Annotated in this window: 53 protein-coding genes and 2 tRNA genes (2 of these 55 running past the window's edge); 29 read left to right on the top strand and 26 right to left on the bottom strand. The window is 63.8% G+C overall.

The genetic code is table 11. The annotated features are described in order from the left end of the window. Together thiM and thiE are read left to right on the top strand one after the other, a co-directional pair. Window positions 1-659, top strand: the 3' portion of a protein-coding gene (thiM, locus tag K9F62_14600) for a hydroxyethylthiazole kinase (GenBank protein ID UJX39939.1). 142 nt of this gene lie to the left of the window's left edge; 659 of the gene's 801 nt are visible here — the last part of the coding sequence; the start codon falls outside the window, past its left edge; its stop codon occupies window positions 657-659. Next, window positions 656-1,300 carry a thiamine phosphate synthase gene (thiE, locus tag K9F62_14605; GenBank protein UJX39940.1) on the top strand — a complete coding sequence of 215 codons (645 nt, stop codon included), beginning with the start codon at window positions 656-658 and terminating at the stop codon, window positions 1,298-1,300. The genes thiM and thiE overlap by 4 nt, the downstream gene beginning before the upstream one ends. A gap of 493 nt (window positions 1,301-1,793) precedes the next feature. Here thiE and K9F62_14610 read toward each other — a convergent pair whose 3' ends face one another. Continuing rightward, entirely contained in the window at window positions 1,794-3,563 is a 1,770-nt protein-coding gene (locus K9F62_14610; GenBank protein ID UJX39941.1) for a DUF115 domain-containing protein, read from the bottom strand. A gap of 122 nt (window positions 3,564-3,685) precedes the next feature. Here K9F62_14610 and K9F62_14615 point away from each other — a divergent pair, with 122 nt between their 5' ends. Then, window positions 3,686-5,989 carry a cysteine synthase gene (locus K9F62_14615; GenBank protein ID UJX39942.1) on the top strand — a complete coding sequence of 768 codons (2,304 nt, stop codon included), beginning with the start codon at window positions 3,686-3,688 and terminating at the stop codon, window positions 5,987-5,989. On the opposite strand, the gene K9F62_14620 is transcribed toward K9F62_14615, so the two are convergent. After that, on the bottom strand, window positions 5,990-6,844 hold the full coding sequence (locus K9F62_14620; GenBank protein UJX39943.1) for a hypothetical protein: 855 nt from the start codon (window positions 6,842-6,844) through the stop codon (window positions 5,990-5,992). Between K9F62_14620 and K9F62_14625 the strand changes: the two genes are divergently transcribed. Further along, window positions 6,831-7,388, top strand: a complete 558-nt coding sequence (locus tag K9F62_14625; protein ID UJX39944.1) for a hypothetical protein — start codon at window positions 6,831-6,833, stop codon at window positions 7,386-7,388. The genes K9F62_14620 and K9F62_14625 overlap by 14 nt on opposite strands. A 214-nt stretch (window positions 7,389-7,602) precedes the next feature. Here the strand turns inward: K9F62_14625 and K9F62_14630 are convergent, their stop codons facing one another. Both K9F62_14630 and K9F62_14635 read right to left on the bottom strand, forming a co-directional pair. Continuing rightward, entirely contained in the window at window positions 7,603-7,773 is a 171-nt protein-coding gene (locus K9F62_14630; GenBank protein UJX39945.1) for a hypothetical protein, read from the bottom strand. A gap of 137 nt (window positions 7,774-7,910) precedes the next feature. Beyond that, window positions 7,911-8,342 (bottom strand): PilZ domain-containing protein, encoded by a 432-nt coding sequence (locus K9F62_14635; GenBank protein ID UJX43213.1) that lies wholly within the window; start codon window positions 8,340-8,342, stop codon window positions 7,911-7,913. A gap of 159 nt (window positions 8,343-8,501) precedes the next feature. Between K9F62_14635 and K9F62_14640 the strand changes: the two genes are divergently transcribed. Beyond that, window positions 8,502-8,906, top strand: coding sequence for an ImmA/IrrE family metallo-endopeptidase (locus K9F62_14640; protein UJX39946.1), 405 nt, complete (start codon window positions 8,502-8,504; stop codon window positions 8,904-8,906). Here K9F62_14640 and K9F62_14645 read toward each other — a convergent pair. After that, the gene (locus K9F62_14645; protein ID UJX39947.1) at window positions 8,870-9,541 is read right to left on the bottom strand and encodes an EcsC family protein; all 672 of its coding nucleotides are present in this window, start codon (window positions 9,539-9,541) and stop codon (window positions 8,870-8,872) included. The two genes, K9F62_14640 and K9F62_14645, sit on opposite strands and share 37 nt — an antisense overlap. A gap of 144 nt (window positions 9,542-9,685) precedes the next feature. Between K9F62_14645 and K9F62_14650 the strand changes: the two genes are divergently transcribed. The 7 genes from K9F62_14650 to K9F62_14680 all read left to right on the top strand — a co-directional run bounded on the left by K9F62_14650 (window position 9,686) and on the right by K9F62_14680 (window position 16,123). Next, a complete protein-coding gene (locus K9F62_14650; protein ID UJX39948.1) occupies window positions 9,686-10,354 on the top strand; it encodes an RlmE family RNA methyltransferase in 669 nt (222 codons plus the stop codon). A gap of 60 nt (window positions 10,355-10,414) precedes the next feature. After that, entirely contained in the window at window positions 10,415-11,152 is a 738-nt protein-coding gene (locus tag K9F62_14655; GenBank protein UJX39949.1) for a YebC/PmpR family DNA-binding transcriptional regulator, read from the top strand. Window positions 11,153-11,400: 248 nt separating this feature from the next. After that, window positions 11,401-11,910 carry a crossover junction endodeoxyribonuclease RuvC gene (gene ruvC / locus K9F62_14660; protein UJX39950.1) on the top strand — a complete coding sequence of 170 codons (510 nt, stop codon included), beginning with the start codon at window positions 11,401-11,403 and terminating at the stop codon, window positions 11,908-11,910. Further along, the gene (ruvA, locus tag K9F62_14665) at window positions 11,907-12,515 is read left to right on the top strand and encodes a Holliday junction branch migration protein RuvA (protein ID UJX39951.1); all 609 of its coding nucleotides are present in this window, start codon (window positions 11,907-11,909) and stop codon (window positions 12,513-12,515) included. The genes ruvC and ruvA overlap by 4 nt, the downstream gene beginning before the upstream one ends. Further along, complete coding sequence (gene ruvB, locus K9F62_14670) at window positions 12,512-13,510, top strand: Holliday junction branch migration DNA helicase RuvB (GenBank protein ID UJX39952.1); 999 nt, start codon at window positions 12,512-12,514, stop codon at window positions 13,508-13,510. The genes ruvA and ruvB overlap by 4 nt, the downstream gene beginning before the upstream one ends. 1 nt (window position 13,511) lies before the next feature. Next, on the top strand, window positions 13,512-14,258 hold the full coding sequence (gene thyX, locus K9F62_14675; protein UJX39953.1) for an FAD-dependent thymidylate synthase: 747 nt from the start codon (window positions 13,512-13,514) through the stop codon (window positions 14,256-14,258). A gap of 503 nt (window positions 14,259-14,761) precedes the next feature. Next, window positions 14,762-16,123 (top strand): chromosomal replication initiator protein DnaA, encoded by a 1,362-nt coding sequence (locus K9F62_14680; protein UJX39954.1) that lies wholly within the window; start codon window positions 14,762-14,764, stop codon window positions 16,121-16,123. Between the two features lie 348 nt (window positions 16,124-16,471). On the opposite strand, the gene K9F62_14685 is transcribed toward K9F62_14680, so the two are convergent. Then, a complete protein-coding gene (locus K9F62_14685; protein UJX39955.1) occupies window positions 16,472-17,221 on the bottom strand; it encodes a UPF0280 family protein in 750 nt (249 codons plus the stop codon). Between the two features lie 94 nt (window positions 17,222-17,315). Between K9F62_14685 and K9F62_14690 the strand changes: the two genes are divergently transcribed. Next, a complete protein-coding gene (locus K9F62_14690; protein ID UJX39956.1) occupies window positions 17,316-18,182 on the top strand; it encodes a glycosyltransferase family 2 protein in 867 nt (288 codons plus the stop codon). Window positions 18,183-18,343: 161 nt separating this feature from the next. Here the strand turns inward: K9F62_14690 and K9F62_14695 are convergent, their stop codons facing one another. Beyond that, complete coding sequence (locus tag K9F62_14695; protein ID UJX39957.1) at window positions 18,344-18,703, bottom strand: molybdenum cofactor biosynthesis protein MoaE; 360 nt, start codon at window positions 18,701-18,703, stop codon at window positions 18,344-18,346. 28 nt (window positions 18,704-18,731) lie between these two features. On the opposite strand from K9F62_14695, the gene K9F62_14700 reads away from it, so the two are divergent. Beyond that, complete coding sequence (locus K9F62_14700) at window positions 18,732-21,443, top strand: tetratricopeptide repeat protein (protein ID UJX39958.1); 2,712 nt, start codon at window positions 18,732-18,734, stop codon at window positions 21,441-21,443. Between the two features lie 390 nt (window positions 21,444-21,833). Here K9F62_14700 and K9F62_14705 read toward each other — a convergent pair whose 3' ends face one another. The 9 genes from K9F62_14705 to K9F62_14745 form a co-directional block, all read right to left on the bottom strand. Continuing rightward, the gene (locus tag K9F62_14705) at window positions 21,834-22,151 is read right to left on the bottom strand and encodes a TusE/DsrC/DsvC family sulfur relay protein (GenBank protein UJX39959.1); all 318 of its coding nucleotides are present in this window, start codon (window positions 22,149-22,151) and stop codon (window positions 21,834-21,836) included. A gap of 272 nt (window positions 22,152-22,423) precedes the next feature. Continuing rightward, window positions 22,424-24,193 (bottom strand): YcaO-like family protein, encoded by a 1,770-nt coding sequence (locus tag K9F62_14710; GenBank protein ID UJX39960.1) that lies wholly within the window; start codon window positions 24,191-24,193, stop codon window positions 22,424-22,426. A gap of 30 nt (window positions 24,194-24,223) precedes the next feature. Beyond that, entirely contained in the window at window positions 24,224-24,955 is a 732-nt protein-coding gene (locus K9F62_14715) for a methyltransferase (GenBank protein UJX39961.1), read from the bottom strand. Window positions 24,956-25,055: 100 nt separating this feature from the next. After that, a tRNA-Gly gene (locus tag K9F62_14720) sits at window positions 25,056-25,130 on the bottom strand. A 13-nt stretch (window positions 25,131-25,143) separates the two neighbouring features. Further along, window positions 25,144-25,218 (bottom strand) — tRNA-Cys (locus tag K9F62_14725). A 541-nt stretch (window positions 25,219-25,759) separates the two neighbouring features. Beyond that, entirely contained in the window at window positions 25,760-26,215 is a 456-nt protein-coding gene (locus K9F62_14730) for an Hsp20/alpha crystallin family protein (GenBank protein UJX39962.1), read from the bottom strand. 112 nt (window positions 26,216-26,327) lie between these two features. Next, complete coding sequence (locus K9F62_14735) at window positions 26,328-27,941, bottom strand: glycosyltransferase (protein ID UJX39963.1); 1,614 nt, start codon at window positions 27,939-27,941, stop codon at window positions 26,328-26,330. Window positions 27,942-28,058: 117 nt separating this feature from the next. Beyond that, window positions 28,059-29,168 carry a beta-lactamase family protein gene (locus K9F62_14740; GenBank protein UJX39964.1) on the bottom strand — a complete coding sequence of 370 codons (1,110 nt, stop codon included), beginning with the start codon at window positions 29,166-29,168 and terminating at the stop codon, window positions 28,059-28,061. 15 nt (window positions 29,169-29,183) lie between these two features. Continuing rightward, a complete protein-coding gene (locus K9F62_14745) occupies window positions 29,184-30,143 on the bottom strand; it encodes a DUF523 and DUF1722 domain-containing protein (protein ID UJX39965.1) in 960 nt (319 codons plus the stop codon). 121 nt (window positions 30,144-30,264) lie between these two features. On the opposite strand from K9F62_14745, the gene K9F62_14750 reads away from it, so the two are divergent. From K9F62_14750 to K9F62_14805, 12 genes are all read left to right on the top strand, one after another. Then, entirely contained in the window at window positions 30,265-30,909 is a 645-nt protein-coding gene (locus K9F62_14750; GenBank protein UJX39966.1) for an HAD family phosphatase, read from the top strand. Beyond that, entirely contained in the window at window positions 30,902-31,546 is a 645-nt protein-coding gene (locus tag K9F62_14755; GenBank protein ID UJX39967.1) for a phosphatidylserine decarboxylase family protein, read from the top strand. Before K9F62_14750 ends, K9F62_14755 begins: the two co-directional genes overlap by 8 nt. 21 nt (window positions 31,547-31,567) lie before the next feature. Next, complete coding sequence (gene pssA, locus K9F62_14760; protein ID UJX39968.1) at window positions 31,568-32,338, top strand: CDP-diacylglycerol--serine O-phosphatidyltransferase; 771 nt, start codon at window positions 31,568-31,570, stop codon at window positions 32,336-32,338. 123 nt (window positions 32,339-32,461) lie between these two features. After that, window positions 32,462-33,982 carry a 2-isopropylmalate synthase gene (locus K9F62_14765; protein UJX39969.1) on the top strand — a complete coding sequence of 507 codons (1,521 nt, stop codon included), beginning with the start codon at window positions 32,462-32,464 and terminating at the stop codon, window positions 33,980-33,982. 8 nt (window positions 33,983-33,990) lie between these two features. After that, window positions 33,991-35,250 (top strand): 3-isopropylmalate dehydratase large subunit, encoded by a 1,260-nt coding sequence (gene leuC, locus K9F62_14770; GenBank protein UJX39970.1) that lies wholly within the window; start codon window positions 33,991-33,993, stop codon window positions 35,248-35,250. Window positions 35,251-35,487: 237 nt separating this feature from the next. Then, the gene (locus tag K9F62_14775) at window positions 35,488-35,985 is read left to right on the top strand and encodes a 3-isopropylmalate dehydratase small subunit (protein ID UJX39971.1); all 498 of its coding nucleotides are present in this window, start codon (window positions 35,488-35,490) and stop codon (window positions 35,983-35,985) included. Between the two features lie 273 nt (window positions 35,986-36,258). Beyond that, the gene (leuB, locus tag K9F62_14780; GenBank protein UJX39972.1) at window positions 36,259-37,335 is read left to right on the top strand and encodes a 3-isopropylmalate dehydrogenase; all 1,077 of its coding nucleotides are present in this window, start codon (window positions 36,259-36,261) and stop codon (window positions 37,333-37,335) included. A gap of 194 nt (window positions 37,336-37,529) precedes the next feature. Continuing rightward, the gene (locus tag K9F62_14785) at window positions 37,530-39,527 is read left to right on the top strand and encodes an ABC-F family ATP-binding cassette domain-containing protein (protein ID UJX39973.1); all 1,998 of its coding nucleotides are present in this window, start codon (window positions 37,530-37,532) and stop codon (window positions 39,525-39,527) included. Next, the gene (locus tag K9F62_14790) at window positions 39,524-39,940 is read left to right on the top strand and encodes a (deoxy)nucleoside triphosphate pyrophosphohydrolase (protein ID UJX39974.1); all 417 of its coding nucleotides are present in this window, start codon (window positions 39,524-39,526) and stop codon (window positions 39,938-39,940) included. Before K9F62_14785 ends, K9F62_14790 begins: the two co-directional genes overlap by 4 nt. A 162-nt stretch (window positions 39,941-40,102) precedes the next feature. Then, the gene (gene metF / locus K9F62_14795) at window positions 40,103-40,975 is read left to right on the top strand and encodes a methylenetetrahydrofolate reductase [NAD(P)H] (protein UJX39975.1); all 873 of its coding nucleotides are present in this window, start codon (window positions 40,103-40,105) and stop codon (window positions 40,973-40,975) included. Between the two features lie 148 nt (window positions 40,976-41,123). After that, window positions 41,124-42,155 (top strand): aspartate-semialdehyde dehydrogenase, encoded by a 1,032-nt coding sequence (locus K9F62_14800; GenBank protein UJX39976.1) that lies wholly within the window; start codon window positions 41,124-41,126, stop codon window positions 42,153-42,155. A gap of 84 nt (window positions 42,156-42,239) precedes the next feature. Then, window positions 42,240-43,181, top strand: coding sequence for an aminotransferase class IV (locus K9F62_14805; GenBank protein UJX39977.1), 942 nt, complete (start codon window positions 42,240-42,242; stop codon window positions 43,179-43,181). Between the two features lie 340 nt (window positions 43,182-43,521). On the opposite strand, the gene K9F62_14810 is transcribed toward K9F62_14805, so the two are convergent. Genes K9F62_14810 through K9F62_14820 form a run of 3 tightly spaced genes read right to left on the bottom strand, consistent with a single transcriptional unit; the run spans window position 43,522 to window position 46,473 of the window. Continuing rightward, the gene (locus K9F62_14810) at window positions 43,522-44,439 is read right to left on the bottom strand and encodes an OmpA family protein (GenBank protein ID UJX43214.1); all 918 of its coding nucleotides are present in this window, start codon (window positions 44,437-44,439) and stop codon (window positions 43,522-43,524) included. A gap of 49 nt (window positions 44,440-44,488) precedes the next feature. Next, window positions 44,489-45,268 (bottom strand): MotA/TolQ/ExbB proton channel family protein, encoded by a 780-nt coding sequence (locus K9F62_14815; GenBank protein UJX39978.1) that lies wholly within the window; start codon window positions 45,266-45,268, stop codon window positions 44,489-44,491. Then, window positions 45,265-46,473, bottom strand: coding sequence for a cyclic nucleotide-binding domain-containing protein (locus K9F62_14820; protein ID UJX39979.1), 1,209 nt, complete (start codon window positions 46,471-46,473; stop codon window positions 45,265-45,267). The genes K9F62_14815 and K9F62_14820 overlap by 4 nt, the downstream gene beginning before the upstream one ends. A gap of 194 nt (window positions 46,474-46,667) precedes the next feature. Here K9F62_14820 and K9F62_14825 point away from each other — a divergent pair, with 194 nt between their 5' ends. From K9F62_14825 to K9F62_14835, 3 genes are all read left to right on the top strand, one after another. After that, a complete protein-coding gene (locus K9F62_14825) occupies window positions 46,668-47,462 on the top strand; it encodes a dihydroorotate dehydrogenase electron transfer subunit (protein ID UJX39980.1) in 795 nt (264 codons plus the stop codon). Then, complete coding sequence (locus tag K9F62_14830) at window positions 47,459-48,376, top strand: dihydroorotate dehydrogenase (protein ID UJX39981.1); 918 nt, start codon at window positions 47,459-47,461, stop codon at window positions 48,374-48,376. Before K9F62_14825 ends, K9F62_14830 begins: the two co-directional genes overlap by 4 nt. A gap of 62 nt (window positions 48,377-48,438) precedes the next feature. Next, window positions 48,439-49,152 carry a DUF6338 family protein gene (locus K9F62_14835; GenBank protein UJX39982.1) on the top strand — a complete coding sequence of 238 codons (714 nt, stop codon included), beginning with the start codon at window positions 48,439-48,441 and terminating at the stop codon, window positions 49,150-49,152. 338 nt (window positions 49,153-49,490) lie between these two features. Here the strand turns inward: K9F62_14835 and corA are convergent, their stop codons facing one another. From corA to mutY, 7 genes are all read right to left on the bottom strand, one after another. Beyond that, window positions 49,491-50,558, bottom strand: a complete 1,068-nt coding sequence (gene corA, locus K9F62_14840) for a magnesium/cobalt transporter CorA (GenBank protein UJX39983.1) — start codon at window positions 50,556-50,558, stop codon at window positions 49,491-49,493. A gap of 164 nt (window positions 50,559-50,722) precedes the next feature. After that, on the bottom strand, window positions 50,723-51,889 hold the full coding sequence (locus tag K9F62_14845) for an ABC transporter permease (protein UJX39984.1): 1,167 nt from the start codon (window positions 51,887-51,889) through the stop codon (window positions 50,723-50,725). After that, window positions 51,889-53,046, bottom strand: a complete 1,158-nt coding sequence (locus K9F62_14850; protein ID UJX39985.1) for an ABC transporter permease — start codon at window positions 53,044-53,046, stop codon at window positions 51,889-51,891. Before K9F62_14850 ends, K9F62_14845 begins: the two co-directional genes overlap by 1 nt. Further along, window positions 53,033-53,719, bottom strand: coding sequence for an ABC transporter ATP-binding protein (locus tag K9F62_14855; protein UJX39986.1), 687 nt, complete (start codon window positions 53,717-53,719; stop codon window positions 53,033-53,035). The genes K9F62_14850 and K9F62_14855 overlap by 14 nt, the downstream gene beginning before the upstream one ends. Window positions 53,720-53,731: 12 nt before the next feature. After that, window positions 53,732-54,244 (bottom strand): YbaK/EbsC family protein, encoded by a 513-nt coding sequence (locus K9F62_14860; GenBank protein ID UJX39987.1) that lies wholly within the window; start codon window positions 54,242-54,244, stop codon window positions 53,732-53,734. Window positions 54,245-54,250: 6 nt separating this feature from the next. Further along, window positions 54,251-55,471 carry an efflux RND transporter periplasmic adaptor subunit gene (locus K9F62_14865; protein ID UJX39988.1) on the bottom strand — a complete coding sequence of 407 codons (1,221 nt, stop codon included), beginning with the start codon at window positions 55,469-55,471 and terminating at the stop codon, window positions 54,251-54,253. 93 nt (window positions 55,472-55,564) lie between these two features. After that, window positions 55,565-56,441 carry the 3' portion of an A/G-specific adenine glycosylase gene (gene mutY / locus K9F62_14870; protein UJX39989.1) on the bottom strand. Its footprint extends 221 nt past the window's final position, so 877 of the gene's 1,098 nt are visible here — the last part of the coding sequence; its start codon lies beyond the right edge, outside the window; the stop codon is at window positions 55,565-55,567.

Raw genomic sequence — 56,441 nt, forward strand, 5'->3', positions numbered from 1 at the left:
ACCATCCGGCCGACGCCGCCCAGCTTGCCGCCGTGGCCGGGGCGCTGGTCTGCAACATGGGCACCCCCGGCGAGGAGAACGTGGCCGCCATGCTGGCCGCCTCCGACGCCGCCCGGCAGGCCGGCGTGCCCGTGGCCTTCGATCCCGTGGCCGCCGGCGCCACGCCCTGGCGGCGCGAGGTGGCCCGACGCATGCTCGAGGCCGGGCCGGTGACCGTCATCCGTGGCAATGCCTCGGAAATTCTGGCCCTGGCCGGCGGGTCGGCCGCCTCCCGGGGCGTGGACAGCATGTACGCCAGCCTGGACGCAGCCGAGGCCGCCGCCGTACTGGCCCGAAAATGCGGTTGCGTGGTCTGCGTCAGCGGGGAACTCGACGTGGTGACCGACGGCCAAAGCAGCGTCACCCTGGCCGGCGGCCATGCGCTCATGCCCCGGGTAACGGGGCTTGGCTGCACGGCCACGGCCTTTGTCGGGGCTTTTCTGGCCGTCAACCGGGACGCCCTTGCCGCAACCGTCCACGCCATGGCCGTGATGGCCGCCGCCGGGGGGCTCGCCGCCGCCGGAGCGGCCGGACCGGGCAGCTTTTTCGTCCGCTTTCTCGATATCCTCTATACCCTGACCGAGGCCGACCTCGAGGCCGGAGCGCGGGTACTGCCGTGAGCCGGCCCGCTTTCGACCTCGGGGTCTATCTGGTCACGGACCGGCCGGCGCTTATGGGTCGCCAACTGCTCGACGTGGTGGGGCGGGCCGTGGCCGGCGGCGCGACCATAGTGCAGTTGCGCGAAAAGGAAGCCGCCACGCGGGAGTTCGTGGAGCTGGCCCGGGCCGTGCTTGGCCTTACCCGGCCGCGCGGCGTGCCGCTCATTATTAACGACCGGGTGGATGTGGCGCTGGCCGCCGGGGCCGATGGCGTGCACGTGGGCCAGGACGACATGCACCCGGCCGATGTTCGGGCGCTTTTGGGGGCGCGGGCCATCATCGGACTGTCGGTGACGGGCGAAGACGAGGCCCGGGCCGCCCGGGGGATGCCCGTGGACTACCTTGGGGCCGGGCCGGTTTTCGCCACGGCCACCAAAAAGGATGCCGGTGCGCCGCAAGGACTTCCCGGGCTGGCCGCCATGCTTGCCCTGGCCGAAGTGCCGGTGGTGGCCATCGGCGCGATCAAGGAAGGCAATGCCCGGGAGGTCATGGAGACGGGTGTGGCGGGCGTGGCCGTGGTGTCCGCGATTTGTTCGGCCCCCGATCCGTGTGAGGCCGCCGTACAACTCCGGCACATCGTGGAAGCCGGGAGGACTCGCTGATTTTTTTGTTTTATTTTTTCGCTGTTGGATGCATTGGTCGGCCGGCGAGGGGCGGGGCGGCCGCGCGCGGCGCATATTTGAAGAATACGCCTTCGCGTCCGCCCCACCCCTCGCCGGCCCTGGTCACGCGGCCCATGCACGGGGAAATGCTGTGGCGCAACGAGGAAAGTCGTCCCCTGGATAGGGGGCTCCCCATCGGTCCCCAAATCCCGTCCCACCGGCCATACAGCCCATAGCTGAAAAAAACGTGCGACCCATCCCGTCGCTGGCCGCGCAGCCCATCTTTGGGCGTCATACGAATCCATTCGGAATCGATTCCACTTTCCTAAAGCAATCACTTGGCCGCACGCGTCCGGCCCTGCTTCCTTCTCGATTTCTTTTCAGATTGAAAATGAACCCCGTTGAAAGTTTTTGAAGGGGGTCCAGGGGGAAACTTTTTTCAAAAAGTTTCCCCCTGGCCGCCGGAGGCATCCCCCCTCTTCTTCCTACATCGCTACGCCGCCCAGGAGCCGGACGGGCCGAGGCGGGCGTCGATTTCCCGGATTTTCGTCACCACGCGGCGGCGGATGGCTTTGAAGGCCGTCAATTCCTTGGCGCCGTAGCTTTTGTGGGTCTGGATGAGCCCGGCCATGTCCATGATTTCGTTGTAGAGATACGGCATGTAAAGCGGATCGTGGCGCATGAAGAACTGTAACTGGGAGAGCAGTTCCTTGATTTCCTCCTGGTGTTTGTCCGCTTTGCGCATGAGTTTTTCCAGCCGGCGCGAGGCGTTTTTCAGTGACGTGGCCCAGGACTCGGCCTTGGGCGAAAAGACCGGCTTGGCCCGGGGCCGGGCAGCCCTGGCCAGGGCTCCCAGGAAGACTTCCCGGGCGGCGTTGCCGTTTGGCAGGATGTCGACCCGTTCCAGGTCCTCGGGGCCGATGTTGATCGCGCCCTTGATGACCACGCCGCCGCCGTAGATGTTGTAAAACGACGCGCCAGTGGCCGCGATGTCCTTTTCGATGTCCCGCTTGGCGGCCAGGAACCCGTGGTGGGTGTAGATGTCTTCGCCCTTGATGTCCTTGAGCCGGACGTCGTGCTGCGGGGAAAAGGTGTAGTTGCCGCCCGCGCTGTGGTGGCCCGGGGCATGGGTCGAGCCTTCCTTCCAGGCCAGGTCCTGTCCGACCAGGAAGAAGCGGTCGGCCCCGGCCCAGCTGAGGAAGCGCTCCAGGGTCACGCCCACGTTGCCGCCGGCGTCGAGCACCAGCTCCTGGTCCTTGAGCACGAAGGTGGCGATGCCGCCCTGGGTCCACAGCGGGATTTTCGGGCCGGGATAGCGGTCGAGGACAGCCGGTTGCATCTTGGTGGAATAGATGAGCGGGATGTCGGCGGCGAAATTGTTGTCCTGCAAGTTGTCCAGGCAGCGGTTCATGCTGTCGTTGAAATCGAGGCCCAGGCACAGGTCCGGAGCGAGCCCCAGGCGTTCGAGGACGGGCAGGGTTTGCAGCGCCGCGACGAAAAGGGCCTTGTCGCGGTGGCGCAAGAGCGCCGGCACGAAGCGCGGCAGCGACGGTCCCGCGCCGAGCACCACCGTGGGCACGCCCCGGGCCATGCCGGCCATGCGCGAAAGACTTCCATCCTCCATGGCCCGCGAGTAGTTGCGCAGTTCGTTGCCGACCATGGTTTCCTGCTTGTGGCGCAGGGTGGTCAGTTCCACGGACAGGCTTTCGAGCTTGGCCCGCACCAGCGCCGAGGCCTGGGCGTACTCCGGGCCGAGCTGGGTGCTCGGCAGGTCGCTTCGCAAGTTGATGCGGGCGAAAAGGAAGCTGACGTCGAGGGAGGTGAGCGCCTTTTCCAGCAGCTTCGCGTCCGGCGGCAGAAAGGCCAGCTTGCCGGCGGCCAGAAACGGCCGGTAGTCGGTCTGGCCCAGGCAGGCCACCAGCATTTCCGGCCGGGGTTCGACCACCAGCACCTTGTGGGAGCGGGGCGTGCCGGTCAACACGTGGTTGAGCCCGTAGCCGAGCGCCGTGCCGATGATCACCGTGGCCCCGCCTTCAGCCTTGTCCTTGGGCCGCCAGTCCCGGTACAGCATGGCCGGATGCATGGCCGCAAACAGGCTGCGGTCTTCTCCGATGCGCCAGTCGACGATGCCGTGCTGGTTTGTGAAAATGCGCGGGATGATGGTTTCCGGGGCCGGGGCGTTTTGGGCCAGCCACTCGGCCACCGGGGCCTTGGCCTCGGCCAGGGCGGTGAGATTGTCGGCAAGAAAGATGTTGATGCGCATGACGTCGTCCTTGGATGGGATGCCGTAAGCGAAGCAATAATCCTGCCACTCTTGCCGGTTGGCCGTTTTTTGCCTACCACGTTGCCAGCCGGACAGGTCCGGTCCCAATCCATGAGGCAGCCATGATCCACGACAATGTTCTTTCCTTGGTGGGCAAGACTCCGCTTGTGCGCATGACGCGCCTTTGTTTAAACCCCGCAGTGACGCTTGTGGCCAAGGTGGAGATGCGCAATCCCGGCGGTTCGATCAAGGACCGGGTGGGCCTGGCCATGATCGAGGCGGCCGAACGTTCGGGGGACTTGAAGCCCGGGCGCACGCTTATCGAGGCTACTTCGGGCAACACCGGCATCGGCTTGGCCATGGTCTGTGCTGTAAAAGGTTATAAACTCAAACTCCTCATGCCGGCTTCGGCCTCGGAGGAGCGCAAGCGCATCCTGCGCGCCTACGGCGCGGAAATCGTGCTCACCCCGGGCAACCTGGGGACGGACGGGGCCATCGAGGAAGCGTATCGGCTCGCCCGCGAGGAGCCGGAAACCTACGTCCTCATGGACCAGTTCAACAATCCGGCCAGCATCGAGGCGCATTACAATTCGACGGCGGTGGAGATTTTCGAGGAAACCGGGGGCGCGGTCACCCATGTCGTGGTGGCGCTCGGCACTTCGGGCACGGCCATGGGGCTGGTCAAAAAACTGAAGGAACTGAAGCCCTCCGTCAAAGTCGTGGCGGTCGAGCCCCATCCCGGCCACAAGATCCAGGGGCTCAAGAACATGCAAGAGTCCTACCCGCCGGGGATTTTCGACAAGCACGCCCTGGACGCCATCGAGCCGGTGGAGGACGAGGACGCCTTTGCCATGGCCCGGCGGCTGGCCCGGGACGAAGGCCTGCTTGTGGGCATGAGCGGTGGGGCGGCCATGGCCGTTGCCGTGGACCTGTCCGGCAGGCTCGACTCGGGACTGGTGGTCGCCATCCTGCCGGACGGCGGCGAGCGCTATCTTTCCACCACGCTTTTCGCCTCGCCCGAGAAAAAGGGTGTGGCGCTTTCCGGCGCGGGCGCGGCCGAGCCGGTCTATCTCGATCCGGCCGGGGCCACACCCGGGCTCTTCACGTTCGGTCCGCCCCTGGCCTCGCCCGGCGACCTGGACGCCTGGCGACGGGTGGTGACCCTCGACGTTTTGCGGCGGACCCTGGCCCGGGGCGGCGCTCGGCCTGTCCTGGCCGTGGGCCTGGCCGACCTGGAGGACCGGTGCCTCGACGCGTCGCGCGCGGCCGGCGTCAAATGCCGCGAATTCGCGGTCAAGGCCCGGGAACAGGTGGCGGCCCGCGCCGCCGCCCTCGGCGTGGCCGACGCCCGCTTCCCCCTGGCCGGCGAGGCCCTCGACGAGGCCCTGGCCATGACGCGGAAGCTTTTGAGCAAGGGCCTTGCCTACGAGAAATTGCGCAGTGTCTATTTCGACGTGGCCCGCGACAAGGCGTATGGCGGACTGCTCGGCACGGACATGACCAAGCTGGCCCTTGGCAAGACCGTGGACCTGCTGGCCTATGCCAAGGACAATCCCCAGGATTTCACGCTGCTCAAACGTGTGAGCCTCAAGGACCTCAAGGCCGGCGACGCCTTGTCCACGCCCTGGGGCAATGTGCGGCCGAGCTGGTTTCTCCAGATGGCGGCGGCGGCGGTCAAGGCGCTTCCCGCCGTGACCGTTGTGCTGACCGACGAGGACAAGACCTTTCCGCATCTGGAAAATCTGCGGGCCATCTGGTCGGTTGGGGCGGGTTTTTCCCCGGCGGCCTGGCTGGTCGGCGGGCGGGTGGCCGGCCGGGAGGGCGAGGAAGCCGGTACGGCCGATCTGGCCGATTTGCTGGCCCTTGGCGTCCATCCCCTGGCCGTTCGGGCTTGGCTGCTTTCGGTCGGCTACCGCAAGCCGCTTTGCGCCGTGCCGGAATCGCTTCGGATGTGGGAGAAAAACCGCAACCGGGTGCAGGAGCTGGCCGCCAATCTCGGGTTGGTCGCGGGCAGCCAGGGCAACGCCTCGGACGCGGTCGTGACCGAAGCCGAGAAACTGACCCAGTCCCTGGACACGGCCGTGGCCGACGATCTGGCCGTTTTCCAGTTCTGGCCCCAGCTGTTCGCGTTTTGCCGGTTCGCCAACGGGCTCATTGCCGCCGGGTCCCTGACCCCGGCCGATGCCGCGCGCCTGGGCGGCGCGCTCAGTGCGGCCGACGGCGTGCTGGGGCTGCTCGATCCCGCCTGCCTGCCGGTCGCCCCGCGCCAGTGGCCCGAACCGGTGCCCAAGCTGGTCGCGGCCCGGGAACAGGCGCGTCGGGACAAGGATTTCACCAGGGCCGACGCCATTCGGGCGGATATCGAGGGCCTTGGCTACCGGGTCGAGGATGCGTTAGGCGGGGTGCGGCTTTTCCCGAGGAGCTGATCAGCGGGGCAGGGGCACGGCCACGAGCAGCACCTGCTTGTCGCCGAAGCGCTTTTCGGCGAATTCCTGCTCCAGGGCGGCCATGCCGGCCGGGGAGGACAGTTCGAGGCGGTGGACGCCGTGGCCGGGAGTGGCGTGGTAGAGGAATTTGCGTCCCTGGCTGTCGGTCACGATCAGGCCCACGTGGTAATAGAGCAGCCGGCCTTTCACTGCCTTGCTGTATGCCACAAGGGCCATTTCTCCCGGTCGCAGGGAGGAAAGGGCCGTGTTCCAGGCCGCCTTGTCGTGCAGGGGGAAGCCCCGAAAGCGGGAGGCATCGAGGGCCGCCGGGTCGCTTGTTGGGGCGTTTGGGGCCAGGACGCGGCGCGGGAGCCCGTCGGTGATGTTGACGATCAGGTCGTAGCCGAAGTCCCAGTCCTGGCCGCGTGGGCTGCCCGGGCCGGAATCGCCCTTGCGGTCGCGCCCCGCCGCATCGAGGGGCAGGGGGCGGCCGAGGAGCCCCCGCGAGGCCGTGGTCACGAAGCCGCTGCAGTTGTAGCCGGCCGTGGGCAGCGAGGCGGCCTGATTGGCGAACAGGGTGTGGCGGCCGGCCGGATCGTCCACGCCGTCGTCGCGGTAGGGCGCGCCGAGAAAGGGGGCCAGGGCAACAGTCGGATCGGCGGCCCGGGCGGCTCCCGCCGGCGCGAGCAGGCAAAGGCCCAAAACGAGCGCCGCGACGCGCAAGGCAAATTGACCGGATAGCGGAAGCCGCGTAGGATCAGTACGATAGCCGGGCCGGAAGGACTGGGGCCGTTTCCCGGAAAGGGCCGGAACACCATGGAATGTGCCGAGGAGGCAGAGGATGAAGTTCAACATTGAGATCAAGGGTTTCGGTCAGCGCGTTTTCTATTCCTACATCGAGAAGGAAATGGTCCGTGAGGCCAGGGAGGCCAACCGGGAACGCTATATCGATTATATCTTCCATGGGGCCGACAACAATCTGCATTCCTCCGGCGAGGACTTGCTGGAAAGCAACCGTCCCGTTGTCTATATCATTGTCAATGAAAGAGAAAAACTTCGAGTCAGTCTGAACAAGATCAACTGCGAAGTCAAGAGTCATCCGGCCAAGAAGATCTTTCAGCCGTTCGTGAAAAATAATTTGTTATATTGTTTCGGCTACAACGAGGAATATATCCATACGTATTCCTTCAGCGATGTCGAAGAAATCGATATCGACAAGATCACGGCGCGCATCATTGAGACGGACATTCCAAAGACCATCGAGAACAACGTCTGGATGCAAAAGGTCATTCACATCGAAAGCATGCTCTACGACGGCAAGGAGATCAAGCGCGAGGAATTCCTGTCCCGTCCCATGGGCAACGTTCTCGGCCCGGTCCTTATCGACCTGGAAGTCTGATTTTTTTCGCGCTTCTCGCTTCGACCGCTTCGGGCGAAGTGGCGGGCGCGGCGATCGGAGACAAAGGCCCGGCGCGCAAGCGTCGGGCCTTTTTTTGTGGCCCGGGTCCGGCCAACGCGCGCCGGAGGGCGCGGTGCGCCTTGGTGTGCGCCTTCGAACGGGGTGCCAATGCGATGGCGACACCGACGCATGGTTGTTTTGGGGGGGAACGCAACTACGCCTTGGGGGGGCTCTTTTCGTCGCCTTGGGCCAGGGCGTTTTGCAGCAGCATGTCCGCCAGGTCCTTGACCGTGTTGCGTGCCGGGTCCAGGCCCAGGGACGCCGCCAGCTCCATGATCTTGTCCCCGGTCTTTACCGCATGGCGTATTTTTTCATAGTCCTGCATGGGCGGGGTCGGACCTTCCTTCGCGGCATGGGCTTATGGGAAAAATGCCGCATGGCCAGCATACCCGTATGATGGCCCGTGCGCAACGCCGTTGGCCCTCGGGCGCTGGCCACGTCGCCGGTCTTGCAAAGGAGGGGTCAGTTTTTGACGATGCGCGTGATGTCGCTGGTGGAAAGCGACAGCGGATGCTCGAAGCAGATGCCGAATTCCCTGTCCCGAATCCAGCGCACGAGGCCCGGCTGATAGTGGGCCAGCTCGCCGCACGGCTGGAGTTGCGGATTAAAGAGCACCCGCTGGCCCATGTGCACCGTGATCGGCACATCGTCACTGCGCACCCGGGTGCCGCGCCGGCTGATGTCGATGATCAGCACGTCGGCGCACAGGTGTTCGGTCTGGATGCGGCCATGGTTTAAAAGCGCGCTGTCGCCCACGCAGATACGCTTGGCGTCGCGGCGATCGCCGCAATCCCGGCAGCGCCAGTAGGATAGGGCGGGAGGGGCCTGGGGGATGAATTCCTGCCAGGTGGGTTTGCCGCAATGCGGACAGCGTTTGAATTCGATCAGCGCCATTGTCACGTCCAGGCCTGGAGACTGCTCCGGCGCTTCCAGGCCGTACATATGTTTACCATCCGCCGCCCCGGGCCGCAACCGCCGCGCCGTCTTGACGCTTCCCGCCAAGGCGTTATTGTTGAAAGTGCCGATCCGTCCCGGATGGGCGAAGGAGCACGTATGGCCGGACTTTTGGCCAGGCTTGTGGACTTGGCGGAAAAGCGCGAGGATCTCGTGGTCACCGAAGTCGACGATATCGATAGCTGGGGATTTTTGCTGTATCGTGACGACCGCTACCATATTTACGTCAACCGCTCGGTGCGCAACTTTCGCAAGATCATGGTGCTGGCGGACGAGCTGGGCCATTACGCCCTACGCCGTCGCATCGCCAGGCGCGAGGGCCTGCCGCCGGAGGCGGCGACCATTGTCGAGCGCATTCGCCAGGACAGGGCCTGCGATGCCTGGGCCGCCAAGTTCACCCGGCGATTGCTCTTTTTTATCCGCCGGGGACTGCACGGCAGTCGCTCCCGTCGGCCAAGGCAGGGCTATTACGATCCGTCCTGGCGGCTGCCGCAAAAAGACTGACCGTCCGGCGCCGCAACGGTCGGCAGCAAGGCCATGGCCGCCTTGCCGATGCCGGCCGTGACCGAGGCGTCCCAGGCCGCGCCGACCAGACCGCTGACCAGTGGGACGATGCGGCCGACGCCGGCCGTGCCCGCATCCCCGAGCCGGGCCAGCAGTCGCAGTCCCACCAGCGTGTTGATGCGGCCGGCCGTCTCGCCGCCAAGCTGGGCCAGCATGTCCGCCGTCAGCCTGCCGCCAAGGCGCGCTCCGGCCGCGCCCGCCACTTCGGCCGCCTTGGCTCCGCACAGGCACAGGCCGCAAAGCGCCCGCACTCGCGTGTCGGTCAGATCGTGGCCGCAAACGATGGCCATGGCCTGGACCATGCGCAGTTGCAGAAAAATCGTGCCGGCCAGATTGACGGGCAGCGTCGCCGGCAAAAGGGCCAGCCCGCCGGCATTGGTGACGAAGCCCGAAAGCGCCGCCTTGCGTTTGTGCCCGGCGATGATTTTTTGCAGCCGCGCCCCGAGCGGCACCTCCGGGTCCATGTGGCGCGCGGCCAGGGCGTGGGCCGATTCCTGGCCGGGGAGCCCCCGGGCGGCCCGGTCCCAGGCCCAACTGAGGGCGCGCAAAATCGTCGGATGGTCGATGACCGGCATGTCTCGGGTCCTTTTACCGTAATATATTGGGAAATAAGGCTGTCTCGGTGAGGGGCAAGGGGGGGCGGTCCCTTTCCGCCGCGCCCCGTCCGGACGACTTTCCCTTGAAACCTGTTTCGGATAACGGTATCCGGGGCACCCGCCATGAAAACGTATCGCGACCATTATTTCAAGAAGGCCAAGCAGGATAACTATCCCGCGCGGTCGGTCTACAAGCTTCAGGAGATCGAAAAGCAGTCGCGCCTGTTGTTTCCTGGCGCGTCGGTGCTCGACCTCGGGGCCTGCCCCGGCTCCTGGACGCTTTTCGCCGCTTCCCGCGTGGGGGAAGCGGGCCGGGTGCTCGCCATCGACCTCAATGACGCCGCAACGGCCTTTCCCGGCAACGTCACCTACATGACCGGGGACATGCTCGAACCCGGGCCGGAGATCGTCGCGGCATTTATGCGCCTTGGTCCCTTCGACGTGCTGCTCTCCGACATGGCCCCCAAGACCACCGGGGTCAAGTTCGCGGACCAGGCCCGATCCCTGGAGTTGTGCGAGGCGGCGCTTTCCGTGGCCTTTGAGCGGCTCAAGCCCGGCGGCGCCTTCGTGGTCAAGATTTTTCAGGGGCCGGACGCGCCGGCCTTTCAGAAGGGGCTTCGGGACTATTTCGACAAGGTCCGCGTGGCCAAGCCCAAAAGCTCCCGGGCCGAAAGCAAGGAAATATTCTACGTGGCCACGGGATTTCGCCCGCCGGTTCCGGAGCTTCCCGATCCCGACCCTCCGCCCTTGCCGCCGGATGACACGGTGGCCGAGGGTGGATCGAAAACGTAAAGACAATGACAGAAGGGCGGCCGGGGCGACCCGGTGCGCCAGGGATATCGAGGAGGCATGATGTCCGGACATAGTAAATGGCATAATATCCAGGCTCACAAGTCGGTACAGGATGCCAAGAAAAGTAAGTTTTTCACCAAGGTGACCAAGGAACTCATGCTGGCGGCCAAGGCCGGCGGCGCGGATACGGCGCTCAATAACCGCCTCAAATCGGCCATCGCCGCGGCCAAGGCCGTCAACCTGCCCAAGGACAAGATCGAACAGGCCATCAAGAAGGGTATCGGCGAGCTGGGCGGCGAGAATCTCGAAGAGGTCCTCTACGAAGGCTACGGGCCCGGCGGCGTGGCCCTCCTGGTCGAGGCGGCCACCGACAACCGCAACCGCACTGTGGCCGACGTGCGTCACCTGCTGTCCAAGGGCGGCGGGGCCATGGGCGAGGCCGGCTGCGTGGGCTGGATGTTCGCCAAAAAGGGCGTCTTCTCCTTTCCCAAGGAGTCCTTCACCGAGGAACAGCTCATGGAAGTGGCCCTGGAGCATGGGGCCGAGGACATCGCCGACGAGGACGACGTCTGGGAGGTGCATTGCGCCCCCGAGGACTTCGATGCCCTAAGCGGCGCGTTCGAGGCGGCCGGCATGACCACCGATGACGCCGAAGTGTCCATGCTGCCGTCCAACACCGTGGCCCTGGACGAGGAAAACGGCCTGAAGCTTTTAAAGCTTATCGACATGCTCGAAGACAACGACGACGTGCAGAAAGTCCACACCAACGGCGACCTGCCCGACGAACTGCTGGTGTAAACGAAGCCCCGGGAGGGGCGTTGCCCCTCCCGGACCCTCCCTACCGGGGGGAATAATTCCCCCCGGCCCCCTTTGATGGGGGATGCGAGGGGTGCGATAATCCGAATTGCCGGGGGATTTCCTTCAAGGCGGGAATCCGGTGTGACGGCCCTTTGGCTGCCCGGGCGTTTCCTCGGGCATTTTCCGCTGGTTGTGATCGACGGGGAAGGGTAGGAAAACGGCAGGCGGGGCAGGAGGCGTAATGCGGTATGCAATCCGGGGCTGAGCTTGTCGTCTTGGGACTCGATCCCGGGTCGCGCGTCACGGGCTATGGTTTCGTGCGCGAGCGTTCGGGCGTGCTGGAGCTTGTGGCCGCCGGCGTCGTGCGCACCGGGGCGGATACCGATTTTTGCCGGCGTCTGGGCACCATCTATACCTCTGTTGCCAAGCTGATCGGCCAGCATGCCCCGGTCGAGGCGGCGGTGGAGAACGTGTTCGTGTCCAAGAATCCGGGAACGGCCTTGAAGCTCGGCCAAGCGCGGGGCGCGGCCCTGGCCGCCTGTTCCGTGGCCGGGTTGCCGGTTTTCTCCTACGAACCGACCATCATCAAAAAAAGCCTGGTCGGCACCGGCCGGGCCGAAAAATCCCAGGTGGCCTTCATGGTGGGCAGGGTGCTGGCATGTCGGGAAACTTTCGCCGTGGACGCGACCGACGCCTTGGCCGCGGCCGTGTGTCACCTGAACCAGAGGCGGCTGACGCGCCTGTGCGAGGCGCGATGATCGGGTATATCGAAGGACGGGTGGTGGTGCGCCGGGACCGGTACGCCATCGTGCTGACCCCGGGCGGCGTCGGCTATGAATTGGAGCTGCCGGGCCCCGCAGCGGCTGCGTTGCCGGCCCCGGGCGGCCAGGCGTCCCTTTTCGTGCACACGGTGGTGCGCGAGGACGCCTTCGAACTCTTCGGCTTCGCCACACTCGAAGACCGGGAAACCTTTCGCATCCTCATCGGCATCACCAAGCTCGGCCCCAAGACCGCCCTGGCCATCCTGTCGCGCTATACCGCCGACGATCTGTCCCGCATCGTGGCCACGGGCGACCTGGACGCCCTGACCCAGGTGTCCGGCATCGGCAAGAAAAGCGCCCAGCGCATCCTGATCGAGCTGACCTACAAGTTCGAGGGCCGGGCCGTCACGGCCGCCGCTGCCCTGGCCCCCATCCCCGGCGGCGGGGTCCTGGCCGACGTGGTGGCGGGACTGACCAATCTCGGCTATCCTGAAGCCGACGCCAGACGCGTGGGTACGGCCGTGCTGGACGACGAGCCCGATCTCGACGTGGCCGGCGCCTTGCGCCAGGCCCTCAAACGCCTGGCTTCCGAAAAGACATGACAAACGATTGCGACACGTTGGGCCAGACCGCCGCACCGGCCGGCCCGGACGATTCCATCCGCCCCTCGAAACTGGCCGAGTTTATCGGTCAAAACGATCTGCGGGCCAATCTGCGCGTATTTTTGCACGCCGCCATGGAGCAGGGCCGGGCGCTGGACCACTGCCTGCTCTACGGTCCGCCGGGGCTCGGCAAGACCACCCTGGCCCAGATCATGGCCTCGGAGCTCGGCGTCAATCTGGTGACCACCACCGGACCGGTGCTCGAGCGTTGCGGCGACCTGGCCGCCATCGTCACCAACCTGCGGCGCGGCGACATCCTTTTTATCGACGAAATCCACCGCATGCCTCCGGCGGTGGAGGAAATCCTCTATCCGGCCATGGAGGATTTCAAGCTCGACCTTATTATAGGCCAGGGCCCCGGGGCGCGCACCGTGCGCATCGACCTCGAACCGTTCACCCTGGTCGGGGCCACCACGCGCCTGGGGCTTTTGACTTCGCCTCTGCGCGATCGGTTCGGCGTGATCTTTCGCCTGGAATTTTACAGCCCCGAGGAATTGGCCCGCATCGTGACCCGTTCGGCCGGCATCCTCGGCATCGGCGTGACGCCGGGCGGGGCGCTGGTCGTCGGCCAGCGATCCCGGGGCACGCCGCGCATCGCCAACCGGCTGTTGCGCCGGCTGCGCGATTTCGCGGTGGTGGCCGGCGCGTCCACCCTGGACGAGACGCTCGCCTGCGAGGCCCTGGCCCGCCTGGACGTGGACCCGCACGGCCTTGACCAGATGGACCGCAAGATTCTCACGACCATCATCCGCCACTACGAGGGCGGCCCGGTCGGCGTGAAGACCCTGGCCGTGGCCTTAAGCGAAGAGGTCCGCACCATCGAGGAGATCTACGAGCCCTACCTCATCCAGTGCGGACTCATAAAGCGCACGTCGCGAGGCCGGGTGGCCACCGCCAAGGCCTACGCCCACGTCAAACAAGGAATGCTCGACTGACATGCCCGCAACGAAGCTTGCCGTCACCCTGCTTGCCCATACCCCCGACGCCCTCTCGCTCATCTACGCGGCCTTTCGCCAATGTTACCACGACGGGTACGTGGCGGACATGTGGCCGCGCCTTCTGGCCGGCGAGATCGCCCAGGAAAAGCAGGCCGATTTCGTCGCCCGCATCCTGGCCTCGGGTCATGAATCGCCCATCGAGCACGTCTCCTTCACCTTCGCCGTCGCCGGCGTGTCCCGGGCGCTTTCCCACCAGCTCGTGCGCCATCGCCTCGCGAGCTATTCCCAGCAGTCCCAGCGCTACGTGGACGCGGCCGGTTTCGATTACGTGCTGCCGCCGCAAATTGCCGCCGTGCCCGAGGCCAGGGAACGTTTCGAGGCGGCCATGGCCGCGGCCGGGAAAGCCTACGCCGATTTGCAGGCCGTCCTGCAAGCCCACGGCCGGGGGGCCAAGGCCAACGAGGACGCCCGGTTCGTCTTGCCCAACGCCTGCGAAACCAAGGTCGTCGTGACCATGAATTGCCGGTCGCTGCTGCATTTCTTCGAGCTGCGCTGCTGCATGCGCGCCCAGTGGGAGATCCGGGCCATGGCCGGGCGGATGCTCGATCTGTGCAAGGAAGCGCTGCCGGTGGTCTTCGCCACGGCCGGCGCGCGTTGCGAACGGCTCGGCTATTGTCCGGAAGATGTGCGTTTTTCCTGCGGCCGCTATCCCGTACGGGACGTCAAGCCAAATATTCCAGTCTAACGTCTGATTTTCGACTCTTTTGCCCGTATTTCAAACCCGCCACTTCGGTGACGGGTTTTTTACTTTTTTTATGCGCAACACGTATAAATTGCGGTATATATTTTTTTTACCAATGAATTTGCAATGTTGTTCGTGACATGTTCGTGACTGCATCGGGGCGGCATGGCGCGTATCGGTAGGGGCCAAGCGGCTTTTCCCGTGGTCAACACAAAAATCGTCTGTTTGAGAACGAAAAAAATAAACGTTGATTGAGGAAAATGGAGATATTGTAAAATGGTGTTGTGGAAAACCCGTACACAAATGTGCAAAATGACCGGCGGCCTCCGAAAACCCTTGTCCGGCGGGGCCTCGCGGTCGGTGCCGAAAGTCCCCGTCGCTACTGGCTCTACGGAGACGTCCTATGATTTAAGGAGGTTGCGCTGTAGAGAATCCAGGGGGCCGGCCCCTGAAAGCGGCCCCTAATCAGCCTTTGCCCCCTGGTCAGCCGTCCGTAGGGTGCCCGCATGGATACGATCTGGCCCAAAACCAAAATGCTTCTCGAAAAGACCCTCAGTCCCGGACTCTACAACCTCTGGATCAAGCCGCTGGCGGCCCGGGCCCGCAACGGCGTTTTGGAATTGACCGCGCCCAACGCCTTCGTGGCGTCCTGGGTGCGGGAACGGCTGGCCGATGCCGTGGCCGAGGCCGCAGCCGTGGTGATGGGCTCCCGGCCCCGCGTCGTGGTGACCGAAGGAAAAATCGCCCACAATGGTGCCGTGGCCGCAAGCGCTCCTCAAGGGCCCAGGCCCATGCGGGCCGCCAAGGCCCTGACTTTGCCCATGACGCCCAAGGCGCCGGATCTGGCCGAAGACCGTTTCCGCTTCAGCTACGACGAGTTCGTGGTTGGTCCCTGCAACGAACTGGCCTACGTGGCCAGCCGGGGCATTTGCGATCTGACGCTTTCGGCCGAACAGCTTTTCATCAGTTCCGCCCCGGGCCTGGGCAAAACCCATCTCATCCAGGCCATGGGCCGCCAGTTGAGCTTTGGCGGCGGCCAGGAGAGAAAAAAACTCCGCGTGGCCTACCTTTCGGCCGAGGAGTTCGCCAACCGGCTGGTCATGGCGCTCAAGACCAAACAGGTGGAGCGCTTCAAGGCCGCGTTTCGGGAAAACGTCGACGTGCTGCTTTTGGAGGATATCCATTTCTTCCGCGACAAGCCGCGCATTCAGGACGAGCTGCTCAATACCCTCAAGGCGCTCCAGTCCCGGGGCTGTCGGCTGGTTTTCACCAGCTCGTTTTTGCCCAAGGACCTGACCGGCCTCGATGCCCAGCTGCTTTCGCGCATCGGCTCCGGCTTCCTGGCTGTCATCGACAAGCCGGACCGGGAGATGCGCAAGCGTATCCTCGAGCGCAAGGCCGCCGTGCACCAGGTGCTGTTGCCCGACGACGTGTCCACGCTCCTGGCCGATCGGCTGAGCGCCGACGTGCGCCAGCTCGAAAGCTGCCTGCAAAACCTGGCGCTCAAGGCCAGGCTTCTCAACTGCGGCATTTCCGTGGACCTGGCCTGGGACGTGCTCAGACACTACGATATCGCGGCCCGGCCGCTCAACCTCGACGACATCGTGTCCTATGTCTGTGACGTCTACCGGCTTTCGCCCGAACAGCTCATTTCCAAATCCCGCAAGCGCCAGTACGTTCTGGCCCGCAATACGGCTTTTCTGCTGGCCCGCCAGCACACGGACCTGTCCCTGGCCGACATCGGCAACCGGTTCAATCGCCGCCATTCGACCGTGGTCAAAGGCATCACCAACGTCGAACGCCATCTGTCCCTGCGCACGCCCCTTGGCCGGGAGTTGGAGCGCACCATCGAGAGCATCCATGCCTGATATCACCCCCTCGACATTACGTCGCACCCTCCAGGCTGCCAGGCAGCCGGTCGCCATATCCGCTATAGCCAGCTAGGGGGAGGCCGCCATTGGCCGGGCGAACGCCGGACAGTCTCTGTCCGGCGTTCGTTTTTTGGGGAGGAAAGGAATCGGGGGAACCCCTTTCTGAAGAAAGGGGTTCCCCCGAACCCCCTCCTCAAAGACTTCTAATAGTGATGGTGTATTGTTCGTATCCAACTAGTAACTATTGAAAAGTTTAGGAAGGGGAGAGCGCGAGAGGGGAGAACCCTTTTTAAAGGGTTTCCCCTCTCGCATTCTTCCTCTCCCTTCTCCCTTCTCCCTTCTTCCTTATGCCTCAATGGCGACGAGTTCGATGTTGCCGACGACGCCGACCATCTCCCCGCATTGGGCGAAGGCCCCGCGCACGCCGCGTCGTTTCAGGCTTTCCGCCGCAGCCAGCACCGCATCCAGATCGCCCTGGCCGGACAGGAGGTTGCCGAGCGCCGTTGCCGCCGCGTCGGCCACGGCTCCCCGGTCGGCCACCACCGTCACCATATCCGCCTGTCCCAGGCTGAGGGAATGTCCGACCTTGGCCGAGGAGGCGCATACCGCCGTCGGCAGGTCGTCGGGCGCGAAGCGCAGGGCCAGTCGCGCCCCTTCCACGGGTTTGGCCAAAAGCGCCACCGTGCGTTCCACGTTCGAGCGCAGATAGATATCCCCGCCGTTTTCGATCAGCAGGTTGGGTGAAAGCGCCGCGAAATGGTCGGAGACGGCCTGTCCCAGGGCTCCGGCCACGGCGGCCATGGGGCCCACGCCGAACCGGGCGGCGGCTTCGGCCATGTCCCGGGCGAGCGGCGGGGCGTCGTCGCCCGTCGGCACCGGCGTGAGGCTCTCGCGGAAATCCGGATGGAGGAGGATATAGGCCGTCAGCTCCCGGCGCAGCTCGGAGACGAAGGCGCCGATTTCCCGGGCCAGGGGGCGCTCGGCCACGATGAACAGGTCGGATTGGGCCACCACCACCTGGAAGGCGGTCTCTCCGGGGCGCACGGCGAGTTGTTGGCGGTAGGCTCGGAAGAAATCGGCATGCACGGGTGTCATGGCAGTGCCTCCTTGAGGGGGCAGTATGCCCGTGATGGGGGCAACCGGAAAGGGGCGGCTTGGCAGGGGGGAACGGGAAATGTAGAGTCCCGACATGGACGGTGGACGCTCTTGCGAAGACGCGACATTGGTGTCGGCGGTCATCCCCACCCGGGACCGGGCGGACATGGTGGTGCGGGCCGTGACCTCGGCCCTGGCCCAGACCCACGCCCCCATCGAGGTGATCGTGATCGACGACGGCTCCACCGACGACACGCCGGCGGCGTTGGCGGCCCTCGTCGACCCCAGGCTGCGGGTGCTGCGCCATACTCCGGGGCGGGGGGTGTCGGCCGCGCGAAACCGGGGGCTGGCCGCTGCCCGGGGCGCGTATCTGGCGCTGCTTGACTCCGACGACGAGTGGCTGCCCGAAAAAACCACGCGGCAACTGGCCTGTATGCGGCAGCGCAGCCTGGCCATAAGCCAGACCCAGGAGATATGGATGCGCGGCGGCCGACGGGTCAATCCGGGCAAGGCCCAAGGCAAGCCGGACGGTTTTTTTTTCGAGCAGGCGCTCGGCCGCTGCCTGGTCAGCCCCTCCACGGTCATGTTCACCCGGGAATTCTGGGAAGAGCTCGGCGGCTTCGACGAAAGCCTGCCGGCTTGCGAGGACTACGACCTGTGGCTGCGGACACTGTTGCGCCATCCGGTGGGGCTGTTGGACGAACTCCTCGCCGTGCGTCACGGCGGCCGGCCCGATCAACTCTCGGCGATCTACGTGGGCCAGGATCTTTTTCGCATCCGCTCCATGGCCGGACTTCTCGGCCGGGGCGACCTCACTCCTTGGCATAAAGACTGCATAAAAAAGGAATTGCGGCGCAAGGCCCTGTGCTACGCCAAGGGTTGCCTCAAGCGCGACAAGCCGGAAGAAGCGGCCCGGGTGCTGGCCGTTGCGGAGAAAGCCGCCGGGGGAAAACTTTTCTGAAGAAAAGTTTTCCCCCGGGCCCCCTTTCAAAAGACTTAAAAAGAAGGCTCGTTGTGAGGCCCAACAAGGGAAAAGGTTTAGGAAAGGGAGAGCGCGAGAGGGGAGAACCCTTTGCAAAGGGTTTCCCCTCTCGCATTCTTCTTCCTTGCCTAAGCCTAAGCCTAAGGCGCGATTTCCGTCTTGGTGATGGCCTCGGCCTTGATGTGCGTCAGCGTGTAGGTCAGGCTGGCCAGCACGTGTTCCCGGATATCGCCGGCGGCCACGATGAAAAGCAGGTCGTCGCCCGGGGCGAAGGTGCCGGCCCTGGCTTCGACCAGCACCCGGAACATGCCGGGCATGGCCTCGCCTTCCTGGCGGAATTTTTCCACCAGGTCCTGGTCCACCTTGACCTTGAGGGTGCCCACCGGGGCACCGTTTCGCGACGTGGCCCGGGCCATGCCGTTGTGCACGAGCACCATGCCGACCTTTTCGAGAAAGCCGGGCAGGGTCTTCAGTTCAGCGATGGTTTTTGAGATGTCCATGGCCGCCAAATAAGGGAGAAACGCGCCGTTGTCCACGCTTCATATTTCCGCCCTGCTGGAACATCTGCCCCATGTCGGCTCCACCCGCATGGTGCATACCGGCATCGGCGTCTGGGTGGCCTGGGACGGCCAGCTCGATCCGGGCTTCGACAGCATGCTGCTCGACCACGGCGGCTTCCGCATTGCCGGGGCCCCGGGGCAGGCGTTGTGGTTTTTCCTCGGCGATGAGGGGCTGCGGGCCTTGGGGCGCATCCATGTCTGGGGCCGGGTCAACGCCTTGCCGGTTTTCATCGAGGCGTTTCCGGCCACGCTGCTGATCAGCCCCAAGTTCGAGACCTCGCTGTCGCTGTCCGTGGAGCTTTCCCGGCAGCATGTGACGCCGGCGGAGTCCCTGGAAATTCTGCTGCATCCCAACCTCAAGAATCAGCTTGCCACCAACCCCGGCCTTTCGAGTACGCCGACCAAGCCGGGCTCGGGCCTGGCCCGCATCCATTTCGAGTTGCTCGAGGCCGATACGGCCTTGTCCTACGAATCGGGGCTCGGCTGGCTGGGAGTCCTGAAGCCCCTTGGCGATCCCTTAAGCCGCGACACGGCCGACGGCTGGCGCAACATCGCCGGGGAACTGCTCGACATCGTCGAGCGGCTGGGGCTCAAATTCGTGCGCCACGAGGGATTTCTCATTTTCGAGGTTCCGGGACTGCGCCGTTTCCGCAACTGGAACCGCGATACCCTTTCGCGCATCATGCACCTCAAGGAGGAAGGCGAGCAGGGGCATTACTGGCCGAGCGTCATGGCCCTCGTGCCGTCCAAGGGACGCACCATGGGCAAGGACCTGCCGCGCCGCCTGGGCCTGGACTGGGACCGGCTGACCCCGGATTTTCCCCACATGAGCTACCGCTCGGCGTTTCTCCTGGGGGAGGGGTTCGCCATCCACGAGGCCAGGGCACTGTCGCGCGGCGCGTCCATCGACGATTGGTGCAATGTCAGTCTTCTTGACGCCGACGCGGAGTCCGAGCCCCAGGGAGTCTTGGCCGTGCCCCTGCCGGCCAGCCTGTCCGGCGGCGACGCGGCGATTTGTTTCTACTGCGGCCTCAACAACCACAAGCCGGCGCAGTGCCCGTCCAAGGCCCTGACCGCCCCGCGCCCTGAGCTCTGGGAGCGCTTCGGCGACGTCAACATGGACCGGCTGGAGGCGATTTCCCAGAAGCTGGATACGGCCCTGACCGCCGACCCCGTGGCCGAGATGGCCAAGCGGCTTGGCGGTAAAGAGGACTCGGACCTCATGTTGTCGGTCATCTTCGAGATCGACCTGCCGTTTCAATTGCGCATGCTGGAGATGCTCTGGCGCAGCCGGGGCAAGGACATGCCAGCCGGGTTGTCGCAGCTCGGCCCCAAGGACGGGGACTATTTCTGGGCGGCGTTGACCGCGCTTCGCGACGGGAGCTCCGAGAGCTACGAAACCCAGATGGGCCAGGCCCTGACAAAATATCCCCGGGCCTACCAGCCCAAATCCTTGCAAGGCTTCCAGGCCATGGAGGCCGGGGACTGGACCAAGGCTGTCTATTATTGGCAGGAGTCCGGACGGCTTTGCTACAACGCCATGCAGCGCGGCTACTTCTTATGTCTGCAAGCCCGCAGCTTCGAGGCGCAGGGCGACTGCCACAAGGCCATCGCCCTGTACCGGGACACGCTCAAGGAGTGCCCCAAATGGCTCGAACCCGTCTACCGCCAGGGGGTGTGCCTGGTGAAGATGGGGTTCATCGACCAGGGTATGCAGATTTTCAACAAGCTGCTTGCCGGCGATCCGGCGATGTTCAACCGGGTGATGGTGGACCCGGAGCTGGAGCGCGGCCGGCCGCATATCTTGGCCGCGTTATGGCACATCTGGAAGAAGGCCCAGGACGGCGGCGTCATGCTGCTCGGTGCCCTGGGGGAGTTGTCGCAGTCGGTGCGGGACCGCTTTTTGGAGGACGAACCCTATCTGGCCGAGGCCGCGACCCGCATCGAAGAGCTGACCACGCTCGGCAAGCAGGGAAACTACGTGGCCTTCAAGCGGATGGAAGTCGGCGTGGCCGAGACCCAGGAGGCGGTGCGAAAAAAGATCGAGGCCGAGATCAAGGCCATGCTGCAAAGCCAGGCCCGCCAGTTCGAGGAACTCAAAACCGTGCAGCGCGAGGCCGCCTGGTTTCCGTTTCCGGCCCTTTTGCGCGAGTTCAATCGGGATTTCAATTACTGCGCCATTAAGCTCAACTGGATGCGCACCACGCCCATGGACGAGGCGGAAAATTTCCACAAAAGCCGGGAATACCTGCCCGAGGTGGACGAGCGCATCCGCACCCTGCGCACCCGGCTCATCACGCTTCGCATCGTGCGCGACGCGACTTTTTTCTGTATGCTGCTCGGCCGCAACTTCATGTGGATGGAAGTGGTGAGCCTGGGCCTGTCGCTGGTGCTGGTGCCGGTCTTCGTCTATCTGTTTCAGCGTTCCGGCCAGGGGTGGATGGCCAACATGATGGAACAGCAGAAGTGGCAACTGCAAAAGGGGCTGGTCATCATTTTGACCATCGCCGCCCTGGGCCTTGCCGCCATCAAGACGGCCCTGACCTTCGACTCCAAGAAACGCAAGCTCTTCAAGCTGGCCGAGGAAGGGAAGCTGCCGAAAAAAAAGCCCAAGCCGAAGAAAAAGCCCAAGGCCAAGGTGAAGGCGAAGCCCAAGGCCACGACCAAGGCGAAGAAATAGAAAATGGTGCGAGAGGGAAACCCCCTTTCAGGAAAGGGTTCTCCCCTCTCGCGCTCTCCCCTTCCTCAAGCTTTTAGCGCCTGAAGCGTTGTCTGAGAGATTCCTCCCCCTTTGGGGAAACGTTTAAATGGCGGGGAACCAAGGGGGCGGTGCGGGAAGGGCGCTCAATGACGCGCGCCCTGGGCGGGTTTGTCCTGGCTCGACCGCAAGCGCTTTTAGACGAAGGGGGCCGGCCCTTTTTTCGTGACGATGGCGATGGCGGGCGGGATGTCCTTAGGGCGAAACGTGATGCTTCGAGCCATGCGGACGGGACGGACCGGGGAGGATGCGCGCGGACGAAAAAAGGCGACGGGTCGCCCCGCCGCCTTTCTTCCTCGAGGAACGTGTGGCCTAGACGCAGCCGGTGGGCTTGGGCAGGCCAGCCATTTTGCAGGCTCCTTTACCCGGTCCGGACGGGAACAGCTCATAGATGTGCTTCAGCTTGAACCCGGTCACTTTGGACAGGATGCGGACCATGGGGGCGATGCCATTTTTCTTGTAGTAGTCCTGGAGGAATTCGATGACCTTGTTGTGCTCCGGGGTGAGTTCCTTGATGCCCTCGGAGTCCTTCACGTAGTCAACCCAATCGAGGGTCCAGTCCTCGAACTTCTGCAGGAAGCCGTCTTCGTCGACTTCGAAAGAGTGGCCTTTGTACTCGACAGTTGCCATGCGCATCCTCCTTACAGGTTGATAAAACAAGCGCCCGGGTCGTGAACCGTTGGCCGGGCGGATTCAAATGCCTCCCCGAGTGGCGGGGGGCCTCACCCATGAATCAGAGCACCCTTGATGCCCGATGGGTCGTGATTGTCAGGGCGCCGTGTGACGATCCGGCTCCCGCGTTACTTTTTAAAAGTAAGCAGCAAAAGAGGTTCTTGTCAACGATTTTCCCAAAAACAGGGGCTTATTAATTACAAAATTGTGTAATAAGTCACGATGTTGCATCAATTGTTCGGCAAATCGCGTTCGGAACCGATACGATCGAGCGCTTCCCGGGCGAACGTAATGTCGCCGTCGAGGGCCAACGCCGCGCCCAGATGATGCGCGGCCAGATCCAGCCGGCCCAGCCGTTCCTGGCACAAACCCAGGTTGGCCAGGTCCATGGCCGAGCCCGCGTCCAGGGCCAGGGCGGCCTCGAAATCCGCCGCCGCCGTCTCGTAGTCCCCGGCCTTGAAGCGACTGACGCCGCGCAGGTTGTAGTATTCCTTGACCGCCGGAGAGCTCGCGATGGCCCGGTCGAGGTGCGCGGCGAGTTCCGGGCCGAACCGTCCCAGAAGCGACAGGGCGTGGGCCTGGTAAAAGGCGGCCAGGGCCCGGTCCTCGTCGTCGGGCTGGATTTCCTCGGCTCGGGCGAAGGCGGGCAGCGCCTGTTCGGGGTCGCCCAGGCGCAGGGCGAAAATGCCTTCGAAAAAGGGGAGAAAAGGCGCGCCGGGGTAGATGTCGGCCAGATTTGCCAGTCCCGGCGCGGCAATGTGCGGCGGGGCCTGTTCGGCCAGAAGCCGGCCCGTGAAAAGCCCGAGCGACGCGTTCGGCGTGCGCTCGCGAAAGGCGAAGCCGGGCACGATGTTGTAGTTGGCGGCAAGCTCCAGGACCGGGTGGGTGGTGTCCACGGTCAAAAGCGGATGCCCCAGGGCCGAAAGGTCGGAGGCCAGGACGGCCAGCTCCTCGGCGATGTCGCCGCGTTCGAGATGCGGCAGGGATTCCAGGGAGGTGTGCGGCCCGGCAAAAAGCCAGCCGGCCTCCTCCAGGGTCACGAACTTGGGCAGGCCCGAGGCTTCGTAATTGCTGCCCGTCTCGAAGTCGCCGGCAAGCTGGGCCACTTCGGTCAGGGCCCGGATGGCGGCCTTGACCGGCGAGGCGGCGGTGCCGGCGGTGAAAACGATTTCCGAGGCGTCGGGAAAGGTGGCCGGATCGTAGGCAATGGCGGCCACCGTGGGCACGGGCATGGAAAGGGTGAAGTCCTTGAGCCATACCCGGATGCCCTCGCGGGCGAAGGCGGCCAGCAGGTAGGCCAGCACTGCGTCGGTGATCCCGGCCGTATCGATGGTGGGCAGGGTCGGGCGGTCGCGGTCGACGACCGCGCACACGTGGCGTTCCACCAGCTCGCAGGCCCCCTGGAGCACGGATTCCTCGAAGCAGTTGCCGGCCGAGGACCCGTTGAACTCGTTGAGCATTTTGAACCAGTCCAAGGGCAGAAGCACATCGCGGCCGGCGGCGATGTCCCGGGCCGGGGCGAAGCGCCAGGGGTAGAGGTCGAGCACCCGGCGAGCCGTTGCGTCGTCGATGTCCTCGCCGACGCTGTGGCGAAGAAGCGCCACCGGCGCCAGGGCCTTGCCGAACCGGGCTTCGGCCTCGGACCAGGTCGCCTCGGTGAAGCGGCTCGGATCGGCCCAGAAGGAGAAGAAGCTGAACCGCTCGGCCAGTTCCATGAGCGCCGAGGCTTCGGCTTGCTCGGGAGAAGCGCCCTTGCCCATCTGTTTGCGGGTGGGCATGACGGCCCGGGCCGTTTCGCCGCAAAGACTCATGAAGACCGGGATGCCGAGGCGTCCGGTGTCGATGCGCCGGGTTTCGGCCAGAACCCCGGTCCCAAGGCGCGAAAAGGCGGCCTTGGCCCGGGCCACGGTTTCGCTGGGGGGGCAGATCTTGTCCTGGTCGCGGACGTAGCCCTTGGGCCTTGCTGTCAGGCCGGTGCGGGCGAGAAGGCTTTTATCCATATGCGTTGCGTCCCGGGAAAATGCGCGGCGTCAGATCCGTTTGCGCGGGCGCATGCGGTAGACCTGGCACAGCTTGCGTTCGGGCTGGCCGTTTTCGGGATTTTTTTCCTTGTAGCCGATCACGCGTTCGGCCACCTCGAATTCCTTTTCGGCCGGCCCCAGAAACTTGCTGGCCCGGCGGGTGAAGTCCTTGGCCAGGACCACTTCCGCGTCCTGGGCGCTCCCGATGTGGGCCAGCAGGAACTTGAGCAGCCCCCGGTAGGTGTTTTCCAGGTAAAGCACTTCCGAGCCGAGGATGACGTCGAAGCGCCGGCCGATACGGTCGGCGGAAAAGTCGACCCGGGCCACGTCCGCCCGGTCAGCCAGGCCGTTGTGGAGGATGTTGATTTTGGAAAAAAGCAGGGCGTCGGGGTGGATATCGGTAATGAGGGCGTGAAACCCCTTTGCGGCGGCGAAAAGACCGCAGATGCCGACCCCCGCGCCGAGTTCGATCAGGGTGCGGCCCGGCCCCGGGTCCAGATGGGTGAGGAAATGCCCGAGCAGCATGGAGGCCGGCCAGATTTTGGCCCAGTACGGGAGTTCGATGGGACCGGCTCCGGCACGCTTCGCCAGTCGGTCGATCAGGGCCTCGAGGTCGGCGAGCTGGAGAATCTGCAAGGTGACGCCGCCGATGGTCACGGGTTCGAACCGGACGTCGTAGCGGGCTTTGGCCGCGTCGAGCAATTCGTCAAGGGGTGCGGAAAGGGGGACTTCTTGGCTCACGATGGCTCCCGTTTGGTATGGAAGGCCGCCAATAGCGCAAAAGCCGAAGGCTGGCAAAGAAAAAGGGCCGGCTTTGGGGCCGGCCCTCGGGATGACGAAGTGGAGCGGGAAACGGGATTTGAACCCGCGACTTCAACCTTGGCAAGGTTGCACTCTACCACTGAGTTATTCCCGCTCATGATCGGCTGTGGAGGCGGCATCCGGATTTGAACCGGAGAATGGAGGTTTTGCAGACCTCTGCCTTACCACTTGGCTATGCCGCCTCGTTTCAAAGACCCGTATTTCTACTTGCATCCGGCCCGGTTGTCAAACTTTTTCTCAATCTTTTTTGTCCGGTCCGGAGCGGCGGGGCGGCCGCCGTTGCCGAGGAAGGATTTCTGCCAAATGAGGGCCCCGCCGTCAACCGAAAATGTTCAATGGGGCATGATTAATTCTTAATATACTAAAAATATTGAACTTAATTGAACAAAGAAAAGGCCGTTTCTTCACGGCCCGGCCCGCGCTTTCCCTGGAAGATGTCGGTGGGGGCCGGTCCGGCCGGTCTGGCCGGTCCAGGAAAATAGCCCGCGAGGTCGCGGGAAAGGGGGGGGCGGGCCGTGCGGCCCGCACACCTGGGGCTGGTGGAAAAGGGCAAGGCGGGGAACAGGCGTCGCGTCCGGCCCGCAACGGGACGGAAGAGTCGGGAAGGGACGGCGGGCAGGGAAGCGGCCGCGACCCGGATGCGGGAACGGGACCGATTGTCCTGGCCACAAAAAACGCCGGGGCCTGGCGGTCCCGGCGTTCGGCTGGGGGGACAAAGAAGGCCTAGCCTTCGATAGTGATCTTCTTGGCGGTCTCGGCCGCATCCAGGGGCAACGTGATGGTCAAAACGCCCTTGTCGAAGCGGGCCTTGGCCGCATCTTCCTTCACCTTGCCCGGCAGGGGCACGCTACGGGAAAACGAGCCATAGGCGCGTTCGATGCGGTGGTAGTCGTCCTTTTTCTCTTCGTCCTCGAACTTCTTTTCGCCGCGAAGCACAAGCATGTCGTTTTCAATGGTGATTTCCACATCCTTCGGCTCGATGCCGGGCAACTCCGCCTTGACCGTCACCACGCCGTCGGCTTCGCTGACGTCCACGGCCGGGTAGCCCACGTCCTTGAAGAGATTGGGCAACGCGCCAAAAGGTTCGTTCCAGAAATCCTCCATCAAATCGGCCATGCTCATGGGCCGCTTGGTGGCCAGGGATTTTTCCCGAAGACGCGGCAAAAGACTCTTGAACATAATCCTACCTCCCATCACTATAGGATAGTGTGATTACATTTCAAAATATTGGCACGCGAATCGGTTTTGTCAAGAGAGGACCGCCACGACGGCCGACTGCGCAGCTTGCCCTTTATGCGTGCAAATTCAACGCATCGAGGGCGGCTAGGGCGTCTTTGTGCTCGTACCATTTGTAATGGAACTTGATGTCGTTGCCCATGATGCTGCCCTGGCTGGCCAGATTGAGCTTGCTGCGGATGGAGGTGCCGGATTCCTGACGATGTACGCAGGTCACCGTGCCGCAGTAAAAGACCTTCCAGCCGGCCAGGCACAGTTGCAGGTCGTGGTCCGTGTCGTCGATCTGCGAGGGCGAGTAGCGGATGTCGAAGGCCGGAGCGTCGGCAAGGGAGGCCACCCGCAGCAGGTGCTGGCAGCCCATGACCACGCGGGTTTCCCGGATCACGTCGTACAGGCCGATGTCGTATTGCTGGTAGGGTGTCGGCAGGCTTACCCGGATGGCGTCCTCGTGGGTCAGGGACACGTGGCGGTAGAGGTATTGCAGCAGCCGGTACTGCCCGGGGAAGACGACCTTGCAGCCGACGTTGCCGATGCGGGGATCGGACTCGGCCACGGTCAGCATGTGGGCCAGCCAGTCGGGTTGCAGGTAGACGTCGTCGTCGAGGAAGGCCACGTAGTCGCTTTCCCGGGTCGCCGGCTGGGCCAGCAGCCAGTTGCGGGCCGCCGGTGCGCCGATGTTGACCGGAAGGGTGATGATCTCCACCTCGTTATCCGGGAAAAGGTCCCTGGCCTTTTGGGCGACGGTCAGGCTGTCGTCGCTGCAACCGTTTAACAGCACCTTGATGCGGGCCGGGCCGATGGCGCAGCGCGACAGGCTCTCCAGGGTCTCGCCAAGGGTTTTGGCCTTGTTGAAGCTGTAGAGATAGATGCACACGCGTTTGGTGTGCACGAGATCGTGGTTGGGCTGGAAGGGCTGGCGCAGAGCGTCCAGGCGCAGGGCGTAGGGGCGTTGCCGCGGGTCGAGGGCAAAGGCCCGCTCGTAAAGGGCCATGGCCCCGTCGAGGTCCCCGGCCCGGCGCAGCATCTCCGCCGCCCGGCTCAGGGTGAAGGGGTCGTCCGCCTGTCCCTTGACCTGTTCCCACAGCGGCAGGGCGGCCGCGTCGTTACCGAGCCCGGCGTGGTGGTTGAAGAGCTTTTTTTGCCACAGCGGCGTGAGCACCTTGGGGCAACGGAAGGCGTCGAGAGCCTCGCACGGGGGCTTTCCTTCAAAATAGTCCAGGTGCAACAACATGTTGGCGTACAGCACGGCCATGGGATGGCGCGAGAGGATATTGACGCAGATGGAGCGGATTTCCGGCCCCTGATGCTTGAGCGATGCCTTGCGGATCTCGCTGAAAAGCCCGGGCTCGACGTGGGTGCCTTCGAGGACCTTGACCAGACTGCCCGCGTTGGGGGTGATGCCGGAAGCAACGGCGATGCCCAGGATATTGGTGTCGAAATTGTCGAGCTGCACGGCGGAGCGGATAGCGTGTTCCAGAAGCCCTCGGGCCTCGTCGGTGAGGTCTTTTTGGGGTTCGGCCAAAAATCTGTTGATGCAGCACACCGACATGGGGATGTCGACCTGGAACGTGTCGAGGAAATTTTTGTAATAGCGACAGGCCTGTTCCAGGTTCAGGACGGCCAGTTCACCGCCGATGCCGACGAGTTTTTCCGTTGCGCCCTGCGCCATGGTGCCTCCAAAGATTGCGTTGCAGCGGGTTTACGGCCGGGATTGGGGGGCCCTGGTTGTGGCTTAGGGCGACCGGCCTCGGGGAATAATGCCAATAAAATGCCTGGGACGCCGCGGTTATGGCTGCTGCTTGCCCGTGAGCAGGGAAAGGAGTTTCCAGCCATAATCCGACAGGTCCCCTTCGGTATCGGCCAGGAGCACCACCGCCGCCTGATCCTCGGGCGACATGAGCACCAAGGCGAAATAGCCGCCCGAGCGCCCGGCGTGCAGCACGTATTCCTTGCCGCCGAAATTCATCACGTTCCAGAAAAGCCCGATATAGAGCGTGGGAATCGAATTGACGTGCTTGCGCGGCAGCTGGGCCAGCTTCATGGACGGCAGAAGCGGCGTGGGCGTGATCCCGGTTTCGGCCGCGGCATAGGCGAGCAGATCGTTGGCCGTGGAGCGAAACGCCCCGGCCCCCTCGAGCCCCGTCACCTGCCAGTTGGGCAGGATATTGCCCGCGGCGTCGTGGCCGTGGGTCATGCGAGCCGCCTGGTCCTTGGAAAGCGTGATGGTCGTGTCGTGCATGAAAAGCGGATCGCAGAGCCGCGTTTTGACCAGCCGCTCGTAGTCCGTGTCCCACAAGCGGGCCAGCAGGTAGCCGGTGAGCCCCGCCCCGGTATTGCTGTAATAGAACTCCCGGCCGATGGGCGCGATGAGCTTGGCCGTTTTGAGGTAGTCCAGCAGCCTGGCCGTCGAATAGCCGGCCAGGGGGTTGTGGGAATCCTTGCTTGGCAGGTTGTCCGGCGCTTCGGGCAGGCCCGAGGTGTGGGTGGCCAGGTCCAGGAAACTGATCCAGTACAGCGGCGATTCCTTGGTGATGATCCCGGGCGGCAGATAGAGCCGTATGGGGTCGGTTGCGCGCACCCGGCCTTCCATGATCGCCTGGGCCAGCATTTCGCCGGTGAAGGTCTTGGTGATGGAGCCGATCTCGAAAAGCGTGCGTCCGTCCGGGGGACGGGAAAGGCGGCCTTCGCCGCCATGGCCGAAGCCATAAACGACCCGGCCGGTCGCATCGAGAAAACCGACAGCCAGCCCGTGGACCTTGCCGGTGCGGGTGAGCGTTCCCACTACCCGGGACACGGCCGTTTTCGTCGGCAGGCGGTTGGCGGCGATGGCCCGGCCGGGCAGGATGATCAGGGCCAGGGCAAGGAGGATAAGCACAAGCGGGAATGCTGGGCGCATGATCGGGCCTTTCCCCTACGCGTGGTTGCGCAGTTTGAGCTCCACGGGATGCGGATGCAGGTAATACTGGTCTTTGAGATAGGCCACGTCGTACTTGCGGGTGTAGTGGGCGAGCAGGGTGACGGGCACAATGAGCGGTAAAAGCCCGGTGCGGTACTGGGTGATAAGCTCGTGGAGTTCGGCCTTTTCATCGGCACTGAGCAGTTTTTTGAAATAGCCCGCGATATGCTCAAGCACGTTGGCGTGTTTGGCCGGGGTGGCGGTCAGGGCCAGGGCCCGCATGAGCACGGTCTCGTAGGACACGGGCAAGGCGTCGGCGGGCCAGTTCCTGGCTTCGGCCGTAAGCCGCCCCAACTGGCGGGTCATCTCCGGGCTGTGGGACATGAGCAGCAGTTTGTGGCGGGCGGTAAAGGCGACCAGCCGGGCGGGCAGGCTCGTCACCCCGTCCCCGGCCAGGGCTTTTCGCCAGCGGCTCAAGGTGAAAATGCGCTCGATGAAGTTTTCCCGGAGTTTCTCGTCATGCAGGCGTCCTTCGTCCTCGGCCGGGATCAGGGGAAAGCGGTCCATGAAGGCCCGGGCGAAAAGGCCCACGCCCTTGGGCACGGGGACCCCCTGGTCGTTATACACCTTGACCCGGGCGTAGCCGCTGGACGGGGACTTGGCTTTGAAAATATAGCCGCACAGGTTTTCCTTGGCCAGTTCTTCCACGCGCCGGGCGGCAAAGGCGCGCATGGCCTCCGTCAGGTCCAGGCCGGTTTTGATGGTGACCAGCCTTGGCGCGGCCGGATCGCCGACAAGGCGCATGGGTTCGCGCGGCACGGGCAGGCCGCATTCCACTTCCGGGCAGACGGGCACGAATTCGAAAAAACGGCCCAGCGTCTCGACGACGTAGGCGTCGCGCTTGTGGCCTCCGTCGTAGCGCACGGGCTGGCCAAGCAGGCAGGCGCTGACGCCGACGCGGATCGTTTCGGGCATGGGATTGGCCTCGACGGTGTTTTTCCCGGCTTGATCGGCGCGGGGTTAGCGGCTAAAGGCTCTGACTGACTTGCGGCACATTACGGACTTTGGGCCGCCAAGGGAAGGAGCGTACGCGACATTGGACCACGTGATAAACGGGCTTTGCCCGCCGGATACGGTGCTTTTCGATTTTGGCGGCGTGCTGGCCGAAGAGGGCTTTTTCAAGGGACTCACAGCCATTGCCGAACAGGCCGGGCGTGATCCGGCGACGGTCGTGCCCGTGGCCTACGAGATGGCCTGGAGCACGGGGTTTGTCGTCGGCGGCTGCGACGAGGCCGGATTCTGGCAGGCGTTTCGCGAGGCCACGGGCATTGCCGGCGACGACGCGGCGCTCACCGAGATGGTGCTTTCGCGTTTTACGCCCCGGCCCTTCATGTTCGCCATTGTCGACGCGGCCCGGGCCGCCGGCATGAAAACCGCCATCTTGAGCGACCAGACCACCTGGCTGCCCCGGCTCGACGCCAAGTACGACGTCTTTTCCCATTTCGACGCGGTGTTCAACAGTTATGATCACGGCGTGACCAAACGGGACGCGGCTTTTTTCGAGCTGGCCCTGGACCATCTCGGCAGCGCGCCCGCCGCCTCGATTTTTATTGACGACGCGCCGCGGAACGTGGATCTTGCCGCCTCGCTCGGCCTTCGTGCCATCCTCTATACGGACAAGGTCGCCTTTTTGCGTGACCTCGCCGCCGTCTGTCCGCTGTTTGGAGCCCTCCATGTATAATCCCCTCTGCGGCCTGGCCCGCGACGGTCTGCCGATCATCGGCCTTTTCGCCCTGGCCGCGCTCGTGTGCGCCTTGCTGCGCTGGCCGGTGCCGGCCGTGATCCTGCTTGCGGCCACCGCCTTTTCGCTGAATTTCTTCCGCGACCCCGACCGGTTTCCCCCGAGCGGCTGCGGACTGGCCGTGGCCCCGGCCGACGGCGTGGTGTGCAAGCTCGGCGAGGCTCCCGATCCCCTTTCCGGCGAGACGCGGCAGGTGGTGTGCATCTTCATGAACGTGTTCAACGTCCACGTGAACCGGTCGCCCATCGACGCCACGGTGTCGGAAGTGCGCTACATCCCCGGCAAATTTTTCAATGCCTCCTTCGACAAGGCCTCCACGGACAACGAGCGCAACATCCTTTCCCTCACCGATGCCGACGGCGGGAAATGGTCGGTGGTCCAGATCGCGGGGCTCATCGCCCGACGCATCGTGTGCAAGGCCGCCCCGGGGGACAGGCTTTCGCGCGGCGAGCGCTACGGCATGATCAAGTTCGGGTCCCGGCTTGACGTCTATTTGCCGCGTGGTTATCATCCAGCCGTGACAATGGGGCAGAAAACCACGGCCGGCGTCACGGTCCTGGCGAAAAAAGACGACTAGCCCCTGTCCGGCGGCCTTTGTATGGAAGAAAAAATGACCCAGAGTCGGGCGCGCAGGAGCGTGTATATCCTGCCCAACCTGTTTACCACGGCGAGCCTTTTCGCCGGGTTTCTGGGTGCGCTTTGGGCCATCGAGGGCAGGTTCGACATGACCGCCCTGGCCATTCTCTTCTCCTGCCTCTTCGACGGCCTCGACGGCAAGGTGGCCCGGCTCACCGGCACCAGCAGCGATTTCGGCGTCCAGTTCGATTCGCTCTCCGACCTTGTCGCCTTCGGCGTGACCCCGGCGATTCTCGTCTACCAATGGCAGCTGTCCCAGTTCGGCCGGCTCGGCATCCTGGCGGCGTTCATGCTTGTGGCCTGCGGCGCCTTGCGCCTGGCCCGGTTCAACGTCATGTCCGGGGCGACGTCGTCCTCCAAGAAGTTCTTCATCGGGCTGCCCATTCCGGCCGCCGGCTGCATGATCGCGCTCTTTTTCATGTTCGAGCGCTATCTGCCCGACGATTTCGCCGCCGTCGTCATTCCCAAAGTCTGCCTTATCCTCGTCTACCTCCTGTCCTTTCTCATGGTCAGCCGTGTGCGCTACGCCTCCTTCAAGGAATTCGGGCTGGTCAAGGCCCATCCCTTCAGCGCCATGGTCACGGCCATGCTCCTCTTCGTGGTCGTCGCCTCCGAGCCCTGGCTCATCGGCTTCCTGCTCTTCACGGCCTACCTCATCTCCGGTCCCATCTACACCTATTTCATTCTGCCGCGCCGCGCCAAGCTACGGGAGCCCCTCCAGGAGCTCTCATAATACCATCACCCCCTTTTTGACATCTCTTGTCATCGTCCGGGCCCTCGGCTACCAACACAGTCTGTTGCGCGCCGTGCGCGCTGCTTCTCCCGCGTCCATGCGGGAAACAAAGGGGAGATTTCCATGCCCGACAACAACAGGGTATTCATTTTTGATACCACGCTCCGGGACGGCGAACAGTCGCCCGGGGCCACCATGACCCGCGAGGAAAAAATCCGCATGGCCCGCCAGCTCGAAACGCTCGGCGTGGACGTGATCGAGGCCGGATTCCCGGCCGCCAGCATCGGCGATTTCGAGTCTGTTGCCGCCATTGCCCAAACCGTGACCAAGCCTGTGGTGGCCGCGCTTTGCCGGGCTTTGCCGGCGGATATCGACCGGGGCTACGAGGCCATAAAGAGCGCCAAGCGCAAGCGTATCCACACGTTTCTGGCCACCTCGCCTCTGCACATGGAGCACAAGCTCGGCAAAACGCCGGAGCAGGTGCTCCAAATGGCCGTGGCCGCCGTCAAACACGCGGTGTCCAAGGGCGATGCCGAGGTCCAGTTCTCGGCCGAGGACGCCTCGCGCTCGGAACGGGACTTTCTGGCCAAGGTCTGCACGGAGGTCATCGCGGCCGGGGCGACCATCATCAACATCCCGGACACCGTGGGCTATGCCCAGCCCGGCGAATTCGCCGACCTCATCCGCTTTTTGCTCTCCACCGTGCCGGGCGCGGACAAGGTGACCTTCGCCGTCCACTGCCACAACGATCTGGGCCTTGGCGTGGCCAACACCCTGGCCGCCCTGGAAGCCGGGGCGCGGCAGGCCGAGGTGACGCTTTCCGGCATCGGCGAGCGGGCCGGCAACGCCTCCCTCGAACAGGTCGTCATGGCGCTCAATACCCGCCCCAACTACTATCATCTGGACACCGGCATCGTGACCGAGGAGATTTTCCCCTCCTGCCGTCGTCTGTCCGGCATCATCGGCCAGCCGATCCCGCCCTATGCGCCGGTCATCGGCCGCAACGCCTTTGCCCACGAGTCCGGCATCCACCAGCACGGCGTGCTCAAGGATCGCCGCACCTACGAGATCATGACCGCCGAAAGCATCGGCCGCAAAGGCGCGGTGGTGGTGCTCGGCAAGCATTCCGGCCGCCATGCCCTGGACGCCAAGGTCAAGGAACTCAATTATACGCTCAACGATGACGAACTGAAAATCGTCTTCGACGCGGTCAAGGATCTGGCCGACCGCAAGCAGAACATCCTCGACGAGGACATCGAGGCGCTCATCCTCGAAAAGGTCCTGCGCCGGCCCGACCATTTCGCCCTGCGCCACATCTCCGTGCACTGTGGCAACGTGGAGCTTGCCCCCATGGCCGTGGTCCAGATGCTCGTGGACGGCAAGGAAGTGCGCCGGTACGCCTCCGGCTCCGGCCCGGTCGACGCCTCGTTTCACGCCGTGTGCGACGCCGTCGGCCGCAAGCCCGAGCTCGAGGAATTCCACATCAACGCCATCACCGGCGGCACCGACGCCCAGGGCGAGGTGACCGTTCGCGTGCGCGAAGGGGCGGCCACGTCCATTGGCCGAGGTGTCCACGATGATGTCATCATGGCCAGCACCCTGGCTTTCATCAATGCCCTCAACCGGTTGGCCAAAAAGGAGTAGAAGAGGATATGCCCGCAACGTTAGCAGAAAAACTTCTCCAGGCGCACAGCGACGAACAGGTCACCGGCCCCGGACAGATCGTGCGCTGCCGGCTGTCCCTGGTCCTGGCCAACGACATCACCGCGCCGCTCGCCATCAAGTCCTTCAAGAAGATGGGCGCCACCGCCGTCTTCGACAAGGACAAGGTGGCCATCGTGGCCGACCACTTCACGCCCAACAAGGACATTGCCTCGGCCGAGCAGGTGAAGGTCTGCCGCGAATTCGCCAAGGAGATGGGCATTACCCATTACTACGAGGGCGGCAATGTCGGCGTCGAACACGCGCTCTTGCCGGAACTCGGCCTTGTCGGCCCGGGCGACGTGGTCATCGGCGCGGACTCCCATACCTGCACCTACGGCGGCCTCGGGGCCTTTGCCACGGGCATGGGTTCCACGGACATCGCCGGCGGCATGGCCCTTGGCGAAACCTGGTTCAAGGTGCCGCCCACCATCCAGGTCGTGCTGACCGGCACGCTCGGCAAGTACGTCGGCGGCAAGGACCTGATGCTGGCCCTGATCGGGACCATCGGCGTCTCCGGCGCGCTCTACAAGGCCCTGGAATTCACCGGCCCGTTGGCCTCGGAGCTTTCCGTCGAGGGCCGCATGACCATGTCCAACATGGCCATCGAGGCCGGCGGCAAGGTCGGGCTTTTCGTCGCCGACGCCAAGACCCTGGACTTCGCCGCCAAGGCCGGTCGTACGGGCGATGTGCCCCTGGCCGCCGATCCGGGCGCAACCTACGAGCGCACCGTGACCATCGACGCCACCGGCATGGAAGTGCAGATCGCCTGCCCGCACCTGCCGGAAAACGTCAAGCCCGTGTCCGAAGTGGCCGGGCTGCGCATCGACCAGGCCGTCATCGGCTCCTGCACCAACGGCCGTATCGAGGACCTGCGCCAGGCCGCCGCGATCCTCAAGGGCAAGAAGGTCTCCCGCGATGTGCGCTGCATCGTGCTGCCGGCCACGCCTACGATCTGGCGTCAGGCCCTGGCCGAGGGGCTCATCGAGATCTTCATGGACGCCGGCTGCGTGGTCGGTCCCGCCACCTGCGGGCCGTGCCTCGGCGGCCATATGGGCATCCTGGCCGGCGGAGAGCGGGCCATCGCCACCACCAACCGCAACTTCAAGGGCCGCATGGGCAGTCTCGAAAGCGAAGTCTACCTGTCCGGCCCGGCCGCTGCCGCTGCTGCCGCCATCGCCGGCGAGATCATCGACCCGGCCAAGGTGTGACCAGAAGGGGCTCTGCCCCTTCTGGACTTCCCCGGCAGGGGCGCTGCCCCTGCACCCCGCCGAGGGGCCACGGGCCCCCCGGACCCCCCTTATAAGGGGATATACAGGGAATGGAGTGGAGTTGATCCTTCGATAAAAGTTTTTGGGGAGGGAGGGGCGCGGGGAGGGAACCCCTTTTTGAAAAAAGGGGTTCCCTCCCCGCACTCTCCGCCTCCTCCCCATAAGGAGCTACCTACTATGTACCATGGCAAGGCGCACAAGGTCGGGGCGCATATCGACACCGACGCCATCATACCGGCCCGGTTCCTGGTCACCACGGATATGGCCGAGCTTGGGGCCAATTGCATGGAGGGCCTGGAGCCCGGCTGGATCAAGCGGGTCAATAAGGGCGACATCATGGTCGCCGGCGAGAACTTCGGCTGTGGCTCCTCGCGCGAGCATGCGCCCGTCGCCATCTTGGGCGCGGGCATCCCGGTCGTCATCGCCCACAGCTTCGCCCGCATCTTCTACCGCAACAGCTTCAACATGGGGCTGATTCTGCTCGAGATCGGCGACGACGTGGCCAGGATCAGCGAAGGCGACGAACTTAAGGTCGATGCCGACACCGGCGTCATCGAAAACCTGACCACGGGCGAAAAAATCCAGTGCAAGCCCGTGCCGCCCTTCATGAAGGGCATCCTCGACGCCGGCGGCCTCGTGCCCTACGTCAAGGAACGCCTCGCGGCGCGTGCGTAGTCAATAAGAAGAAGAGGATAAAGGATGCCTCCGGCGGCCGGGGGAACCTTTTTTGAAAAAAAGGTTCCCCCGGACCCCCTCCATAAAACTTTTATAAGTGTTGCACGTGGTGTCGTCCGGTCCCCCCTTCCTCCGGCTGGCGCTGTCCTGGACGGTTCTCCGTCCAGGACAGCGCCAGCCGGAGGAAGGGGGGACCGGGGGGCCCATGGCCCCCCGGCGGGGTCCAGGGGCGGAGCCCCTGGCAGCCGGAGGCACACATTGTAAGGATACGTGATGCGTTACAATATCTGTGTGATGCCGGGAGACGGCATTGGTCCGGAGATCGTGGCCGAGGCCATGAAGGTGTTGAAAGCGGCGGGCAAAAAGCATGGCCTGGAATTTGGATTTACCGAGGCGGTGATCGGCGGCGCGGCCATCGACGCCACGGGAGGCCCGTTGCCTGAAAAGACTGTTGCCGCCTGCAAGGCGGCCGATGCGGTGCTTCTGGGCGCGGTCGGCGGTCCCCAGTGGGACACGCTTGATCCGGCCATCCGCCCGGAGAAGGGCCTGCTTGGCATCCGCAAGGCGCTCGGGCTTTTCGCCAACCTGCGTCCGGCCAAGCTTTTCCCCGAGCTTGCCGCCGCCTGCTGCCTGCGCCCGGACATCGTGGGCAACGGTCTTGACGTCATGGTGGTGCGGGAACTCACGGGCGGGGCCTATTTCGGCGAGCCGCGCGGCATTGAGGAGCGCGGCGGCGAGAAGGTGGGGTTCAACACCATGGTGTACGGCGAGCACGAAGTGCGCCGCATCGCCAAGGTCGGTTTCGAGACGGCCCGGAAGCGGCGTGGCAAGCTGTGCTCCGTGGACAAGGCCAACGTGCTCGACGTTTCGCGTCTGTGGCGCGCCGTGGTCCTGGAAGTGGCCAAGGACTATCCCGACGTGGAGCTTTCGCACATGTACGTGGACAACGCGGCCATGCAGCTCGTGCGCGATCCGTCCCAGTTCGACGTCATCGTGACCGAGAACCTGTTTGGCGACATCCTGTCAGACGAGGCGGCGGTCATCACCGGTTCCATCGGCATGCTGCCTTCGGCCTCGCTTGGCGAAGGCAATCCGGGCCTGTACGAGCCTATCCACGGCTCGGCTCCGGACATCGCCGGCCAGGACAAGGCCAATCCGCTGGCCACCATCCTGTCCGTGGCCATGATGCTCAAGCACTCCTTCAACGAGGCCGCGGCGGCCGACGCCATCGAGGCGGCCTGCGCCAAGGTGCTGGCCGAGGGGTATCGCACGGGCGACATCATGGAACCCGGCAAGACGCTCGTCGGCTGCAAGGCCATGGGCGATCTGGTGGTGGAGCGGCTGGCCTAACCGCCAAGCCTTTTTGAAGGGTCCGGGGGGGCTGGCCGTGGCCGCGCATGATTTTCATCGCGGCGGGGCTGGTTCTCCCGGCCTTTTTTGCGTATGCAGGGCGGCGCGTCTTGCGCGTCGCTGGCGACGTTTCCGGCGACGCGTCGCCTTCTTCGACCTTACGTGCCCCGATACCGGGCGTTTTGATGGAAGTCATGGCCAAAGTCAGTCTGCAAAATCTTTCCAAGTCCTACGGCGGCTACGATCTCTTCAAGGATTTCTCCCTGGAGATTCCCGGCGGCACGCGGTTGGCCGTTGTTGGCCAAAACGGCGCGGGCAAGTCCACGCTCCTGAAACTCATCGCCGGGGTCTCCGAACCCGACGGCGGCAAGGTGGCGCTCTCCACCGGCGCGCGCCTGGGCTACGTGGCCCAGGACATGGACGAGGCCGACCTCGGCATGGGACTTCTCGCCTGGGTCATGGCCGCGCTGCCGTCGTGGAAGGAATTCTGGGCCCGCTACGACGCGGCCGTGGCCGCCGGGGACAAGGCCGCCATGGACGCCCTGGCCCATGAGCAGGCGAGCCTGGAGCATACGCTGGGCTACAATCCCGAGCACCGGGCCAAGACCATCCTGACCGGGCTTGGCTTCGAGGAGAAGCAGCAGGCCGGGCCTTTGTCGGCGCTTTCCGGCGGCTGGCGGGAGCGGGCCAAGCTGGCCCGGGTGCTGACGGCCGGGGCCGACGTGCTGCTCCTTGACGAACCCACCAACCACCTGGACCTTGAGGCCGTGTCCTGGCTCGAATCGTTTCTGTGCGCCTTTCCCGGCGTGCTCATCTTCGTGGCCCACGACCGGATTTTTCTCGACCGGGTGGCGACGCACACGCTGTTCATGGGCGATGTGAAGCCCATTTGGCGTCCAGGCTCTTTTTCCGAGTTCCTGGTCTGGCGCGAGGAGATGGACAAGCAGTGGGAGCGGCAGGCTGCGGCCATCGACAACAAGATCAAGCAGCACAGCGCCTTTGTCGATCGTTTTCGCTACAAGGCCACCAAGGCCCGGCAGGCCCAAAGCAAGCTCAAGAACGTGGACAAGCTGGAAAAGGAGATGGCGGCGCTCAAAAGCGAGCGGCCGGACGTGCGGGCCAAGACCCTCAATTTCACCCTGCCCGAGCCCGAGAAGTCCGACAAGACCGTGGCCGCCGCCGCCGACCTGGCCTATACCTATCCCGGCCGGGACCCCATCTGGCCGCCGCTGACCTTTCAGCTTTTTCGCGGCCAGAAAGTGGCGCTGGTCGGGCACAACGGCGCGGGCAAAACCACGCTGTTGAAGCTGGTGGTCGGGGCGCTTAAGCCCCTTGCCGGCCGCGTCCTTCTCGGCACGGGCGTCAAGCTCGGCTATTTCAGCCAGCACCAGACCGAGGTGCTGCAAAAAGACGCCCTGGTCATGTCCGAAATGAAGCGCATGGCCGGCCCCAGGGCCACCCATCTGGAAGTCTGCTCCATCCTGGGGTTGTTTCTTTTGGGCGAGGATTACTGGGAGCGGCGGGTGTCCGAGCTTTCCGGCGGCGAGAAATCGCGGCTGGTGCTGGCCGGGCTTTTTTCGGCCCGGGCCAACTTTCTGGTGCTCGACGAACCCACCAACCACCTGGACCTGGAAAGCCGCGAAGCGCTGGTGCGGGCGCTTTCCGAGTACTCGGGGGCCATTCTCATGGTCGCCCACGACCGCTATCTGCTGCGCGAGGTGGCGGCCGAGGTCTGGTCCGTCGGCGAGGACGGCATCACCGTTTATGAAGACGGCTTCGCCGGTTACGAGGCCGCCCAGGCCGGGCAAATGCAGGAAAACGCCTGCCTTGTGGACGAAGCCGCGGAGCCGACCAAGGCCTCACCCACCAAGGCCTCCCGTCAGGAGGACAAGGAACGCAAGCGCCGCGTGGCCGAGCAGCGAAACACGCTCTACCGCGACATCAAGCCCAAGCGCGATGCCTACGACAAGCTTGAGGCCGAGCTGGAAACGCTTCTCGCCAAGCAGTCCGAGGTGGAGGCCGTCATGGCCGATCCCGAGACCTATGCGAAGCGTGAGCTTTTTTCCCAGCTCAGCAAGGAATACGGGACCCTGTCCCATGCGTCCGAGGAACTGCTCGCCCGCATGGCGGTCCTGGAAGAGGAAATCGCCGACCTGGAGGCCCGACGGGCCGCCTTGCTGGAGTCCGCATGAACTGTGCGCCGAAGAACGTGACGGTCGTTGCCGCCATCATCTGGAAGGATGGTCGGTATCTGGGGGTCAAGCGCCCCGAAGGCAAACCCATGGCCGGGGAGTACGAATTCCCGGGCGGCAAGGTCGAGCCCGACGAATCCATCCGGGCCGCCCTGATGCGGGAATTAAGTGAAGAATTGGACATAACCCCTACCGCAATTGCCTTTTTCAAGGAAAAAGAGCATGCCTACCTCCATATTGCGGTGCATTTGCACTTTTTCCATATCCGGGCTTACGAGGGTGAGATCAAACCCCTGGAAGGCCAGGAAATGGAATGGCTGACGCCGCAGGAGGGCGCATCGAGACCTTTTCTCGAAGCGGACAAGGAGATTGTGGAGCAACTGGCGGTCCTCGGCGACGCCGTCTTGCAGTAACTCTTTTCTTCATAAGGAAAAGTCTCCCACACCCATTGCCCCTTTAAAAGTTTTTGAGGGAAAGGGGGGGCCGGGGGGGAAAACCCCCTTTTTTCAAAAAGGGGGTTTTCCCCCCCGGTCTTCACTCTCTCCTTCTTCTCCCCCATAGCCGAAGGAGACTGCGTGCGCATCAAGGAGCTTATCCAGGCGAAGCGGCCTTTCGTGTCCCTGGAATTTTTTCCGCCCAAGCAGCGTGAGGCCTGGGTCGGCTTTTTCGAGGTGGTGGAGCGGCTCCTTCCGGTCCATCCCCTGTTCGTGTCCGTGACCTACGGCGCGGGCGGCAGCACCCATGCCCATACCCTGGAGATCGTCTCCCGGCTCAAGACCGCCTACGGCCTCGAGCCCATGGCCCATCTGACCTGCGTCGGGGCCAGCCGGGAAAAGATTCGGGGATTTTTGGACGCCCTGGCCGAGGCCGGTGTCGACAACGTGCTGGCCTTGCGGGGTGATCCGCCCAAGGGCCAGGGGGATTTCGTTCCCGATTCCGACGACTTCCAACACGCGTCCGACCTGGTGTCGTTTATCCGCCAGGAACGTCCCGGGCTCGGCATCGGCGTGGCCGGGTATCCCGAGTGCCATCCCGCGGCCGTCTCGCCCGAAGCCGACCTGGAATTTTTGCGCCAAAAGATCTGTCTGGGCGGCGACTTCGTGGTCAGCCAGCTTTTTTTCGACAACGACGCCTATTTCGGCTTCGTGGACAAGTGCCGCGCCGCCGGCATCGACGTGCCGATCATACCGGGCGTGCTGCCGGTGATGAGCCTTGCCAGCATCAAGCGGTTGGTCGGGCTGTGCGGGGCCCATCTGCCGCCGGCCTATCTGGCCGAACTCGAACGGGCCGACGCGGCCGGCGGCAATGCGGCCGTGGCCGAAGCGGGCATCGCCTACGCGCGCAAGCAGGCGCAGGACCTCATTGCCCGGGGCGCGCCGGGGGTGCATCTCTACACCCTCAACAAGGCCGAGGCTGTGCTGTCCATCGTGGCCGGTCTCGATCTGTAATATGATAATTTCATTCGATAAAATTCTGGCGTTTCCCCAAGGGATCGCCTAGATAAAGATTCCGTGATTTTTCCTTGCGGGCGGTCCGGGAGAGGCAGTGCCTCCCCTGGGCGCCGGAGGCTTTTTATAACCGACATTGGAGGACCGTATGGGCAGGGGCGAATGGGTTGTGGCCGTGGCCGGGGCCACGGGAGCCGTGGGACGTGAGATGCTCAAGACCCTCGAACAGCGCGAGTTTCCGGCCAAGACCGTCAAGGCTCTGGCGTCCTCGCGTTCGGCCGGCACCACCGTGCCGTATGCCGGCGGCGAACTGACCGTCGAGGAGATGACCGAGAAATCTTTTGAGGGCGTGGATATCGCCCTGTTTTCGGCCGGCGGTTCCACTTCGAAAAAATTTGCGCCCTTTGCCGTCAAATCCGGCTGCGTGGTCATCGACAACTCCAGCGCCTGGCGCATGGACCCGGAAGTGCCGCTGGTCGTGCCCGAGGTCAATCCCGACGACGTCGACTGGCACAAGGGCATCATCGCCAACCCCAACTGCTCGACCATCCAGATGGTGGTGGCGCTCAAACCCCTGCACGACGCGGCCAGGATCAAGCGCGTGATCGTGTCCACCTACCAGGCTGTTTCCGGCACCGGCCAGAAGGCCATCACCGAACTGGAAACCCAGGTGCGGCAGCTCTTCAATATGAAGGACCCCGAAGCCAAGGTCTACCCGTACCAGATCGCGTTTAACTGTCTGCCCCAGATCGACGTCTTCTCCGAAGGTGACTACACCTTCGAGGAGATCAAGATGATTAAGGAAACCAACAAGATCATGGGCGACGACTCGATCAGGGTGACGGCCACCACCGTGCGCGTGCCGGTCTTTTACGGCCACAGCGAGTCGGTCAATATCGAGACGGAAAAGAAGCTGACCGCCAAGGACGCCCGCGTCATCCTGTCCCAGGCCCCGGGCATCACGGTCTACGACAACCCGTCCGAGAAGATCTACCCCATGCCGATCCACGCCGCCGGCGAGGACGACGTGTTCGTGGGCCGTATCCGCGAGGACAACACCATCGACAACGGCCTGCACCTCTGGATCGTGGCCGACAACATCCGCAAGGGTGCGGCGCTCAATGCCGTGCAGATCGCCGAGCTCATCATCGCCCGCGACAAGGTGGGCGTGCCCGCCTAGATTTCCCTGCCCAAAAGAGGCAAGGGAGCGGGGGAAACATCCTATATGGTGTTTCCCCCGTCTTTTTTTATGAAGGAGTACCCCATGCCCGCTATCGTCGATGTCGATGCCTACGTCTCCCGCCTGCTCGCCGCGCCGCGCCCCGGCGGCGAAAATGTTCTGGCCTACTACGACCACCGCCTGGGCGTCATCGGCACGGACCCGCGTCTGATGCTCATCCCCTTGGACGACCACCTCGTCCACCGGGGCGACGGCGTTTTCGAAACGCTCAAATACATCGATCGCAAGCTGTATCAGGTGGCACCCCATTTCGCTCGCATGGAACGCTCGGCAAAAGCCATCTTCCTCGAACCGCCCTGCCCCTGGGACGAGGTCGCCGACCTCACCCTCGACGTGTGCCGGGCCGGTGGTTCGGATATCGGCATGGTGCGCGTCATCGTCGGACGCGGCCCCGGCAGCTTCGGTATCGACCCCGCCGATTGCCCGACCCCGAGCCTCACCATCGTGGCCTACAAATACCACCCCCGCTCGGATGCCTCCTTTGCCAAGGGCGTCACCGCCTTCCGTACCTCCATCCCGGCCAAACAGAATTACCTGGCCCGCATCAAATCCATCGACTACCTGCCCAACGTGCTCATGAAGCGCGAAGCCACCCAGCGCGGCGAGGATTATCCCGTCTGCTACGACGACAAGGGATTTCTGGCCGAAGGCGCCACCGAGAACATCTGCATCGTCGACGCCGCCGGACGCCTCGTCGTGCCGGAGCTCAACAACGCCCTGACCGGAACCACCCTCATGCGCGCTGTGGAACTCTTGAAAAACGAAGTCGAAGTCGTCTTCGCCGGTATCCGCGAAGAAGATATCGCCCCGGCCAAGGAAATGTTTATCCTCGGCACCACCAATGATTGCCTGAGCATCATCCGCTACAACGGCAGCCCCATCGCCGACGGCCGGCCCGGCCCCGTCTCCAAGCGCATCAAGTCCCTGATCCTCGCCGACATCGCCGCCAACGGCACGCCGTTTTAGGCGATGCACTGTTGGCTAGGCAGGGGAGGCTCTGCCTCCCCTGCACCCCTCCGCCGGGGGACTTGATGTCCCCCGGACCCCCTTTTACCGGGTTGGGATGATGGATGGAGGGGAAGGTGTGCGGTGTTGGTTGGGTTGATCTTGTTGCCGCAATCGGCCCGGCGGCACGAGGCGCGTTGCGCCTCCATCTTCTCCACACTCCGCCTTTCCGCCCGCCAACCCTGCTCCCGCCCAGCCAAAGCACACCGGAAGGGGGGCCCGGGGGGCCCATGGCCTCCCGGCGGGGTGCAGGGGCAGAGCCCCTGCCGGGTCAGGGCAGAGCCCTCCCGCTCGCTAGCCGCTACGACGGGCTGACGAGGATGACGACGCGGCGGTTCTTGGCCTGATTCTCGGGGATGGGGCGGCCTGCTTCGTCGTCGTTGGGGGCGACGGGCTGGGTATCGGCCAATCCTTCCACGCGTAGGTGGTTGCGGGGCACGCCGCCGTCGATGAGGAACCGGGCCACGCGGCTGGCGCGGGCGGAGGACAGTTCCCAGTTGGAGGGGTAGAGCCAGGATTCGATGGGCAGGTTGTCGGTGTGTCCCTCGACGGTCACCTTGTAGGGCGTACCGGCCAGGGTCGCGGCGATATCGCGCAAAAGCGGCATGGCGGCGGGTTTGATTTCGGCGCTGGCCAGGTCGAAGAAGGCCGCGCCGCGCAGGTTGAGTTCCACGCCGTTTTCGCGGGGCACGATCTCCACCGCGCTGGTGTCGAGGCCGAGTTTGGCGGTCAGTTCCTTGCGGATATCTTCCAGGCTTTTCCGGGTCGGGCCGGTGCGTTCGGTTTCGGGAGCCGGTTGTTCGGCCTTGGCCGATTCGGGTTTTGGGGGCTGGTCAGTGGGTGTGGCCGGCTTGGCCGGGGCGGGTTCGGTTTTTTTCTGGACCAGGGGCGGAACGGGCTCGCTGGCAAGGGTGGTGTGGCTGACCTTGGAGCGCACCATTTGCGGCGGCGTTTCGGGCTTGGGCTGGGGTTTGGGCGGAGCGGTCTTTTTGACCACGGGTTCGGGTGCGGTCTTTTTCTGTTTGGGGGCGAGCTTGTCGGTTACCATGGCCTTTTGCATGGAATCGGCCACCCGTTCGTAACGGTTGAGGTCCACGTGGGACACGGCCACGATGAGCAGGAAAAAGCACAGCAGCAGCGTCATCATGTCGGCCAGGGAGATGGGCCAGAGGTCCTCGTCGTCATGATGCATCTTGCGCAGATCGGAGACGTTGAGCACGCCTGGCCGCTTGCGGATGTTCATAGGTATTCCTTGGCGCTGAAGGGGCTTATGCCTCCTCGTGCTCGATGGCGACCCAGCGCCGGGTCGGCAGGTAGGCCTTGAGCTTGTCGAGTACGATGGCGGCCGGGGTCTTGTCCTTGATGAAGAGTGTGCCGTCGCGGATGACGCACATGAGGATGACGCGTTCCTCGATGCGTTTTTCCACTTTGACGGCGATGGGCAGGAAAATCAGATTGGCCAGCAGGATGCCGTAGAGGGTGGTGGTCAGGGCCACGGCCATGTGCGCGCCGAGGTTTCCCAGGCCTACGCTCATGGACTGCATCATGCCGATGAGCCCGATCAGCGTGCCGATGATGCCGTAGGCCGGGGAGAGCTTGGCCATGGTGCGGTAGATGCCGGCCGAGGACAGTTCCTGCTGGTAGGTCTGCTCGATGCGGGTGTCGAGGATCTCCTGGATTTCCTCCCGGGAGTAGCCGTCCACGAGCATTTGGATGGCGCTTTGCAGAAATTCGTTTTCGATACCGGGAAGGGCCATTTCGAGCTGGATGCGGCCCCGGGTCGAAGCCTGCTTGGCGATGTGCACGATGGCGTCGATGTAGTGGTCGGTGGGCAGCTCCTCGCGCTTGAGCGCCACGAGGAAGGTGTTGAACACCCGCATGACTTCCTTGAGAGGAAAGCAGATGAAGGTGGAGGCCAGGGTGCCGCCGAGCACGATGGCCAGGCCCGGGATGTTGACGAAAACGCCGGCGCTGTCCGTGGAGAGCACGGTGGCGAAGGTGAGGATGGCGATGCCGAAGACGATGCCGATGACGGTTGCGATATTCACGAAGCCAGTCCCTTGATGGTCTTGATGCGCTCGATCAATTCCTTTTCCACATCGGCCGCCTCGTCCTCGTCGGGGTCGACCATGGCCGAGGCTTCCTCGCGCACCACGGCGGCGATTTTCCTGGACAGATTCTTGAGGATTTTTTCCCGGGCCGCCTCGCCGGCCATGGCCAGGGCCACGGCGACCTTATGGAAGCCCAGGGCCGAAAAGGCTTCCTGGAGGGTGGCGTTGTCCACGGCGGTGATGTCGTCCACGCGTTCGAGGTCGGCGGCGGTGAGGCGCGGGCGGCGGGCCTGTTTGAAAAACTCCGGCCCCATCTGCTCGATATAGCCCCTGGCCTTGGCTTTGTGGAAGAAAAACAGGTCCTGGGGAATTTCCTGGTAGGCGAGCTTCTTGTAAATGATGTCCGGCGTGGAGCCGGCTTCCCGGGCAAAGGCGGCCAGATCGCAAAATTCCAGGTCCACCATGGGTCGCGACGGGTCGCTAAAGTCCCGGGCCACATTTTTGGCCACGCTTAAAAACGTGTCCGGGTCGGTCAGGCGCACGGTCTTGTCCTTGACGAAGGCCGTGCCGGGCCTGGACGTGCCGAGCAGCGGGTTCTTGCGGGCGAAGCTGGCCTTGATGTCGGTCAGGGAAACCAGATGCAGTTTGGCCAGGCGCGCGAAAACGGCGTCGATCTCGATCTGGTTGAGCAGCACGATGTCCTTGATGGTGGTCGAAAGCTCGGCGTAGCTGAGTTCCTTGGCCTTTCCGGTCCCGGGGGCGGCCTGCCAGCACAGCGCCGTCACCCGGCACACGGACAGGAAGGCGTTGCCCGAGGGGCGGTCGGTAACCTGGGCGACGAGCGTCTTGGCATGGTCGACCAGGTAGCCGGTCAGGAGTTGGACCGGGCGGGGGCTCCGTTGCAGCATGGTGTGGATGAGGTTGCTGTCGCACACCATGGCTTCGGTAAATTCCAGGGCTTCGGCCGAGCTGGAGCGAGGGGCGGCGGTCATCACGCCCATCTCGCCGACCATTTCGCCCGGCCCGCGTTCGCCGAGCACCACCCGCTTGTTGTTGACGACCCGGTAGATGGCCACCCGGCCTTTCTTGATGATATAGGCCACCTCGCTCGGCTGGCCCTCGCGAAAAAGGATGGCCCCCTTGTGGAAGGTCCGCAAGGTGGCGTCGTCGTGGTCGTCTTCGAGGTCGAGGTCTTGTCGCATGCCCATCCTCGGTGTTGGCGCTCGTGGCTGGCTGCGTCCGGTCGGACGGCCGGCTGATCCACACTACGGACAACCCCGGGCAAGTTCAAGGACTCCGGGCGGCAGGCGGCGCAATTCCCGGTGCCCGGGGCGGTTATTTTACAAGGCAGGGCAAAGACGGTACAAGCCGGCCATCTTTTGGCGCGAGGTGATTTTTGGGCAATTACGACGCGTGCCGCGACGTTTCCATCCTGTCCGTGGAGCCGGTCGGCCCCGAGGGGGCGGCCAAGGGCTGCTACATGCTGACCCTGGCCAATCCCGGATTTTCGCCGGCCGTGGCCGGACAGTTCGTCATGGTCAGACCCCGGGCCTTTCAGCAAAATCCCGTCTGGCCCCGTCCCTTTTCCATCTGCCGGCTTACGGCCGAGGCGCTGACCCTTTTTGTCCAGGTCTGCGGTCGGGGCACGGAGATCTTGTGCCGGCTGGTTCCGGGCGATACGGCCACGGTCTGGGGACCGCTCGGCCAGGGCTTTGCCCTGGAGCCGGAGGTGCCGACGGTCATGCTGGCCGGCGGGGTGGGCATCGCCCCGTTCGTGGAATATGCCGCCGGCCATCCTTCGCCGGAGCATCTTTCGCTTGTCTTCGGCCACCGTCTGCCCCTTTCCTGTTATCCATTCGACGCCTTTTCCGGGCTTAAGAGCGCGGAAGCCTTTCAGGAAAAAGGGCCGGACGATCTGGCCGCCTTTATCGCGCATCTGGAAACGACCATCGCCGGCCATGCCGATGGACTGGTTCTGGCCTGCGGCCCCCGTCCCTTCCTGGTGACCGTGGCGCGGCTGGCCCGCAAGTACAGCGTGCGGGCCCAGGTGTCGCTGGAAAACCGCATGGCCTGCGGCGTGGGCGGATGTCTTGGCTGTGTGGAGAAAAACGTCCTGGGCAGCTATGTGCAGACCTGCACCCAGGGACCGGTTTTCTGGGTCGAGGAACTGGCGCTTTCGGAGGAGTCATGAGCGTTGACGCAAGCGTGCGCCTGCCGGGCATGGAACTGAAAAACCCGGTCATGACCGCCTCGGGCACCTTTGGCTATGGTCTGGAATTCGCCCGCTACGGCGACCTGCGAAGCCTGGGCGGCATCGTGGCCAAGGGGCTTTCCCTTAAGCCCCGGGCCGGCAACCCCATGCCGCGCATCGCCGAGACACCGTGCGGCATGCTAAACGCCATCGGGTTGCAAAACTGCGGCGTGGAAGTCTTTTTGCGCGACAAGCTGCCGCGCCTGCCCTACGACGAAACGCCGATCATCGCCAACCTCTACGCCTGCGACGCGGACGAGTTCGCCGAGCTGGCCGGTGTGCTTTCCGCCGCCGAGGGCGTGGCCGCCCTTGAGGTCAACATTTCCTGTCCCAACGTCAAGGCCGGCGGCATCGCCTTTGGCCAGGACCCGGCCATGGCGGGGAAACTTACCGAGGCCGTGAAAAAGCGGGCCGGCGACAAGCCGGTCTGGGTGAAGCTCTCGCCCAACGTCACGGACATCGTGGCCATCGCCCGGGCGGCGGTCCTCGGCGGGGCGGACGCGCTCACCTGCATCAACACGCTGACCGGCATGAGCGTGGACATCCGCACGCGAAAGCCGCGCCTGGCCAACGTCATCGGCGGCCTGTCCGGCCCGGCCATCAAACCCGTGGCCCTGCGTTGCGTGTGGCAGGTCTGCCGGGCGGTATCCGCGCCGGTCATCGCCGTCGGCGGCATCAGCTGCGCCGAAGATGTGCTGGAATTCATCCTGGTCGGGGCGCACGCGGTGCAGATCGGCACGGCCAACTTCATGCGGCCGGACATGGCCTTTCGCATCGCGGAAAGGTTGCCGGCGCTCATGGAAGAGCTTGGCATCGAGAACCTGGAAGAATATAGATGTTCCATTCAAGTATAAGATGTTTGCAATTGACAAACGATAACATGTGGAGTATATTTATTAATAAATAATAAAATCAGATGTTTACATACCAAGCAATAGGGCTAATCATTTTCTTGGTGCCAGGTTTTTTGAGCATGGCATTTTTTGATATGCTAACACCAGCTGTTCGGCGCGATAGTTTGCAGCGGGTGGTAATGGCGTTGGTTTTGTCTCTCGTTATTTATTCTCTTTATTCGTTGGTATTTCGAAAGGCTCCCTTTGAGATTATTTCGCAAGAAAGCTATGATTTACAAATGGTTCTTTGGTTTTTTCAGGGTGGTAAAGTGTTGTTGATCTTAGTAATGTCATTAATGGTTGCAATTATTATGTCATTTTTTGTGAAATACGATTGGCATATGAAGTTTTTTAGATGGATAAAAATCACGGATAAAACCTCAAGGAATAATATATGGTTTGATGTTTTCACAGATATAAAATCTTATTTGATAGTTAATTATAAAGATGGGACTAGACTTTGTGGTTGGCCATTGTATTACGCTGATGATATAAAAGAAAAAGGACTTTTTCTATCGGACGTTAAATGGGTGCATGGTGAGCAGGAAGTCCTTCTTAATAGTTTTGGTGTTTTGATAGTTGATTTTAATGCTGTATCTACTATTGAATTTCTTAAAACAAAAAGCGCTGATGAAGTCTCTCGGAAGAGCGGGGATACTTATGAAGCAGCTAAGACAGTGTGTGGTCGTGAAGCGTCTGTTGAAGCAGAACGCCTTAATGTCACAGGGGCAGATTGATATCTTTAGTGATAAAAATCATACCGTGCATTTTTCTCTGGAGAAAGGAAAGGCAGTTATAGCTAGCCACCTCTTAAGGAAGAGAATTGTTATGGAAAAAATTTTGAGACAGAGAATTTTAATATGCCAAGGGCAGAAAGATACTCCTGGAGGCCATAAGGAACGCATCTTGCCCCCCCATGATCCTGAACAAAAAATAAGCTATAATCCCCCTCGCCAGGATGGCAATCCGCCTATTGTGACACCTGCACCCCCTCCTCCACCTAAGAAGTGAATTTTTCTTTGATCTTTCGCTGATTGGGGAGGCTGATTTATACTATTTGTGCTATATGAAGTAATTACAGCCACTTCTTCTTGCGGAACCAGGCCAGCATGCCAAGCGACAAGCCCAGCATGAGGCCCAGCGTGATGTAGTAACCGTAGTGCCATTTGAGCTCCGGCATGTACTCGAAGTTCATGCCGTAGAGGCTGGTGATGAAGGTCAGGGGAATGAATATCGTGCCGACCACGGTCAGAACCTTCATCACCATGTTCATGCGCATGTCGGCCACGGAAGAATAGACGTCGATCATGCTCGTGGCGATCTGGTTCAGCGTATCCACCGTTTCCACCACCGTCTTCACGTGGTCCACGATTTCGCGCAGGTATGACTTGGCGTAATCGCTGACTTTTTTCGAGTGCTTCTTGTGCGAGAGCGCCTGCAGCACTTCCCGAAGCGGCCAGATGTATTTGCGCAGGTAGGCCGTTTCGCGCTTCAGGTTGTAGAAATTCGACAGCGTCTCCTCGGTCTGGGCTTCGAACAGCAATTCTTCGAGCGTCTCCGCCTTGTCCCCCAATTTGCCGAGCGTGATCATGTACCGGTCCACGATCACGTCGAGCAGGGCCAGCATCAGGTAGTGCGGGTCGGATTTGCCGAGATGGCGGCCCTTGCGCAGCCGGTCCAGGTAATTGTCCCAAACGTTGTGGGCGTTTTCCTGAAAGGTGAAGACCGCCGCGCCGTCCATGGCGATGCTCACCTGTTCGGCGGTCGGGGAGTCCTGGTCCTTGTCCATGTCGATGAGTTTGAGGACCATGAACATGGAATCGCCGAACTCCTCGTATTTCGGCCGCTGGGTGGTGTCGGCCACGTCCTCCATGAGCATGGAAGGCATTTCGATGGCGTCGCCGACGGATTTGATCACGGAGATGTCGTGGACGCCGACCACCCGCACCCAGGTGACGCGGTCCTCGGAGGCGGGCGGAATGACGGGCGTTTCGCCGTGCTCGTAGCGGGTTTCGGTAAAGGAGCCGTCGCCGTACTGGATGACGTTGACGTAGGGGGCGAAGGTCTTGGCCGAACCGACGTAGGAAACGGTGCCGAATTCCTGGTTCGCCTTGACGTGCTGGGGACGCATGTGCCTGAGCATGGGGACTGCCTCGCGGGATGGTCTGGTGGATGGTACGAGCGGGCATTATAGCCGCAACGCCTCTTTCCGCCATGCCATGCCGTGTGACGTTTTGTCGACGACAGCCCGCCACACGGGCGTTCTCCCCACTCGCATTCTCTTTCCCCGTCCCTCTTCTCCTCCCCCTACCCTTCGCGCAGGGCGGTCACGATGTTCAGGCGCGACGCCCGCAGGGCCGGGAAGAAACCGCCGACAATGCCCATGATCATCGAAAAGGCCAGGGCCATGCCGGTGATCCACGGCGTCAGGGCGAATTTGAAGGACAGTTCGGAAAAGGTCTGGAAATTGGTGGTGGAGAAGGTGACGAACGAGAGCCCCGCCGCGAGCCCCACGCCGGCGATGCCGCCCAAAAGTCCGAGGAAGATCGATTCCAGGAGAAACGCCGCCAGAATGCTCGACCGGGAAAACCCGAGGGCCCGCAAGGTGCCGATCTCCGGGACGCGGTTGGCCACGGCCGAATACATGGTGATGGTGGCCCCGATCATGGCCCCGAGCGAAAAGATGGCTGTCAGCGCCACGCCGAGCACGGTCAGGAACTTGCGCATCATGTCCGACTGTTTTTCGTAGTAGCGGGTTTCGCGCCAGACCTCGGCCTGGAGTCGCGGGTCGGCCTCGATGGCTTCCTTGTAGGCGTCAAAAAGCCCGGGTTCGCGCAGTCCGGCCAGGACGATGGAATAGGCGTTGCGGCCGAAAGCCGGCATGAGCTGGTCCGCGTCGCCCCAGATTTCCGAGGAAAAGCCTGTCATGCCGGCGTCGAAAATCCCCACCACCGGCCACTGCCGCTTGCCGAAGCGCAGGCTCTGGCCAAGCCCGGCCCCCTCGAATCCCTTGGCCACGGCCTTGCCCACCATGATTTCCGACGTGCCCGGTCGGGGCAGGCGTCCGGCAATGATGCGGATTTGCGGCCGCAAGGGCAGGGAGGCCGCCTCGGTGCCGCGGATCACCACGTTGGAAACCTTGCCTGTGGATTTTTTGGTCAGGCCGATGAGCACGACGGATTCCTTGGCGGCAAGCGTGCGGCCGTCGCGACCCAGGGCGATTTCCGGTCTCGTGGTCATGGCCGCGGCGGCTTGCCGCTCAATGCCGCTTTGCACTTCCGTTTCCGAGCCTTTGCGCAGCACGATGGCGTTTCCGGGCGAGCCGGTTGCCACGAGCGTCTGGCGCAGTCCCTCGGCCAGCATGAGGGTGGCCGTGAAAACGAAGACCACGAGCGCCATGCCGCCGGCGGTCAAGGCGGTGGTGAGCCGCCTCGTTCGCAGGTTGCGCCAGGAGTAGGCCAGGGGAACGGCCATCAGCCGATCCTCCGAAAGGCCGCCGCGATGCGCACCGTGCCAACGCGCACGGCCGGGACGATGGCCGCGCACACCCCAACCAGCAGCCCGAAGCCGAAAGCCAGGAGGATGGTCTGGCGCGAGACGAAAAAGATGGGGAAGAACTGGCTCAGATAGGTGCTGAACCCCTTGGCGATGGGCGGCATCAGGGCCACGGCCAGAAGGGTTCCGGAAAGCGAAAGGATGAGGGATTCGGCCAGGAGCATTCCCCCCAGGGCCGTTGCGCCGAAGCCCAATGTCTTCATGACCGCGAATTCGCCCAGCCGTTCCCGGGCCGACATGGCCATGGTGTTGGCGGCCACGGCCAGGATGATGCCGATCACCACGTAGGAAACCACGGTGATGGCCATGAGGATGGCCTCGCTCATGGACACGAAGCCCATCTGGAAGGCTTTTTCGGTCTCGGTCAGGGTCTCGGCCTGGGAATTGACGAACAGGGCGTCGATGTTCTTGGAGATTTCCGCCGCCCGGGTGGCGTCGTCGATGCCGATCATGAAAAAAGCGATCTGGCCGGCCCGGCTGGGGGCGCGTTTTTTCATGGTCTCGTCGAGATAGGACCAGTGGAAATAGAGCACGGTCTCGTCGGTGTCGGGCCTTGCCCCTTTGTAGATGGCGCGGATGGTCAGGGGCCACTCGCCGGGAAAGATGGTGCCGCGCAGGGTGATGGTGTCGCCGATATGCCAGTTGAAGCGCTTGGCCAGCTTGCGGCCGATGATCGCGGCCTTGCGGTCGGCCAGAAAGGCCCGGCGTTCCTTTGGCGCGACCACGAGTTCCGGGTAGAGCTGGAAAAACTCCTCGGCCTCCATGGCGAAATTGGCGAAAAAATTCTTTTCGTCCTGATAGATGCCGCCGAACCAGTTGCCGGCGGCCACGATGTCGACCCCAGTCACCTGGCGGATGCGGCTTTTGTAGGCGTAGGGCAGGGGCTGGGTGATCGATATGGCGTTTCGGGTGACCAGCCGGTTGGCCGAGGAGGCCGAAACCCCGGCGTTCCAGGCGTCGAGGACCGTGCGCATGAGCCCGAAGGCGAGCAGGGCCACAGCCACGCCGATGATGGTGAGCAGCGAGCGCAGGCGGTGCCGGAAGGCGTTTTTTATGATCAGCCTAAGGAGCAACACGCAGTTCGCCCTTGTCGAGCTCGCGCACCAGATGGGCGGCTTCGGCGGCCCGGTGGTCGTGGGTGACCATGACGATGGTCTTGCCCAATTCGCGGTTGAGCCGGCCGAGCAGGGCCATGATTTCGGCGGCGCTGTGGCGGTCCAGGTCGCCTGTGGGCTCGTCGGCCACGATGATGTCCGGGTCGGTGACGATGGCCCGGGCGATGGCCACGCGCTGCTGCTGGCCGCCGGAAAGCTGGGACGGCTTGTGGTCGGTGCGGTCGGGCAGGCCCACGGCGGTCAGCGCGGCCAGAGCGTGGTCGGTGCGCTCCCGGGAGGAAAGTGCGGTCAAAAGCAGCGGCAGTTCCACGTTTTCCAGGGCCGAAAGCACGGGGATGAGGTTGTAGAACTGGAAAATGAACCCCACGTGGCGGCTGCGCCACTTGGCCAATTCCCCCTCGGTCAGGGTGGCGATGTCCGTGCCGCCGATGACGATGCTGCCGGCGTCCACGCTGTCGATGCCGGCGATGCAGTTTAAAAGCGTGGACTTGCCCGAGCCGGACGGGCCGATCAGGGCCAGGAATTCACCCTCGGCGATGTCGAAGCTGACGCCGGTCAGGACCGGGATGATCTGGTCGCCGCGCCGGTAGGATTTGGACAGGCCGCGGATTTCGATGAGGGACTTTTCGGCCATGGTTTTCCCGCCTCACTTGGAGAAATCGGCCGTGCGCCCGCCGGTCAGGGTGAGCAGATCGGCCGGGGCGATTTCCAACGTCCGGTCCGGTCGTCCCAGGCCGCAGTAGAGCGTCGGCGCGATGGTCAGCACATCCGCGTCCACGAGGACGATCGTTGCCGGATCGAGGGGGACGGGCGAGACGCTGCCCGGGGCAACGCCGAGGCGCGCCGGCACCTCGGCCGGGGACAGGGCGGCCAGATCGCGGCGGGTTCGTCCCAGGGCCTGGGCCAGGTCGGGATAGGCCACCCGGCGCGTGCCGCGAAGCGCGGCCAGGACCAATCCGCCGCCGCGCAGGCCGAAGGCGATGGTCTTGACGATGCGCGTGACGTCGAAGTCGAGGTTGTCCCGGGCCTCGTCCACGGTGCGCGTGGGGGCGTGGGCATGGACCGTATGGGGCAGCCCGCTTTGCCGCAGGCGCTCGAGCAGGCGGCGATGAACGTCGTTTTCTCCCGCGACACCCATGGGAGGCGGTGGCATGGTCATGGGCTGCTATCCTTCGGCCAGAGCCACGGCGTCGCCGTTTTGGAGCTTATCCGGGGGCGAGACAATGACTTTTTCCCCGGCTTTGACTCCCTTGGTCAGGGCGCGCATGTCCCCGAGGGCTTCGCCCGGGACGATATCGGTCAGCACCGCCCTGCTATCTTTGATAAGGAACACGGCCGGCTTGCCGCCACGGTTGATGACGGCTGCCTCCGGCACGGCCAGCCTTGGGGTGGTCTCGGCGGCCGTGAGCGGCCGGGAGAGAAAGGCCACCTTGGCGCTCATCTCCGGCAGCACCCGGGGATCGAGGGCATCGAAGGCGACCTTGACCAGCACGGTGGCCTTGGTGCGGTCGGCGGTGGGCACGATCATGTGCACCTTGCCGGGAAAGCGTTCGCGGGGGATGGCGTCGAGCATGATCTCGCACGGCTCGCCCACGGTCACCAGATGCAGGCTCGATTCGGACACGTCGACCTCGGCCGCGAGCGACTCCATGTCGGCTATGGTGACCACGGCCGCTTTGGAGGTGGAGGACGCGCCGAGAGGCGAGATGATGTCGCCCACGTCGGCGTTCTTGGTCAGCACCACGGCGTCGAAAGGCGCTTCGAGGTCGGTGTATTCGAGCTGGGCCTGGGCCTCCTTGAGGGCCTCGCTACGGGCGGCCAGGTTGGCCTTGGCCTGCTTGAGCGCCGCTTCGGCCTTGTCGAGTCGCGCCTTGGCCGTGTCGTGGTCGGAGCGGGCCACGTAGTCCCCGGCCACGAGTTTTTTCATGCGCGTGTAGTTGAGCTTCGCGTCGGTCAGTTCCGCGTCGGCCGAGGCGATCTGGAAGCGCGCCGCCTCCAGGTCGTGTTTGGCCTGGTCCCGGGCCGCCTCCACATCCGCGCTTTCCAGGCGCGCCAGCACCTGCCCCTTTTTTATCCGGCTGCCTTCCTCCACGCCGAGCCAGACGAGCTGGGCCGTGGCCTTGGTGGCCAGCGACGCCTTGCGCTGGGCCACGACGTAGCCGCTGGCGGTCAGCTTGGTGATGGCCCTGGAAGGGTAGGCCAGGGCCACGGTCGCGGCCTGCACGGTAAAGGTGCGGGGCGAAAGCGCCCAGGCGGCGATGCCGGCAAGTATGAGCGCCAGCAGAATAAACGGCCAGCGGGCGCGTTTGCGTCGTCGTGGGCCGCCGGGGCCGGATTGGGCTTTGTCGCCTTTGTCGATGCGCAGCGCGTTTAAGGTATCGCTCATGCGGCTCCCGTGAAATAGTTTTCCGGGGTCATGGCAACCCGGGGGGCCGGAGTCAAGGCGCAACAGGCCAAAATCTGTTACGGATTTTCGCGATTAGAGCCACAAACTGCCGGCCAGCTGGTCGATGAGCTTGCGATGTCCGGCCGGGAAGGCGTAGCCCCCCAGCTCTTCCGGGCGCACCCACAGGCTTTGCTGGGCGGCGGTCAGGGCCGGGACAGGGAGCTCGCTGTCGTTGCGGCCGCCGGAAAGGCGCAACAGGAAACAGTGCAGCGTCACCCGAAAGGTGGTGTAGCCGTGGCGGATGACGGCCAGCTTGGTCGCCACTTCCGTGGTAAAGGCCGTTTCCTCGACGAATTCCCGAACCACGGCCGCCTGGGGCGTTTCGCCGGGTTCGATGCGCCCGCCCGGAAACTCCCACAAGTTGGCCCAGGCCCCTTTGGGCAGCCGCTTTTGAATGAATATCCGGCCGGCCTGGAGCAGCACGCCCGTGGCGACGTCAAGCGGTGTGATGTCCTTGGCCTTGGACAGAACCGGGCGGTCGGCCACGATGCCGAGGTGTCTGGCCTGGCAGGCCGTCGCCACCGGGCAGCAGGGGCAATCGGGATTCTTCGGGCGGCATACCAGCGCCCCGAACTCCATGAGCGCCTCGTTGTACTCCCGGGCCCGGCCGGTCGGCAAAAGCGCCTGGGCGATCTCCAGGACCCTGGCCTTGCCGGCCGGCTCCTTGACCGGCACGTCGATGTCGCAGACGCGGGCCAGGACGCGCAGCACGTTGGCGTCCACGGCCACGGCGTCGCGTCCGCAGGCGATGCTGGCGATGGCCCCGGCCGTGTAGTCGCCGATGCCGGGCAAGGCGCGGATGGTCGGGAAGCTCCCGGGAAAAACGCCGCCATGTTCGGCCATGATCCGTTTGGCCGCGGCGTGCAGGTTTCTGGCCCGGCTGTAGTAGCCGAGGCCCTCCCAGGCCTTG

Origin of the sequence: Desulfovibrio sp. JY (assembly GCA_021730285.1) — a bacterium.
Taxonomy (GTDB): domain Bacteria; phylum Desulfobacterota; class Desulfovibrionia; order Desulfovibrionales; family Desulfovibrionaceae; genus Solidesulfovibrio.

Excerpts from the sequence above, each read along its gene's own strand:
- K9F62_14650 (UJX39948.1), top strand. The coding sequence starts at position 9,686 with ATGAAAACGTATCGCGACCATTATTTCAAGAAGGCCAAGCAGGATAAC.
- K9F62_14775 (UJX39971.1), top strand. The coding sequence starts at position 35,488 with ATGTACCATGGCAAGGCGCACAAGGTCGGGGCGCATATCGACACCGAC.
- K9F62_14805 (UJX39977.1), top strand. The coding sequence starts at position 42,240 with ATGCCCGCTATCGTCGATGTCGATGCCTACGTCTCCCGCCTGCTCGCC.
- K9F62_14865 (UJX39988.1), bottom strand. The coding sequence starts at position 55,471 with ATGAGCGATACCTTAAACGCGCTGCGCATCGACAAAGGCGACAAAGCC.
- K9F62_14765 (UJX39969.1), top strand. The coding sequence starts at position 32,462 with ATGCCCGACAACAACAGGGTATTCATTTTTGATACCACGCTCCGGGAC.
- K9F62_14830 (UJX39981.1), top strand. The coding sequence starts at position 47,459 with ATGAGCGTTGACGCAAGCGTGCGCCTGCCGGGCATGGAACTGAAAAAC.
- ruvC (UJX39950.1), top strand. The coding sequence starts at position 11,401 with ATGCAATCCGGGGCTGAGCTTGTCGTCTTGGGACTCGATCCCGGGTCG.
- K9F62_14755 (UJX39967.1), top strand. The coding sequence starts at position 30,902 with ATGTATAATCCCCTCTGCGGCCTGGCCCGCGACGGTCTGCCGATCATC.
- K9F62_14790 (UJX39974.1), top strand. The coding sequence starts at position 39,524 with ATGAACTGTGCGCCGAAGAACGTGACGGTCGTTGCCGCCATCATCTGG.
- K9F62_14635 (UJX43213.1), bottom strand. The coding sequence starts at position 8,342 with ATGGCGCTGATCGAATTCAAACGCTGTCCGCATTGCGGCAAACCCACC.
- pssA (UJX39968.1), top strand. The coding sequence starts at position 31,568 with ATGGAAGAAAAAATGACCCAGAGTCGGGCGCGCAGGAGCGTGTATATC.
- K9F62_14785 (UJX39973.1), top strand. The coding sequence starts at position 37,530 with ATGGCCAAAGTCAGTCTGCAAAATCTTTCCAAGTCCTACGGCGGCTAC.
- K9F62_14845 (UJX39984.1), bottom strand. The coding sequence starts at position 51,889 with ATGGCCGTTCCCCTGGCCTACTCCTGGCGCAACCTGCGAACGAGGCGG.
- K9F62_14620 (UJX39943.1), bottom strand. The coding sequence starts at position 6,844 with ATGTTGAACTTCATCCTCTGCCTCCTCGGCACATTCCATGGTGTTCCG.
- ruvA (UJX39951.1), top strand. The coding sequence starts at position 11,907 with ATGATCGGGTATATCGAAGGACGGGTGGTGGTGCGCCGGGACCGGTAC.
- K9F62_14710 (UJX39960.1), bottom strand. The coding sequence starts at position 24,193 with ATGGATAAAAGCCTTCTCGCCCGCACCGGCCTGACAGCAAGGCCCAAG.
- K9F62_14835 (UJX39982.1), top strand. The coding sequence starts at position 48,439 with ATGTTTACATACCAAGCAATAGGGCTAATCATTTTCTTGGTGCCAGGT.
- ruvB (UJX39952.1), top strand. The coding sequence starts at position 12,512 with ATGACAAACGATTGCGACACGTTGGGCCAGACCGCCGCACCGGCCGGC.
- leuB (UJX39972.1), top strand. The coding sequence starts at position 36,259 with ATGCGTTACAATATCTGTGTGATGCCGGGAGACGGCATTGGTCCGGAG.
- K9F62_14705 (UJX39959.1), bottom strand. The coding sequence starts at position 22,151 with ATGGCAACTGTCGAGTACAAAGGCCACTCTTTCGAAGTCGACGAAGAC.
- K9F62_14860 (UJX39987.1), bottom strand. The coding sequence starts at position 54,244 with ATGACCATGCCACCGCCTCCCATGGGTGTCGCGGGAGAAAACGACGTT.
- K9F62_14655 (UJX39949.1), top strand. The coding sequence starts at position 10,415 with ATGTCCGGACATAGTAAATGGCATAATATCCAGGCTCACAAGTCGGTA.
- K9F62_14740 (UJX39964.1), bottom strand. The coding sequence starts at position 29,168 with ATGCGCCCAGCATTCCCGCTTGTGCTTATCCTCCTTGCCCTGGCCCTG.
- K9F62_14800 (UJX39976.1), top strand. The coding sequence starts at position 41,124 with ATGGGCAGGGGCGAATGGGTTGTGGCCGTGGCCGGGGCCACGGGAGCC.
- corA (UJX39983.1), bottom strand. The coding sequence starts at position 50,558 with ATGCTCAGGCACATGCGTCCCCAGCACGTCAAGGCGAACCAGGAATTC.
- K9F62_14630 (UJX39945.1), bottom strand. The coding sequence starts at position 7,773 with ATGCAGGACTATGAAAAAATACGCCATGCGGTAAAGACCGGGGACAAG.
- K9F62_14640 (UJX39946.1), top strand. The coding sequence starts at position 8,502 with ATGGCCGGACTTTTGGCCAGGCTTGTGGACTTGGCGGAAAAGCGCGAG.
- K9F62_14745 (UJX39965.1), bottom strand. The coding sequence starts at position 30,143 with ATGCCCGAAACGATCCGCGTCGGCGTCAGCGCCTGCCTGCTTGGCCAG.
- K9F62_14855 (UJX39986.1), bottom strand. The coding sequence starts at position 53,719 with ATGGCCGAAAAGTCCCTCATCGAAATCCGCGGCCTGTCCAAATCCTAC.
- K9F62_14625 (UJX39944.1), top strand. The coding sequence starts at position 6,831 with ATGAAGTTCAACATTGAGATCAAGGGTTTCGGTCAGCGCGTTTTCTAT.
- K9F62_14695 (UJX39957.1), bottom strand. The coding sequence starts at position 18,703 with ATGGACATCTCAAAAACCATCGCTGAACTGAAGACCCTGCCCGGCTTT.
- K9F62_14645 (UJX39947.1), bottom strand. The coding sequence starts at position 9,541 with ATGCCGGTCATCGACCATCCGACGATTTTGCGCGCCCTCAGTTGGGCC.
- thyX (UJX39953.1), top strand. The coding sequence starts at position 13,512 with ATGCCCGCAACGAAGCTTGCCGTCACCCTGCTTGCCCATACCCCCGAC.
- K9F62_14690 (UJX39956.1), top strand. The coding sequence starts at position 17,316 with ATGGACGGTGGACGCTCTTGCGAAGACGCGACATTGGTGTCGGCGGTC.
- K9F62_14610 (UJX39941.1), bottom strand. The coding sequence starts at position 3,563 with ATGCGCATCAACATCTTTCTTGCCGACAATCTCACCGCCCTGGCCGAG.
- K9F62_14685 (UJX39955.1), bottom strand. The coding sequence starts at position 17,221 with ATGACACCCGTGCATGCCGATTTCTTCCGAGCCTACCGCCAACAACTC.
- K9F62_14615 (UJX39942.1), top strand. The coding sequence starts at position 3,686 with ATGATCCACGACAATGTTCTTTCCTTGGTGGGCAAGACTCCGCTTGTG.
- leuC (UJX39970.1), top strand. The coding sequence starts at position 33,991 with ATGCCCGCAACGTTAGCAGAAAAACTTCTCCAGGCGCACAGCGACGAA.
- K9F62_14820 (UJX39979.1), bottom strand. The coding sequence starts at position 46,473 with ATGCGACAAGACCTCGACCTCGAAGACGACCACGACGACGCCACCTTG.
- K9F62_14735 (UJX39963.1), bottom strand. The coding sequence starts at position 27,941 with ATGGCGCAGGGCGCAACGGAAAAACTCGTCGGCATCGGCGGTGAACTG.
- K9F62_14730 (UJX39962.1), bottom strand. The coding sequence starts at position 26,215 with ATGTTCAAGAGTCTTTTGCCGCGTCTTCGGGAAAAATCCCTGGCCACC.
- K9F62_14680 (UJX39954.1), top strand. The coding sequence starts at position 14,762 with ATGGATACGATCTGGCCCAAAACCAAAATGCTTCTCGAAAAGACCCTC.